Genomic DNA, 57671 nt, shown 5'->3' on the forward strand with positions numbered 1-57671 from the left:
TGTAGCTGCGCCGCACCAGAGTGCCTGCCGCCTTCTCGATCCAGTCCGGCTCCACCCGGCCTGCGATGCGACCCCACAGCCGCGACGTCTCGACCAGCTCGGCCGCCATTACCCAACGCGGCGGCTTCTTGAACAGCGCCGAGCCGGGGAAGATCGCGAACTTGGCGTTGCGGGCGCCCAGGTACTCGTTCTTGTCGGTGTCCTTCAGCCCCACCTGGGAGAGCAGGCCCGTCAGCAGCGCCTGATGTACTCGATCGTGGTCGGCGGGCACGTCGTTGAGGGTCGTTCCCAGGGTCCTGGCCACCTGACGAAGCTGGCCGTAGACGTCCTGCCACTCACGGACGCGAAGGTAGTTCAGAAACTCGGTGCGGCACATCCGGCGGAACCGGCTGGAGGAGGACTCCTTCTGCTGTTCCTGCAGGTACTCCCACAGGTTCAGCAGGGACACGAAGTCGGAGTTCTTGTCGACGAACCGCGCGTGCTGCTCGGCCGCCGCCTGCTGCTTGTCCTCCGGTCTCTCTCTGGGGTCCTGGATGGACAGCGCGGCGGCGATCACCATCACCTCGCGAAGACAGCCGTTGCGTTCGCCCTCCAACACCATCCGGCCCAGCCGGGGGTCCACCGGAAGCTGCGCGAGCCTGCGACCGAGCGGAGTGAGCCGCTTGCGCAGGTCGGTCTCGGCCGGGTCCAGTGCACCGAGCTCCTGGAGGAGCTGCACGCCGTCGGAGATGTTGCGCCGGTCGGGCGGATCGACGAAGGGGAACGCCGCCACGTCGCCGAGTCCCAGCGCGCTCATCTGCAGGATCACCGAGGCCAGATGGGTGCGCAGGATCTCGGGATCGGTGAACTCCGGACGGGCGAGGTAGTCCTCCTCCGAGTACAGCCGGATGCACACCCCCGCCGAGAGCCTGCCGCAGCGGCCGGACCGCTGGTTGGCCGACGCCTGCGAGATCGCCTCGATGGGGAGCCGCTGCACCTTCGTCCGCAGGCTGTACCGGGAGATCCTGGCGGTGCCGGGGTCGACGACGTACTTGATGCCCGGCACGGTCAGGGAGGTCTCGGCCACGTTGGTGGCCAGGACGATGCGCCGACCGGTGTGCGGCTGGAACACCCGGTGCTGCTCGCGGGCCGACAACCGGGCGTAGAGCGGCACCACCTCGGTGTTGCGCAGCTCCTGTTTCTCCAGCGCGTCGGCGGTGTCCCGGATCTCCCGTTCGCCGCTGAGGAAGACCAGGACGTCGCCGGGAGCCTCGCCCGCCAGCTCGTCCACCGCGTCGCAGATCGCCTGCACCTGGTCGCGTTCGACCTCGTCGGTGACGACCGGTCGGTACCGGACCTCCACCGGATAGGTCCGACCCGACACCTCGATCATCGGTGCGTCGCCGAAGTGTCGGGAGAACCGCTCCGGGTCGATCGTCGCGGAGGTGATGATCACCTTGAGGTCGGGTCTGCGCGGCAGCAGGTCCTTGAGATAGCCGAGCAGGAAGTCGATGTTGAGGCTGCGCTCGTGCGCCTCGTCGATGATGATCGTGTCGTACTGCCGCAGCATCCGATCCCGTTGGATCTCCGCGAGCAGGATGCCGTCGGTCATCAGCTTGACGAGCGTGTCCTCGCCGACCCGGTCGGTGAAGCGCACCGCGTAACCCACCGCGTCGCCCAGCTCGCCGTGCAGCTCCTCGGCGATGCGCTCGGCGACGGTGCGGGCGGCCAGCCGCCTCGGCTGAGTGTGGCCGATCAGCCCGTGCACGCCCCGGCCGAGCTCGAGACAGATCTTGGGCAGCTGCGTGGTCTTGCCCGACCCGGTCTCGCCCGCCAGGATCACCACCTGGTGATCGCGGACGGCCGCCAGGATCTCGTCCTTGCGCTGTCCGACCGGCAGCTCGGCGGGGTAGTCGATCTTCGGCACGGCGGCACGGCGACGTTCCACCCGCAGCGCGGCCGCGTCGATCTCGGCGGCGACGGCGGCGAGCGCCGCGTCTCGGGCGGCGCCTCGGGAGTCGCGTCCGCGCCGCAGGCCGTCCAGGCGCCGCGCGAGGCGATGTCGGTCCCGCAGCATCAACTCGGGCAGGCGTGCCGACAGTTCGGTGAGGGGAGAGGTGACAGGCGGCGTTCTCATACGGGGTCAAGGATAGGCACCCTGCGCTGACCGGTCTCGCGATTTACCCCCCGCGTCGTCGTCGCGGTGTCGGCGGAACGCTCGTCGGCGGGCGGCGGACACGCGGAAGGCACGCACGGGCGGCTGCGCCCGCCTGGAACGAGCCTCGGCTGCGCGGGCTCGCACGGACGGCGCGTCGGGACCCTCTGGCGAGCAGGAGCAGGCTCGACGGGCCGACCGGGAGACTGCCGTGCCTGCGCGCAGGTCCGACCGGCCCGGCCGTGCGCTGATGGGCCGCAGCCGCCACGGCCCGCCGGGATGTGAAGCGCCGCACACCCGCACAGGCCGAGGCGTCGGATCATCGGACGACCGAGCTGCGGCGGGGCGAAAGAGGGTTCCGCAGGCTCGGTCCATGCGGTAGAACGTCACGGCTGCCCGAGATCGTCTCGGGAGGCAGGGGCACGCCTGCCGAGCGTCGGTCGGCGGAGCCCGTGCCGGGCGATCACGTCGTGAAGCTGGTCGGGGGAGCACATGCCGGAGATGACGATCGGCGCGCTGCGGCGATCGCGGGTGGCGGTGGCGGTGCTCTTCTTCGTCAACGCCTTCGGCTACGCCAACATCGTGCCGAGGCTGCCGCAGCTCAAGAGCACGCTGGAGTTGAGCAACAGCGCACTCGGGCTCGGCATCGCCGCGATGCCTGCGGGCGCGCTGGTCGCAGGCCTGCTCGCCGGTCCGCTGTCGGCCCGCCTCGGCAGCGGCAGGCTTGCCGTGCTGAGCGGAGTGGCACTGGGCGCCATCGTGCCGACGGCCTCGCTGGCTGGCGCCTGGTGGGGCTTCGCCCTGACGATGTTCTCCCTCGGCGCCGTCGATTCGGTGATGGACGCCGCCTCCAACGCGCATGGGCTGCGGGTGCAACGGCGTTACCGCCGTTCGGTGCTCAACAGCTTCCACGGGGTGTGGAGCCTCGGCGCCGTGGCAGGCGGAGTCGTCGGCAGCACGGCCGCAGGCCTGAGCATTCCGTTGGGACCGCACCTGCTCGCCGTGGGCATCGCCGTCGCCGTGCCCGCCCTGCTCTGCCTGCCGCACCTGCTGCCGGGGCCCGAGGACAGCGAGCGAGCCGCCGAGGCCGACGCCGGGCAGCCGACCGCTGAAGACGCGGCGGCGAATCGAGGACACGTCCGCCGGATACTCGTCCTGCTCGGCCTGGTGATGATGGCCGCCTGCGCCGTGGAGGACACGCCCGCGTCCTGGGGCGCGGTCCTGTTGCAGGACTCCTACCACGCGCCTGCGGCGCTGGCGGGCGGCGCCTACGTGGCGTTTCAGACGGCGATGATGGCAGGCAGGCTGCTCGGCGATCGGATGACCGATCGGTTCGGGCATCTGCTGGTCGGTCGGGTCGGCGGACTGTTGATCGCCGTCCCGTTGGCCGTCGCGCTGCCGCTGGGCTCCACGCCGCTGCTGATCGCGGCCTTCGCGCTGGCGGGCCTGGGCACCGCGACGCTGTTCCCCTCCGCGGTCCACGCCGCCGGGAGCATCCCCGGTCTCAGCAGCGCACATGCCGTCGCGGCGGTGTCCTGGTTCGCCCGCGTCGGCTTCCTGATCATGCCGCCGGTGATCGGGGTGATCGCCGACGCCGTGGATCTGCGCCTGGCGGTGGGCGTCCTGCCCTTCCTCGGGCTGTTCCTCGTCTGGCAGTCCCGGATCTTCGATCCGGCTCGGCTTCGTCGCCCCGCGCAGAACTGAGTCGGTTCACGTTCGGTGTCGACGTGCTCTCCCGCCTCGGGCACTGCGTCGTCGGCAGCTGCCGAGCCGGGGCCGTCGGGGTGGGCGAGCCGCGTGGGGAGCCCGCCGAGTCGCTCTGCGGAGTCCTGCCGTCCCTCGGCACCGAGAAGGCGAGCGGCCGGTGTCGACGCTGCGTCCGGGCCCGCTGTAACGCACTCGTCGCCACCGGACTTCGGTCGGCGCGGCGAGGCTCATCGCGGGCGGGAGGGTCGTCGCAGGTCGCGGCCGCTGATCAGCCCGGTCCGGTCATCGCGGACCGCCGTGCGCACCGAGCTGGGTCGATGATGTTGGGAGCGCTCCCGATTTCATGGGCGAATCCGGCCCGTGTGCGGGTTCCACGGCAGGGCGGGGCGGTCGGGGGGACTCGGACGCGGTACGCGACCTCGCCAGGCTCCGCCACGGGCGGCGTTCGTCGGCGGCAGCAGCGGCGCCGTGTGTGCGCTGGTGACACCGCCCGGGGGGCCGAGCGGCGTCCGGACGGTGAGTCGCCGCGTGCGCCCGATGTTCCTCGCCCGCAACGAATATTGACAGCGAGTGTGATCTCCGTCAATCTGGGAGCGCTCCCAGATTGACGGAGGGCGAGGGCTCGGGAACTCGTGGTCACCACGCGCCGACGCGTTCGAGAAATCCACCCGCCGCCCCCGGCGACGCCTGTGCGGTCGAGGACGACTCCGGCCTCGACCAGTGGACGAGACGTGGAGCACGGCCTGTCACCCGAGGTTGTCAGTACTGAAATCAAGGAGGATTGCAGTGAAGACAAGACGCAAGGTGGGATTGCTGGGCGCGCTGGTCGCCCTGGCCGGGGCCCTGGTGGTGGCCACTCCTCCCGAGACGGCGTTGGCACACGGTGGCATGACCTACCCGGCCACCCGGACCTACGCCTGCTACGTCGACGGGCTGGCGGGCGGGCAGGGCGGCGACGTCAATCCGCAGAACCCGGCCTGCGCGGCGGCGGTGGCCGCCGGCGGGAAGAACGCGCTGTGGAACTGGTTCGGCAACCTGATCAGCGACGCTGGCGGCCGTCACCAGCAGATCATCCCCGACGGCAACCTCTGCGGTCCCTCCACGACCTTCGCGGGCTTCCGGCTCGGCCGCTCCGACTGGCCGACCACCCAGCTTCAGTCAGGGTCGAACATCACCTTCCGGTACAACGCCTGGGCGCCGCACCCCGGAACCTGGTCGCAGTACGTCACCCGCGACGGCTGGAACCCGAACCAGCCCCTGCGCTGGTCCGATCTGGAGCCCGCGCCCTTCGACGAGGTCACGAACCCGCCGATCAACGGCAGCGGCCCGCACGGAGCCGAGTACACCTGGAACGGCAGGCTCCCCGCCAACAAGAGCGGCCGACACATCATCTACTCGATCTGGCAGCGGTCGGACAGTGCCGAGGCCTTCTACAACTGCTCCGACGTCCAGTTCGGCGCGGGCTCGGGGCAGCCGGAGCAGCCGGAAGAGCCGGAGCAGCCGGAGGAGCCCGTCGTCGTGGACTGCGCGGTGAACTACACCAAGCAGAGCGAGTGGAACAACGGCTTCGTGGCCGAGGTGTCGCTGACCAACACCGGCAGCCAGTCGGTGTCCGGCTGGAACTTCGCCTGGACATACGGGGCGGGGCAGCAGGTGACCAACGCCTGGAATGCCACGGTGACTCAGCAGGGCACGAGAGTCACGGCTCGTTCCTCGCAGGGCGTCGGGAGCATTCCGGCGGGAGGCTCGGTCACCTTCGGTTTCCAGGGCACGCACACCGGGAGCAATCCCGTGCCTGCCGCCTTCACCTTGAACGACTCCGTCTGCACCTGAGAACCGGGTCGGGCCCGGCTGGTCGATCTCGCCCGACCTGGCCCGTGAGCTGACGAGTCGTTGAAGAGAACCGGGGGCGGGGAAGGACAGCGTCGCCCTTCGCCGCCCCCGGGTGGAGCCGCCCGTCGGGCTGATCAGGCCGTCGGGGGTGATCAGCCCCCTGCCTGCGACGAGTCCTGTCGTCGCATCGGCATGGCCGTCTCGGCGTGGTACCCCATCTGACGCAGCAGCACGGCGCAGATCTCGTCGAGCTGGCGGACCTGGTCGTCGTCCAGCCCGTCGAAGAGCAGTTCACGAACCTTGGCGACGTGGCCGGGCGCCGAGGCCACCACCTTGGCCTGGCCCGCCTCGGTGAGGACCGCGATGCTGCCTCGGCCGTCCTCCGGCGACTTCCTGCGGTGGACCCAGCCGTTCTTCTCCAACCTGCTCACCACGTGGGACAGCCGGGACGGTGAGGCGTTGGCCTTGGCGGCCAGATCACTCATCCGGGCCGACAGGTCGGCGGACTCGGACAGCAGTGCCATCACCCAGTAGCCGAAATGCGTGACGGAGGCGTCCCGCTGGAGCTGGGCGTCGAGCGCGGTGGGCAGCACCGTGATGACGCCTGCGAGCTTGCGCCACGCTCGCTGCTGCTCATCGGTGAGCCACCGTGCCTCGTTCACCTGCGGGATCTTACCCAGGCGCCCGCCGACGGACGGCGACTCGCAACCTGATCGTGAGCAGCCGCTTCACCCGGACGGCCCAGTGCTCTCCTCTGCCGGACTGCTCCGCAGGGTGGAATGCAGATACTTGAAAGTTCATGTAATCTGGCCACTCCTTGAAGCTTCAACATACTGAGTGTGCCCGCCGAGTGGCGATCGCCGACTCAGACGACGGCCTTCACCGCCCGCGGCCCGCCTCGCGACCACCGGGAGACCTGACGACCATGAAGCCCTTCGCACTGCTCCGCAATCTCGTGCTCCTCGCCGCCCGGCTGGGGCTCGGCATCGTGCTGATCGCGCACGGCTGGCAGAAATTCACCGAATGGGGGATCGACGGCACCACGGCGTCCTTCGAGGCGATGGGCGTCCCGCTGCGCGCGCTCTCCGCCTGGTTCGCGGCCCTGGTGGAACTCGGGGGTGGGATCGCCCTGGTGGTCGGATTCGCCGTGCCGATCGTCGGGGTCCTGGTGGCCTTCGTCATGGCGGGCGCCTGGGCCATCGTGCACTCGGGTTCCGGACTCTTCGTCTCCGACGGCGGCTTCGAGTTCGTCCTGGTCATCATCGTCGCGGCGCTGCTGCTCGCGGTGACCGGCGCGGGCGCCTTCGGCATCGACCGCTTCCTGTCCCCGCTCGTCCTGCGTAACGCCCGTGGTCGGGTCCCCGCCGACGCCTGAGTGCCCCGCAGAGCCTGCCGACGCCGACACCCGGCGGCATCGGCATCGCCGCGGCGCATCAGACGTGTCCCGTCCGTCGTGGCGTCCGAGGAGGTACCGGGTGGAGCCGGGCTCGGCGCGACCGACGTTGTTCGCGCCGGTGAGCCGGAACCAGTGATCGCGTGATCGGCCACCGCAGGCAGCAGCCCGAGACCTCGGGTGCGTGCCCCGCGACCGTGACACGATCGATCGACGAGAGCGATGCGGGCCGTCGGCACAGACCGCCCGACCTCGGCGGCAGGAGGCCTCGGCCGCACAGCCCCGTCAGGCCGACTCGGTGACCTTCGATCGTCGGCGGAGCCGGGCTCGACGGTCACACCGCCCCGCGACGGCCGGCAATGTCGATCCCCGTCGTCGGAGAGATCGAGACGTCACGCTTCCCCCGCGATGCGAATGAATTGCCGTATCGGCGTGCCGCATTCGTCGTAATAACGCCCGGCGAATGTGACCCAGCGTCGTCGTCGGAGTATTTCTCTCGCTTCACTGGGAATCGGTATCGGTGCCGCGCTAACGTGCAATGGTGACCTCCACCGCCTGGCCGCTGGTCGGGATCGTCGCGCCCGTGGTGTCGCTTGCGGCGGCGCTGGTGGCGTTCATCGTCGTGGGCCGGTCGCTGCGCAGGCTCGACCGTCAGTCGAAGGAGCAGGCGGCCTACGCGATGACTCGGCTGAACGAGCAGGCCGAGCACCGAGGCCGTGAACTCCGACTCGCCGCTCAGCACGGCAGGCGTGAACTGGAACGGGAGGCCGACCGGCGGACGGCGGAACACGTTCGACGAGGGCAGACGGCACAGCGTCGGGACGCCTATGCGGACTTCCTCGCCGCCGCCAACGTCTATCTGCTCGCCTGCTATTCCGGCGACCCCGCGCAGCCGGACGGGGCGTGGCGAGCGGAGATCACCCGGCTGGGACAGCAGCTGTGGGCGGCACTGGCTCCGGTGTATCTCCTCGGCCCGCCCGAGGTGGTGGATGCCGCCGACGTCTATTCCCGACTTCTCGTGCTTCGGCTCGGCCGGGGCCGGTCGGTGACGACCGAGGAACTGAAGACGGTTCGCGATGTGTTCGTCCACGTCGCGAGAATGGATTTAGACCGTTCGGCGGATCAAGCGCGCGGATGACGATCGCCCGTCGTCGATTCGACGTCGAGCGACGGTCATTCCCTGTCGTCGATGAGCGGACGTCGATTCAGGCATTCGCGAAGCCGGTCGACGACTCGGGTCGGTCCGGACGGATGCCGTCGCGAGATCCGGGCCGGGCGGCCGCGCCTCGCCTCGGCCACCGCCGTCGAAGCAGCCGGAGTCGGAGGCGCCGAAGGGCGCACCGACCGGCGAAGCCGATAGGGCCGTACCGCGTTCAGGACGGCAGCACCTCCGACCTCGGGACGTGCAGCCAGCCGCTCGGCGCGAAGCGCTGTGCTCGGGGCAGCGGCACCGATAACGACCGCCGCACGGAGAAGGTCCAGGCCAGCAGCGAGAAGACTCGCGGCGTGCGGAACTTCTCGGTGGCGTAGGAGTCCTCGTACCAGGCCGACCAGGACATCGCGCGGCCCTGACCGCCGAAGAAGTCCTCCAGCCGCCGGAAGCCCTCGTCCAGCGAGGTCACGGCGAAGGTCTGCGAGACCGCCTCGACCTCGGTGAGGAATCGCATGCGGCGTTCGCCGGATCGCCCGCCGTCGCAGACGTAGTACTCGAATCCCGGCGCAAGCAGCCGGACCGGTGAGCGGCTCGGCGTCTGTCCGGCGGGCCACAGATGCCAGCCGTGGTCCTCCCGGAAGGGAGCGGGCGGCAGCCACCAGCCGTGTCGCCGAATCCAGACCGAGTCGGTCACGAAACCCCCTTGAACGCCGGGTACATCGTCATCGCGCGAGCGCCGGAAGACGTTGCACGTCCTCACCCGGCACCGACGGACCGGCGCCGCGCGAGCCTGCGGCCGCGCACTCGATCCAGCCTGCCGGCGTTCGCCGCCGTCAGGTTGGCTAGCCTGTGATGGTCCGGTGACTCACCACGAGTGCGACCAGGACGACTATCCGCCAGTCGGTCGGCAAGGAGATCAGGACCCGTGTTGCGCACCCATCAGGCCGGCGCCCTGCGCGCCGAGCACGTCGGCAAGACAGTCACCCTCACCGGGTGGGTGGCGCGTCGACGCGATCACGGGGGCGTGATCTTCATCGATCTTCGGGACGCCTCCGGCGTGGCACAGGTCGTCTTCCGCGAGGGCGAGATGGCCGAGCGGGCCCATCGACTGCGTGCCGAGTTCTGCCTGCGCGTCACCGGCGAGGTCGTGATTCGACCGGCGGGCAACGAGAACCCGGAGATCCCCACCGGAGCGATCGAGCTGACGGTCACGGACCTGGAGGTCCTCTCCGAGTCGGCCCCGCTGCCCTTCCAGCTCGACGAGCATCTGGAGGTCGGCGAGGAGGCCCGGCTCCGGCACCGGTACCTCGACCTTCGGCGGTCGGGTCCCGCGGCGGCCCTGCGGATGCGCAGCGAGGCCAATCGGATCGCGCGCACGGTGCTGCACGACCAGGACTTCGTGGAGATCGAGACCCCGACGCTCACCCGGTCGACCCCCGAGGGCGCCCGCGACTTCCTGGTGCCCGCCCGGCTCCAACCCGGTTCCTGGTACGCGCTGCCGCAGTCCCCGCAGCTCTTCAAGCAGCTGCTGATGGTCGGCGGCATGGAGCGCTACTACCAGATCGCCCGCTGCTACCGGGACGAGGACTTCCGCGCCGACCGGCAGCCGGAGTTCACCCAGCTCGACATCGAGATGAGCTTCGTCGAGCAGGAGGACGTGATCAGCCTCGGCGAGGACGTGGTCACGGCACTGTGGCGTGAGCTGGCCGACCACGAGATCCCCCGGCCGATCCCGCGCATGACCTACGGCGACGCGATGGCGCGGTACGGCACCGACAAGCCGGACCTGCGCTTCGGCCTCGAGCTGACCGAGCTGACCGAGTACTTCGCCGAGACGCCCTTCCGGGTCTTCCAGGCGCCGTACGTGGGCGCAGTGGTGATGCCGGGTGGAGCGGACCAGCCGCGCAGGCAGCTCGACGCCTGGCAGGACTGGGCGCGTCAGCGGGGCCACAAGGGCTTGGCCTACGTCCTCGTCCAGCCCGACGGCACCCTCGGCGGGCCGGTGGCCAAGAACCTCACCGAGGCCGAGCGCGCGGGCCTGGCCAAGGCGGTCGGCGCCGACCCCGGTGACTGCGTGTTCTTCGCGGCGGGTCCGGCCCCGAGCGCCCGCGCCCTGTTGGGCGCCGCCCGCCTGGAGATCGGCAGGCGCTGCGGTCTCATCGACGACGCGGCGTGGTCGTTCGTCTGGGTCGTCGACTCGCCGCTGTTCGAGTCGGCCGAGGACACCACCGACGTGGCGGTCGGCTCCGGCCGATGGACCGCCGTGCACCACGCCTTCACCTCGCCGACGGCCGAGTGGGCCGACCGGTTCGAGGAAGACCCGGAACACGCGCTGGCCTACGCCTACGACATCGTCTGCAACGGCAACGAGATCGGCGGCGGGTCGATTCGTATCCACCAGGCCGAGATGCAGCAGCGGGTCTTCAACGTGATGGGCATCTCCGACGTCGACGCCAAGGAGAAGTTCGGCTTCCTCCTGGACGCCTTCCAGTACGGCCCGCCGCCGCACGGCGGCATCGCCTTCGGCTGGGACCGCATCGTGATGCTGCTCGCAGGTGCCGAGTCGCTGCGCGAGGTCATCGCGTTCCCGAAGTCCGGCGGCGGCTTCGACCCGCTCACCCAGGCACCCGCGCCCATCACCGCCGAGCAGCGCAAGGAGGCGGGCGTCGACGCCCGACCGGGAGTTCGTCAGTCCTGAGATTTCGCTCCGAGGCCACGGCGGCACGGGGTCGAAGTTTCTCGATCGTTCAGCCGAACAGTGGTCATCATGCGATGGCGAACCACGGTAGGGTCGGAAGAGATGAGCCTTGAGACAGCTGTCAGTCGGTCAAAGGCGTCCGACGGGAGCACGACGAGTCCTGACGAACTGGTAGACACGGTTCGTGCGGCGGAGACGGTGCTCACCGGTCGATTCGGCGCCGCAGTCAAACTTGCCGACCCGGAGGATCTGGGCGGCAGCGGTCGCGCCGCCGTCGTCCGCGTACGGGTCGCCGAGACCCCGTTCACGATGCCCAAGACCCTGGTCATCAAGCGCTACCCGCAGGCGGAGGGCGCCCCGGCAGGCGGTGCCTTCGCCCGTGAGGCGGCGAGCCTCCAGCTGCTGACCGCCCTGCCCGTGGAGAGCTGGGTCGGCCCCGAGCTGGTCGGGCAGGACCCGGCTGAGCGGCTGGTGATCCTCGAGGACTTCGGCCGCGCCTCGACGCTGGCCGACGTCCTGCGTGCGGACGACACCAGGGCGGCGGAGAACACCCTGCTGGCCTGGGCTCGCACGCTGGGGCGGCTGCACACGAGCACCGCGGGGCGCGAGGCCGACTTCGACGCGCTGCACCGACGGCTCGGCGGCCGGGACAGCGGCCATCCCGTGGCGGAGGAGGCGGCGGAGGCCGTCCGGGAGATGCCCGCGCTGCTCCTCGCGCTGCACGAGCGGTCCGTGCCCGACGTGGTCCTGTCGGCGGTGGCCGACGCGGCCCGGTTGTTCTCCTCGAACCGCTACCGCGCGTTCAGCACCAGCGACATCAGCCCGGACAACAGCGTGGTGACCGGCCACGGGGTCCGCTTCCTCGACTTCGAGTCCGGCTGCGTCCGCGACATCGCGCTGGACGCGGTCAGCCTGCTGGTCCCGTTCGCCTCGTGCGCCTGTGCCCTGGGCGTCCCCGAGGAGATCGGCGAGGCGATGCTCGCCACCTGGCGCTCCGAGGTGATCTCGGTGTGGCCGGAGCTGGACCAGGACGAGATCCTGCTGCCCCGGCTGTTCCAGGCCCAGCTCGTGTGGGCCTGGGTGGCCACCTGGCGGGTGCTGTCCGGCTCCGATCGTGCGATGGCCTCGATGTCCTCCGAGACGGAGGCGGGCGACCCGATGCTGCGCTACCTCGACGTCATCGACCAGTGGGAGCGGCTGGCGTCGGACTCCAGCGTGGCCGAGCCCCTGGCGGAGTTCGCCGATGTGACGGCCGATGCGCTGCGTGCTCATTTCGGCCTGTCCGGCCAGCGGCTGCCGCTCTACCCCGCCTTTCGCTGATCGTCCTGCTCGCCGCCGGTGAGCAGCCGTGGTCGAACCGGCGGCGAGCGACCGCCGCCGGGCCGGTCAGAGCCAGGTCGCCGGATTGGTGAGTCGGCTGTCGGTGCGTTCGCCGGTGTTGAGGGTGCCCGCCAGTTCGATCAACAGCACGTGGCACTCCTGGTCGGCCACCGGCCGATGCCGCACGGTCCTGGGCACCACGAACAGCTCGCCCTCGGTCAGCGTGTGCCGGGTCTCCGGCAGGTCGATGTGCAACGTCCCGCTCACGACGAGGAAGAGTTCGTCGGTGTCGGGATGGTCGTGCCAGACGAATTCGCCGAGGACCTTGACCAGCTTGACGTCCTGGCCGTTGACCCTGGAGACGATGTGCGGCGCCCAGTGCTCGTCGATCAGGGCGAGTTTGTCGGCGAGGGACACCACGGAGTTCATTCCACGATTGTCGTCGTGATCGTGCGACGGGCGTCCGCCGGGTGTGGTGGTCGCAGGCGGTGTCGTGGCCGCCGGGTAGCGTCGCCCCCGTGGCAGACGGCCTGTTCGACGAGGGACTGTTCGGCGCCGAGGTGGCCGACAAGGCGGAGCGTGCGCTGGCGGACAACGCCCCGCTGCCGGTGCGGATGCGGCCGAGAACGCTGGACGAGGTCGTCGGGCAGGATCACCTGCTCGGCCCCGGCGCCCCGCTGCGCAGGCTCGTGGAGGGCGCCGCGCCTGCGTCGATCCTGCTCTACGGTCCGCCCGGCACCGGGAAGACGACGCTGGCGACACTGGTGTCCCAGGCCACGGGACGCCGGTTCGTGGCGCTCTCCGCACTCTCCTCCGGAGTCAAGGAGGTGCGCGCGGTGATTCAGGAGGCCAGACACCGTCTCGGGCGTTCCGGAGAGTCCACCGTGCTGTTCATCGACGAGGTGCATCGATTCTCCAAGACGCAGCAGGACGCTCTGCTCGGCGCGGTGGAGGACCGGGTCGTGCTGCTCGTCGCCGCCACCACGGAGAACCCGTTCTTCTCGGTGGTCTCCCCGCTGCTGTCCCGCTCGCTGGTGTTGCAACTGCACTCGCTCACCGACGAGGCGGTGCGCGCCCTGGTCGACCGGTCGGTCGCCGAGGAACGCGGCCTCGGCGGACGGCTGCGACTGGCCGAGGACGCCGCCGAACACCTGGTCCGGCTCGCCTCCGGGGATGCTCGTCGTGCCTTGACGGCGCTGGAGGCGGCGGCGGAGGCCGCCGAGTCGACCGGCGCCGAGGTGATCGAGCTGTCCACTGTGGAGGCGACGGTCGACAAGGCCGCCGTCCGCTACGACCGCGACGGCGATCAGCACTTCGACGTGACCAGCGCCTTCATCAAGTCCATTCGAGGCTCGGACGTCGATGCGGCGCTGCACTATCTGGCCAGGATGGTCGAGGCGGGCGAGGATCCTCGGTTCATCGCCCGGCGGCTGGTGGTGCACGCCAGCGAGGACGTCGGCATGGCCGATCCGACCGCGCTCGGCGTGGCGGTGGCGGCGGCCCAGGCCGTGGCATTGATCGGTATGCCGGAGGGACGGATCGCCCTGGCTCAGGCCACCATCCATCTGGCCACCGCGCCGAAGTCCAACGCGGTGATCACGGCGGTGGACGCGGCGCTGCACGACGTCCGCTCCGGTGCGGCCGGTCCGGTGCCCGCCCACCTGCGCGACGGGCACTACTCGGGCGCGAAGAAGCTGGGCAACGCGACGGGGTATCGCTATCCGCACGACGTGGCCGAGGGCGTCCTGGCACAGCAGTATCCGCCGGACGCCGTGGTGGGCAAGGACTACTACCAGCCGACGTCGCGGGGCGCGGAGCGGGCGCTCGCCGAGCGGATGCCGCGACTGCGGCGGGTCATCCGGGACGAGTCGCCTCGGCGCGGCTGATCGACGAGCCGCCCGGCCCGTCGCGGCGGGGAAATCTCGCGCGGACCCGATGAAACCGGAAACACTGGTCAGGCCCGCGCCTTAAGCTCCCGAATCATGGAACGACCGTGCGACGGGACCTCCGAGGGCTCACGACTGGCCCGTGATCGGCTCATCGCCGCCGAGCGGGCGCTCTGGGAGGCGGCCGCCGAGTTCGGCTCGGCTCGACGTGCACTGCCTGCGGGCCCGGCCGTGCAGTCGGCGACTCCGCTGACCACCGCGTCGGGCAAGCCCGTGACCCTGGCGGGCCTGTTCGGCGCTCGGCGCATCCTCGTCGCTTACCACCTGCGTTTCGACGAGGGATGGACTCGGCCGTGCCCGGACTCGGCGCGGTGGGCGGACGGGCTGGACTCGTTGGTGCCCCATCTCGAATCGGAAGCCGCCGTGGCCGTGTTCTCGCCCGCCTCGCCGGGTGCGCTCGCCGCCGAGGCGGAGCGTCGGGGCTGGCGACGGGCGGCGTTGGTGTCGACCCAGCCAGGGCGGTTGACCGAGGAGCTGGGCCTGCGCCATGAACTCGGCCTGCGTGCGGCGATCAGTCTCTTCCGCTGGACCGACGACGGCACGCTGCGCCGCAACGTCTTCGCCGCCGACGTGCCCGGGGGACCCTGGTCCCTGCTGGACCTGCTGCTTCCCGGCAGACAGGCCGATCGGGACGACCTCGACGGCCTCGGCGAGCCGCGCGGGCCCGACCGCGTCGAGCCCGCGCGGGATGAACGTCGGTGGGAGGCGGCGCTGCCCGAGCAGACCGGGCCTGCCGTGGCCGCCGTCGACGAGACCGACACCGATCGGGGCGAGGTCCTCCGCGACGCGGACTGGGCGACCACGCCGCCCGGCTGATCCGGCGGGGGCGGCCGAGCGCGCGGAAGCCCACCGCCACGCGCTCGGCCGCCAGACCCGCCGCCCCGCTCAGGGCTCCTTCGGATACACCGTCGCGACGTCGTGCAGCGGATTGGGCAGCTCACCGTGCGGCGCGATGGCATGGCGGTAGGACAGTTCCGCGTAGCCGGTCTGCACCAGACGATCGCCGTTGAGCGGGTAACGGGCGAACGTGGGGCCGAGCAGACTGCCCTGCTCCATCCGGTCGCCCAGTTCGGGATGTCGATCGCGGAAGGCCTCGATCTCACCGCGAACCCGGCCCCAGAACCGCTCCTCGGCGAGACCGTGCTGTTCACGCAGCAGCCTGGCCAGCGGCCGGAACACGCCGACGAGCAGCGCGTCCACCAGGTACTGCCGGAGCACATGCCATGGCTTGCGCGGCAGGACCCGGTGATGCGAGTCCGGTTCGGGACCCCGCTCCGGAACCGGTTCGACGGACACGTTGACGTCGTCGATCAGGTCCTTGATCGCCACCCTGGTCGGCAGCCCCGACTCGTCCAGGACCACCAGCACGTTCTCGCCGTGCGGGTTGACGGTGATCCCGTACCGGTAGAGCACCAGCAGCAGCGGCCGCAGCAGCGCGCCGAACAGCGCTGCCGTCCAGGCCTGTGCGTCGAGGCCGGATCGTGCGATGTACTCGCTCACCAGTCCGCGCCCCGATGCGTCGACGTGCAGGACCGCCGCCAGGGGCACCGCCCGTTCGCCGGGACGCAGGGTGGGGTCCACCGACTCGCGCCAGATGCAGCCCAGGGTCTCCAGCCAGGTGTAGGGCGCGCCCGCGACGGTGGACAACAGCGGATGCTCGATCGTCACGGATGCGACCTCGCCGAGCAGGATCGCCCCCGTCTCGGCCACCTCAGGGTCGCCGTCCCACAGACCGCGCAGCCACTGGGTGACGGTCGGCGCGGCCGAGGTGCAGTGGGGCGGGATGCCGCGCCACACCGCCGTGTTCAGGATGCGCAGCGGCAGCTTCACCTGGAACCGCTCCGAACGCTCCACATTGGACATCGTGCGGATCGCCTGGGTCGGCAGGTACGCCTCGGGCGCCGTGCCCAGCTCGATGATGCGCTCGGCCGCCAGTTCCGGCGCCCACAGGGTGCGGACGACGTGGTCGAGCTGCCACGGATGCACGGGCAGCCACACGTAGGCGTCCGGGTTCACCCCCCGGCCTCGGAGGACCTGGGCGAACGTCGTCCTGGTCTCCTCGTCGAGTTCGTGCTCCCGGACGGAGTGCTCCGAGAGCGCGGGCGTGGCGCGGAACTCCGCCAGTCCTCTGTGGACGGCCAGCCACGGCAGCCGCAGCCACTGGCGCGCCTCCGGGGCGTAGCGGCCCTGGTCGTCGGCGGAGAACCCGACCCGTCCCTTGTTCGCGATCAGCCAGGGATGGCCGACCAGATGTCCCTCCAGCTCGGTGTGCCCGAGGCCCGCGAGGGCGGCGACGGGGACGTCGTTCTCGGCGAGGGCGACGTCGGCGGTCAGGGTCGCGGTCAGCTCGGCGAGATAGTTCGCCGCCGTCTCCGGGGTGACGCCGATGGTGCTCGCGGCGTCGAGCAGGAAACGGGCCGGGTCCCACGCGGGCATGCCGAGTCGATCGCCGAGGATGCCGGTCACCCGATGTCGGATCGAGTCCGGCAGCACCGTCCAGTCCCCGAAGGCCCCGCGCACCGCCTGAAACGAGTACTCGGAGTCGGCGAGCCGCAGGAGCCATTCGCCGTCGGCGAAGGGTTCGGGACGTAACAGGTCCTCGAAGGCAAGCTCCCCGATCATCTTGGCCAGCAGTCTGGCCGAGGCCAGCCTCCAGATCTCCGCCCGCGTCGGCACCGCCGTCATCCGTCCTCTCCTGGTGTTCCGAAACTGGTGAACGCCGTGCGAACCGGCAGGGTGTACGCCTCCCGTGCCAGCACCGTGTTGAGCACGACCGCGTTGCGCACCGCGCCGAACCCCAGATCCGGCGCGGACACCCCGTGTCGGTGGATGTCCGCGTTGGACGTGAAGATCCGGCCGCTGATCGACGGGTCGGTCTCGATGGAGTGATCTTCTCGAACCTGAGGCCGACCCGCTTCGTCGCGGGCCAGCCGATCCGCGATCGGCGCGAGGAAGTCGGTGGGGCGGTGTCGATAGCCGGTGGCCGCCACCACGATGTCGGTGCGGTGCTCGAAGCCCTGCCCGGTGTCTCGATGGACGCAGTCCAGGGTGAGACCGCCGTCGCTTAGGGCCGCGTCCTGGACCGCGACGCCGCTGCGCAGCTCGACGTCCGTCCCGCCGTGGGCCAGCCGCCGGTACAGCGCGTCGTGCAGCTCGTCGATCGTCTCCTCGGAGATCCCCTTGTAATGCCGCCATTGGTTCGCGATCAGCGCGTCTCGGGTCCGCTCCGGCAGCGAGGCGAAGTACCGGACGTAGTCGGGTGTGGTCATCTCCAGCACCAGCCTGCTGTAGTCCAGCGGGGCGAAGCTCTCGGTGCGGGTGAGCCAGCTCAGTCGGGGACCTCGCGAGCCGTTGCGGCGTAACAGGTCCAGCATCGCCTCGGCACCGGACTGGCCGGAGCCCACCACTGTCACGCGGTCCGCGCGCTCGAGATCGCCGGCTCGGTGCAGGTAGTCGGCGGAGTGCACGACCCGGTCCTCGCCGAGTGCGGCCAGCTTCGGCGGCAGCCATGGCGCGGTGCCGATGCCCAGCGCCAGATGTCGCGCCAGGAACTCCTGCCGACCGCCGCCTGCTTCGCTGACGGACACGGCGAATCGGGCCCGGTCGGCGTCCCAGTAGACCGAGTCGACCCGGTGTCCGTGTCGTACCGGGAGGCGCGCGGCGGCCCAGCGCAGATAGTCCTGGTACTCCAGCCGGGTCGGATGAAACCGTTCACGTACGTAGAACTGATACAGCCTGCCCCGGTCCCGCAGAAAGCTCAGAAACGACAGCGGGTTCGTCGGGTCGACCAGCGACACGAGGTCGGCGAGGAAGCTCACCTGGAGGATCGCGTCGTCGAACAGCACGCCGGGGTGCCAGCCCCAGTCGGACTCGGCGAGCTGCTCGCAGACGACCACGCTCACATCGGGCAGCGGGTCGGCCAGTGCGGCCAGGCCCAGGTTGAACGGTCCGCCGCCCACGGCGAGGACGTCGCACTCCTCGACCGTCATCGGCTCGCCCCCAGCCGCGCCTCGGCCAGCGGGTTCGGCGCCCGCAGGTACACCGACTGGTTGTCGAGCGGGGCCAGCACCTCGTCGATTCCCTTCAGCCTGGTCAGCATGTTCGCCTTGCAGGGCAGGGTGTCGGCGTCGAGCCAGCGGCGAGCAAGTCGGTCGCCGTCCGGGCCCGCCTCGGCGAGTCCCGGCAGCGCGGCACGCAGTCGGTCGGCCAGCACGCCCAGCAGATCCCGTTCGTCGGCCAGTCCGTCGACGCCGAGGGCGCCGACCACGGCCAAGGCCTGGTTGCGCAGCAGGTAGTACGACAGCCGCTCGTCCACGATCGCGTCCTCGACCACCGCCAGCGTGGACGCGGCCGCCCGGGAGACGCTCAGCAGCTCGGGCAGCCGAGACGCGGCCAGGTAGTAGCCCTGGTTGTCTCGGAAGGCGCCGCCCGCCACCCTGCCATGGGAGTCCACCCGCACCAGCGTGTTCTGCTGGTGTCCCTCCAGACCGATACCGGTGGCCGCGTACAGGTGCAGCATCGGCACCAGCACCCGGTCGACGTAGTCGGCCGTCCACTCCGCCGCCGCCGCAGCGTTCGACCCGTCCGTCGAGGCGATGATCTCGCCGAGCATCGACCGCCCCAGGCCCGGCCGAGGGGCGACCAGACCGGCGAGACAGCGGAACTCGGTGATGTCGGCGGGCGACTCGCGGACCGCCACCTCCAGGCCGGTGATCGAGGGTCCTTCGGCGCGGTCGGGCTCGTCGACGGCGGCCCACGCGGGATCGCGCAGGACGCGGAAGTCGGGATGCGCCGAGAAGGTCGAGTCCGCGAGCCCGCTCGCCAGCAGCCGCTGCACCTCCAGACCACGCAGCAGTTCCGTGCGGGTGAACTCCCGTCGCGAGTTCGTCAGCCGCAGTCCCAGCGACAGTTTCAGCATCACCGTCTCGCCCGGCAGGTAGACCGTCCGCAGACTCGACGTCGGCCGCCAGTCCGGCCCGGCGACGCCGCGATCACGCAGCGCACCGGATGCCAGCAGCGCCCTGATCCTGGGCCGGTGCAGCAGATCGCGAGCCTGCCAGGGATGCGCGGGCAGCAGCACCCGATCGGCGGCCGCGGACAGACCCGACAGCTCGGCGAGCAGCGCGGGGGCGTCGCGGCCCAGCATGCCGGGGCCGTCGATCGCGGCGTCGTGCGACACGACCGAGGCGTCGGCCTCGAACCAGTGCAGCGCGAAGCCGCCCCGCAGCTCGGGGGCGAAGCGCTGGTCCTCGGACTCCGAGAGCCCGTCGCGACTCTTGGGCGCGGGATGCCGCAGGTGCCCGAGCAGCAGGGCCTGTTCCGAGGCCAGGAAGGCGTCGTCCTCCCGCTCGCCCGCCGCGTCCTGCCGTCGTCGGACGTCGACGTAGCGGGTCACCCGCGCCAGCGACTCGGCCGTGCGACCGACCAGGTCGGCGACCTCGGCGGCAGCGGCCGACGCTGCCGCGCCTGCCGTCGCCGCGGACTCGTCGTCCCAGCCCGCGCGGGCCGCCTCGTCGGCGAGCAGCGCCACCGCGAGCACGGGATCGGCCGGGCCGGCGTCGGTGCCGTCCGCGCGGAGCAGCCGCACGGGGCCGAACCGATGCCAGTCGGTGGGGGAGCGGTGCACCACCTCGGTGTTCAGCGCGAGTCCGGTTCGACTCAGCGAGATCCTCAGGGGCCCGGCGGTCACCTCCAGTCCCGTCTCGCGCAGCCAGCAGCGCAGCAACGCCTCGAGGTGGGCGTGTGCCGATGCCGACGCGGCGTCCGCGCTCGCCAGGGGGTCGGGCGGGGTCATCCGATCTCCTCGGTCATCTCGGCCTCGACGACGGCACCCGCCGCCAGCACCTCGGCCAGCACCTCGTCGACCTGGTCCGGCGTGGTCGCCGGGTTGAGGAACGTCAGTTTCAGACAGGTCCGTTCCGTGCCGTCCTCGTCGCGTGCCGTCGTGCGGCCCAGCAGGCTGCCGCCCGTCTGGGACAGCCTCCTGCGCAGTTCGGAGTTGACCAGGTCGGAGTGCTCGATCCGCACGGTCTGGAAGCGGAAGACGACCGTGGTCAGCGTGCCGCCGCCGACGAGCCGCAGCCGGGGATGGTCCTCGACTCGCCCCGCTGCGTGCCGAGCGAGGTCGTGGCAGTCCTCGACCATCGTCCCCAGCCCGCCGCGTCCGAGGGCGAGCAGCGTCGTGGCGATCTTGACGGCGTCGGGTCGACGCGTCGTCTGGAGCGTCTGACCGAGCAGCCCGCCGAATCCCGCCGCCGTGTCGTCGGCGGGATTGAGGTAGGCCACCTCCCGGTGCAACGGGGTGAATGAGGACCCCTCCGCCAGCAGCAGGACACTCGCCGATGCGGGCTGCCAGCCGAGTTTGTGCAGATCGCCGGTGATCGAGTCGGCCAGCTCGATGCCGCGCAGTCGGGAGGACAGCCGGTCGGAGAACAGCGTCCCGAAGCCGTATGCCGCGTCGACGTGCAGCCAGAGGCCGTGTTCCGAGGTGATCTCGGCGAGTTCGGGCAGCGGGTCGACGCTGCCGAAGTCGGTGGTCCCCGCCGTGGCCACCACGGCGATCGGGGTGTTCTCCGGCGGCAGCTCCCGCAGCATGGCCGCGAGTGCCTCGGGACGCAGCCGGTGCGCCCCGTCGACCGGGACGGGCCGCACCGCGTCCTCGCCGAGCCCGAGGACGGCGCAGGCGCGGTGCACCGAGAAGTGCGCCAGCTCGGAACAGAACACGACCGGCCCTGGCAGGCTCGCCACCCCGGACCGGCGGACGTCGATGCCGCGTCGGGCCGCCGCCGCGTCGCGGGCGAGCAACAGCGCCATCAGGTTGGACAGCGAGCCGCCCGGCGTCAGCACGCCGTCCGCTCGGGTGGTGAGCCCGGCCAGGCCGGTCAGCAGCCGGATGAGCCAGCGCTCCACCGCGACGGCCGACGGCCCCGAGTCGTAGGTGTCCAGGGAGGCGTTGCCCAACGACGCGAAGACGTCGGCGGCGACGGCCACCGGGAGCGGTGCGGGCTGCAGGTGCGCCAGCGCACCGGGATGAGTCAGGTTCAGTCCATGGTCGACCAGGACTCCGGTCACCAGCCGCAGTGCGCCTGCGGCGCCTAAGCCGTCCTCGGACAGCCGGGCGGGGCCCAGCGCGGCGGCGACGGCCTCGGAGACCTGGGCGGGCGGGCCCGCAGGCAGCGGGCCGGACCGGTCGGTACCGCCCGCGCCGGGGAATCCCGCGGTCATCAGGTTGATCACTCTGAGCATGTCGGCTGGTGAACACGCCGCGAGCGGCGGCGGGTGGCCGAGCGATTCGGGAGGGGCGGACCACAGGGTCTGGGTCACGTGACCTCACAATTCTCGTCTGCTGGTGACCGTTAGGCCACCCTGGGTTAGGTTAGGTTAGGCTAACGAGATTGCGGAGGGGAAGGCGTGGGCGGGGTCGGGTGAGTGACCCACAGCACTCGATCGGCCTGCCCGAGCGGCGTCGAGGCGCACCCGGTAACCTGATCGCCGTTCGAAGAACGATCAAGGAACGCGGCCCCGCCCGATTCTGCGGGGGATCGCGAGACCTCCCATTCATCGGCAGTCCGCTAGGAGGAGTTCGTGTCGGCAGGCCAGATCGCGGCACTCGTGGCAGCGGGTGCTTTCGTGCTCCTGGTGCTGCTGTTGGCGGTTCCGTTGCTGAAGCTCGGTCGGACTCTGGACGAGGCCACCATCGCCATCCGCAAGGCGCATGAGAACTCCGAGCCGCTGTTCACCGAGGCCAACACCACCCTCACCCACGTGAACGCGCAGTTGGAACGGGTGGACGGCATCACCTCCAACGCGCGCACCGTCAGCGGCAACGTCTCGGCGCTCAGCTCGTTGTTCACCGCGACCCTCGGCGGTCCGCTGGTCAAACTCGCCGCGCTCTCCTACGGACTGAGCAAGGCCCTGCGTGGCAGGCGCGGCCGACGTTCGGGACGCGGTAACGTCGAGTCTCCCCGTGGCGGTCGCCGTCGGGGTCGAGTCAGGGGAGGCAGGCGATGAGTCGACTGTTCTGGTTCGGCGCCGGCATCGCGGCAGGTATCGCCATCAGCCGCAGGATGGCTGAGGCCGCCCGGCAGGCCACGCCTGCGGGCGTCGCAGCCAACGTCGGCGACGCCGTGCGCGAGCTGGCGGGCGCCCTGGGCACCTTCGGTGCCGAGGTGCGCGCCGGGATGAACGAGCGGGAACGCGAACTGGCCGACGTCGTCGAGGTGCAGTCCGGACTGGCGTCCCCCGCCGATCCCGGCGCCCGCTCCTGGGTTCCCGGCCAGGGCGTTCCCGGTTTCACCCGCCCGGTGCGCACCATCCGTCCCACTCCCGGCGACCTGCACCGACGGGGCGAGCTCGGCTCCGGGACGGGGCAGGCAGGCGAGGCGCCCCGCCCCGTGCGTGGCCGAGCGCGTAGGGCGGGAGGCTGAGCGACGCCTCGCCGCCGAGTTCTTCCGCGACGCCCCGCCGGGGAGGACGCGGAATGCCCGCCGCCGAGACGATCCACGGCCGCTCGTCGTCGTGAGACCTCGCGACCTCCCGCCGAGACAGCTCCGCCGCCTGCCCTCCCCGGCAGGCTCGCCCACCTGAAGATGCCGACCTCCGGGCGCGACCGGGAAGGCCGAATGGCAGGGTAGGCGCAGTCGAACGCCCTCTCGGCGCGTTCGTGCCGTCGCCAGACGGACTGTCGCCGACCCGTGCCGTCGTCTTCTCGAGTGCCCGTGCCGGTCGCCTGAAGCAGGACGAGACTTGATTCAGTAAGGGATCACCGTGCAGACACACGACATCCGCCAGCGTTTCCTGTCCCACTTCGAGCGAGCGGGCCACACCGTGGTCCCCAGCGCGTCGCTGCTGCTCGACGACCCGAACCTGCTCTTCGTCAACGCGGGCATGGTGCCGTTCAAGCCGTACTTCCTCGGCGAGGCCTCCGCGCCCTACCCGCGGGCCACCAGCATTCAGAAATGCGTCCGCACGGGGGACATCGACGAGGTGGGCAAGACCTCGCGGCACAACACGTTCTTCCAGATGGCGGGCAACTTCTCCTTCGGCGACTACTTCAAGGAGACCGCCATCGAGCATGCCTGGAGCCTGCTGACCACCAGCCAGGCCGACGGCGGCTACGGGTTCGACCCCGACCGGCTCTGGGCCACCGTCTACCACGACGACGACGAGTCGGCGCTGTTGTGGCGCAAGATCGCGGGCCTGCCCGAGGAGCGCATCCAGCGCCGAGGGATGGCCGACAACTACTGGTCGATGACCGTGCCGGGCCCGTGCGGTCCCTGCTCGGAGATCTACTACGACCGGGGTCCGAAACACGGGCGCGACGGCGGCCCGATCGTGGACGAGGACCGCTTCCTGGAGATCTGGAACCTCGTCTTCATGCAGAACATCCGGGGCGAGGGGCCTGCCAAGGAGGGCTACCCGATCCTCGGCGAGCTGCCCGCCAAGAACATCGACACCGGCCTGGGCGTCGAGCGGGTCGCCTACCTGCTCCAGGGCGTGGACAACGTCTACGAGACCGACCTGGTCCGGCCGGTGATCGCCAAGGCGGAGGAGCTGTCCGGCAGGCGCTACGGCGCCGACGAGACCGCCGACGTCCGATTCCGCGTCATCGCCGACCACGCGCGCTCGGGCGTCATGCTGATCGCCGACGGCGTCACACCCGGCAACGAGGCCAGGGGCTACGTCCTGCGCAGGCTCCTGCGCCGCATCGTGCGCTCCGCGCGCCTGCTGGGCGTGAAGGAGCCGGTGCTCGGCGAGTTCACCTCGGTGGTCCGGGACGTCATGTCGCCCGCCTACCCCGAGCTGACCACCGACTACGAGCGCATCGAATCGGTGATGCGCACCGAGGAGAACGCCTTCCTCACCACGCTCACCAGCGGCTCGAAGATCTTCGACCTGGCCGCGACCGCGACGCGGGACAGCGGAGCCGTCGTCGTGCCCGGTGACAAGGCCTTCCAGCTCCACGACACCTACGGGTTCCCCATCGACCTCACCCTGGAGATGGCGGCCGAGCAGGGTCTGTCGGTCGACGAGGAGGGCTTCCGGTCGCTGATGGCCGAGCAGCGCGCCCGCGCGAAGTCGGCCGCCGCCGCCCGCCGCACCGGCCACGGAGACAAGTCGGTCTACCGCGAGCTGCTGGATCAGGGCCCCACCGAGTTCGTGGGCTACGAGCGGTTGGAGAGCGAGTCGGTCGTCCGGGGCCTGGTGGCCGAGGGCACCCGGGTCCGCAGCGCAGGTGAGGGCGACATCGTCGAGGTGGTGCTCGACCGCAGCCCCCTGTACGCCGAGTCCGGCGGCCAGGAGAGTGACGCCGGAGCCATCCTGGGCGACTCGGTGCGGGCCGAGGTGCTCGACGTGCAGAAGGTGTCCCGCAAGCTCTGGGTGCACCAGGTGCGGGTGCTGGAGGGCGAACTGACCGAGGGCGCGGCCGTGCTCGCCAAGGTCGACCCCGAATGGCGGGTCGGAGCGCGACAGGGCCACTCGGGCACCCACGTGGTGCACGCCGCCCTCCGTGAGGTGCTCGGCCCGTCCGCCCTGCAGAGCGGCTCGTACAACAAACCCGGCTACCTGCGACTGGACTTCGCCTGGCCCGGCGGCCTCTCCCCGGAGACCCGCAGCGAGATCGAGGAGGTCTCCAACCTGGCGGTGCGGCGGGACCTCGCGGTGTCCGTGCTGCACACCTCGATGGAGGGCGCCAGGGAGCTGGGCGCGCTCGCCCTGTTCGGCGAGACCTACGACGAGTCCGTGCGCGTGGTGGAGATCGGCGGTGCCTGGTCCCGTGAGCTGTGCGGTGGCACGCACGTCGAACACTCCTCGCAGATCGGCCCCATCACGCTGTTGGGCGAGTCCTCCATCGGCTCCGGAGTACGGCGCATCGAGGCCTACGTCGGGATCGAGGCCTTCCGCTACCTGGCCACGGAACGTGCGTTGGTGCAGAACATCGCGGCCATGCTGAAGGTGCCCGACCAGGAGGTGCCCGCGAGGGTGGAGAGCCTGGTGGAACGGCTCCGCCTCGCGGAGAAGGAGCTGGAGCGGGTCCGCGCCGCCGCGCTGCTGTCCTCGGCGGGCGGTCTGGCCGACAGCGCCGCCGACGTCGACGGCCTCGCCGTGGTCGCGGCCGCCCTGCCTGCGGGCGTCAGCGGTGGTGATCTGCGCACCCTGGCCCTGGACGTGCGCGGCAGGCTGGGCGAGCGCCCCGGCGTGGTCGCGCTCTTCTCCGCCGACGAGGCCGCCGGGAAGGTCGCCTTCCTGGTCACCCTCAACACGGCCGCTCGGGAGCGAGGACTGGCCGCCGGCAAGCTCGTGCCGTCCTTCGCACCCGCCATCGCCGCTCGCGGCGGCGGCAAGCCGGACATGGCGCAGGGCGGCGGGACGAACCCCGCAGGCGTGCCCGAGGCTATCGCCGCGCTCCATCGGGAGCTGGCCGCCGCCCCGGCGAGCCGGTGAGCCGACCGAAACGACGTCAGAAGGCCGGTCGGGGCGATGGCCTCGACCGGCCCGGCGTCGACGACCCGGGACACGGCCGTCGGCTCGGCGTGGACGTGGGGTCGGTGCGGGTCGGAGTGGCGATCAGTGATCCCTCCGCGATCCTCGCCACCCCCCTCGGTACCTTGTCCCGTGATGAACGCGGTGATCGTGATGTCGACGAGCTCGCAGGGATCGTCACCGAGCAGGAGGTGGTCGAGGTGGTCATAGGACTGCCCAGGACACTGGCTGCCCGGCACGGCATCGCCGCCCAGACGGCCGAGGCCTATGCGGCCAAGGTGGCCGCCCGCGTCGCGCCCGTTCCGGTCCGGCTGGCCGATGAACGACTTACCACCGTCACGGCCGCCCGAGTACTCTCCGAACGCGGTGTTCGCGGCAGACGGCAGCGCGCCGTGGTGGACCAGGCGGCGGCCGTCGAGATCCTGCAGGCCTGGCTCGATGCCAGGTCGGCCGCGCACCGCGCAGCAGCGGCGGACCCAGGAGGAGCTCCGTGAGTGACGACCTCGGATTGTTCGATGAGGAGACCGGCGACAGTCGGTCACGCAAGTCCCGAGGCAAGAGCAAGGTGGATCAGGAAGACCCGGCGGCCCGCCGCCGGAAGCGCCTCGTCACCCTGATCGGGGGCGCGGTGCTGCTGGCGGTCGTGGCGGCCGGGGCGATCTACGGCGTCCGCGAGATCATGAGCATCGGCGGTTACGACGACTTCGAGGGCGAGGGCGAGGGCAGCGTCGTCATCGAGGTCGCCGACGGAGCCAGCCTCGGCCAGATCGCCCAGACGATGACCGATGAGGGCGTCATCGCCAGCCCGAGGGCCTTCACCACCGCCGCCGAGGGCAATCCGGCCTCGACGGGCATCCAGCCCGGCTTCTACCTCCTGCGCAACGAGATGTCCGGCGCTGCGGCGTTGAGTCAGATCCTCGACGAGGACGCCAGGCTCGGCCAGGCCGAGGTGCAGGGCGGGATGCTCCTGCACGACACGTTGGCTGCCGACGAGAGCGTGCAGTCCCAGGGCATCATCACGATCCTGGCCGAGGCGAGCTGCGCGGAGCTCGACGGCGCGGAGCAGTGCGTGTCGGCAGACGAGCTGTGGGACGTCGCCGAGAACACCGACGTCGCCGAGCTGAACATCCCGGACTGGGCGGTCGCAGGCGTGACGGCGGCGCCGCAGCAGCACCGGCGACTCGAAGGCCTGATCGCGCCCGGCCTCTACCACATCAACCCGAGCTGGAGCGCCGAGGAGCTGTTGAACAGCGTCCTGAGCACCTCCTCCACCCGCCTGCAGGCCGCCGGGATGCCGGGGATCTCGGATGACTCCGGCTTCACCCCGTATGAATTCCTCACGGTGGCCTCGCTGATCGAGAAGGAGGGCATCCAGTCCGACTTCCCGTCGATCGCCACGGTGCTCTACAACCGGTTGCGGGTCGATGAGAGGCTACGGCTGGACTCCACGATCAACTACTTCGACGGAACAGGTTCCATCCGAACCGACAGCGGCGTCCGGAATACGCCCAACCCGTACAACACGTACTTGAACACCGGGTTGACGCCGACCCCCGTCTCCTCACCACACACCCCGGCGCTGGAAGCGGCGGCGAACCCGGTGGACGAGACCTGGATGTACTTCGTCAAGTGCGAAGAGGACGGCACGTCCTGCTTCAACGACACCAATGAAGAGCATGAGGCGGACGCGCTCGACGCGGTCGAGAGGGGCGTCTGGTGAACGGATGCTCTCATGTGATGCGACGATGACGCAGATTCGGCCGGTGAATACGAGCGATCTGGATCTCGTGGTGCTCCGATGACCGATTCGCCCCGGCGCCGGACCGCCGTCCTCGGCTCTCCGGTGGCGCACTCGCTCTCACCGGTCCTGCACGGCGCCGCCTACCGGGAGTTGGGCCTGACAGGCTGGCGTTACGACCGCATCGAGTGTGACGCCGAGGCACTCCCGGAGCTGGTGGCCGGGCTCGGCGAGGAGTGGGCCGGGCTGTCGGTGACCATGCCGGGCAAACGGGCCGCCCTGGCCACGGCGGTCGAGGCGACCGACCGGGCCACGGCGGTCGGCGCGGCGAACACCCTCGTCCCGCTGGCGGGCGGCGGCTGGCGGGCCGACTGCACCGACGTCGAGGGCATCACCGGCGCCCTGCGTGTCGCGGCCGCCTACCGGCCCGCCGTGGGTGACACGGCACTGGTGCTCGGTGCGGGCGGCACCGCCTCGGCGGCCATGGTGGCCATCGCGGATCTCGGCATCACCTCGGTCCGGCTGGCCGTGCGGGCGGTGGCGCGGGCGGGGGAGACCCTGGCCGCCGCCGAGCGGGCGGGCGTCTCGGTGGAGACCGTAGGACTGTCGGAGCCCGAGCTGGCCGCCGTGGCGAAGGAGTCCGCCGTCCTCGTCTCGACGGTGCCCGCAGGCGCGGCGGATTCGCTGGCAGCGGTTCTCGCGGCGACGCCGCATGTGCTGGACGCCGTGTACCACCCCTGGCCGACGCCGCTGGCCGAGGCGGTCGCTGCGGCGGGGGGCAGGCTCGCCACCGGCCTGGACATGCTGCTGCACCAGGCCTTCGGCCAGGTCGTGCAGTTCACCGGACTGCCCGCGCCGCGTGTGGCGATGCGCGATGCGTTGCGTGAGGCCACCGGCGGCGAGGTCCCCCTGTTGCTGGACTGATGCCGTCGCCGGGCTGATGCTGTCGCCTGCGTCGGACTGTCACTGCGCTGGAATGACGCGGCCGTGCTGCTGCCAGCTGCCTCGGCTCGGTTCGGCGGAGCCCGATGACGCCTCTCAGCGTCGAAGTTGGCACGGGCGGGACAGGGCGCATCGTCGAGGAGATCGCTTACGTCGTACGCGGCGAGCAGGCCCTGTCCGTCCGCGATAACGGCGTCAGGGGCGGCCCTCGCCGTCACTGTTGTCCGGGCCTCCCACATCCACCGTCACGAGTCGTTCGGCGCTGATCATGGACAGGCCGTGGCTCGCATACTCCGCCGAGCCGGAGGTGCCCCAGAGCACCCCGTCCGGGTAGAGCAGCGCGGAACGATCTCCGATCTGGATGCCCCAGTACCGCACCCGACCGTCCACGGGGTCCTCGTCCGCGCCTGCGCATTCCCAGAGCGCGAAGAGACGAGGTGCCTCGTCGGTGACCAACTCGGTGATGGTCCGGTGGGCGGCGGGGCCGAGGTGCGGTGGGGCGGACGTGAGATCCGGGCCTGCTGCGGCGCGTCCGGTCACGTGCTTCGGATCGGTCATCAGTACCTCCAACGTTGTGCGTGATTCAAGACACACCATATGGCGATACGTTTTGCGCGTCGATCACCTCATGGGGTGATTGATCTTTGATCCGCGCTGATCCACAGTGGGCGGTGCGCACCCCGACGTGCGCTCGTCAACCCTGCGATAAGGGCGTCTGGAAGGAGTGCGACGTGGCAGAACGAAGTGATCCTTCGGCCCTGCGATGGCTGATCGGAGCGGAGCTGGCGGACTATCGGAAGCAGACCGGGCTCTCCCTGTCGAAGGTCGCTGCCCAGGTGGCGATCAGCAAACCGAAGCTCAGCAACATGGAGGCGGGCCGGTTCCAGCAGTATCCGGACGACGTGGCCAAGGTGCTGGAGTGCTACGGCGTCTCGCAACGGGACATCGACCGGCTGTGCGCCCTCGCGGGCCGTTCGGACGAACGTGCCTGGTGGGCGCCGTGGGCACATGTCGTGCCGGACTGGTTCCGGACGATGATCGGGCTGGAGGGTTTGGCGACGGCGGAGTTTCACTACGAGCCGACGGTGATCCCCGGGCTCTTGCAGACTGAGGACTATGCCCAGGCGCTCACAGAGGCGACGGGCTTTGTCCGCGCAGATCACAGTGAACGATTCGTCTCCTTTCGACTGGCCAGGGCTCGGCGGTTGACGGATGCGGAGCCTCTGGAATTTCATGCGGTGATGGGGGAGGCCGCGCTGGGGTTGGCGGTCGGCACACCGGAGGTCCGGCAGGAGCAGTACCGCCATCTACTGAAGGTTGCCGAATTGCCGAACGTCACCGTCCAGGTGACCCGTCCGCAGCGCGGGCCGCACGCTGCACTGGTCGGTCCGTTCTACATTTTTGATTTCGAGCTGGCCCGTTCGATTGCCTGCGCAGAGCTGCTTGATGGGGCGATGTACGTTCAGGACTTCGACCAGGTGCGGACCTATACCATGGCGGCGGAGAGCGCGCAGCAGGTTGCGCTGTCGCCAGCGGAGTCCGTCGAGCTCATCGAAACGATGACCGACGGTGGTTGACTCGGAGGTCATCATGCTTACCCCTGATCTCGGTACGGCCCCCTGGGTCAAGTCCAGTCGCAGCACGAACAACGGCGGCTGCGTCGAGATCGCCGCCGGGACAGCCTGGCGAAAGTCCAACCACAGCGCCAACAACGGCGCCTGCGTCGAGATCGCCGGCTCGGTGACCTGGCGGAAGTCCAGCCACAGCGCCAACAACGGCATGTGCGTCGAGGTCGTCGACGGCGGGCGATGGGCGGCGATCCGCGACTCGAAGAACCCCGACGGCCCGGCCCTGGTGCTGACCCCGGCCCAGTTAGCCGCCTTCGTCCGTTCGGTGCAGGCGGCCCGCTGAGTCTTCTTCTGGAGTGCGATGTCGATCGAGCAGGTCCGAGGACAGCTCCTGGCGGTGTTCGATCGACTCCCACACGGCGTACTCGCCGCGATCGGACAACGCCTCGTCCAGGCACGCGCGGCAGCAGCCGCCGAATGGCACGGCAGCACCAGCCCGCATGCGCACCACGCCCAGGAATGTCTGGCCGGGGTCGGCGATGACCTCGCCGCCGCCGGTCAGAAGCTCCGCCAGGCGGGCGAGCTGCTCCAGCAGTACATGATCAGGCTTTAGGCGCGTGGCCGGGATGAAGTCTGTCGAGGAGGTCGTCGCCGCTCTGCGGGCCGCGTTGGAGGACGTCTCTCCCGGTGAGCTGGCGGCCTGCCGAGAACTCGTCCTGGGCGAGCTCCTTCCGCCCCTGATCGAGGCGTCGGCAGGTTCGAGCAGCCCGGAACTCCACGCCGCCGTCGCCCTGCTTCAGGAGGTGGGCGAGGACCTGGCCCGAGCCTGGGCCCGCTTGGAATCCGCAGGCCACCACACCGAGTCCTACGCCCAAGCCGTCCTCGGCCCGGCGGTAAGCAGCGGACCGGCTAGTGATTTCCCGGGTGACGACGACCGAGGTGCTCCTGCGTCTCAACCGCCCGACCAGACCACGATCCCATCCCGACCCGCAGCGGCGAAGAAATGCCCGCAGGACTTCACCGAGCAGGACTCTGCGGATTGGGCACGTCGTCAGCGCGAGAACCTTCCTCAGCGTGGTAAGAAACAGAAGGCTACGGGCCGGTACGTCGATCCGAGTGGCGATGTGCACGAGATCGAAAGTGGCCAAGATGGTGACTTTGATAGCATCAACGAGCATTTTCGTGGGCACGGTCCGATAGGGCAGAGTCACTTGCCGAACGCACTGGCGAGACACATCGAGGTCAAGGTCGCCTACCGGATGGCTCGTGACGGTGTCGATCACGTCGAGATCGTCATCAACCTGGAAGTCTGCGACCAGAAACTGTATAACTGTCGACGGACAGTGCCGTGGATACTCTACTCCGGGCAGGTTCTGATCGTACATGATCCGGCTGGCAGGCATGTGTTCAAAGGAAAGAGAAGGCGATGAAGTACACTCTCAGTGCACTTTTCGAGGACGGCGATGGTAACTCGATCATCGTGCGCGACCACGCTGAGCTCGATTCGATGGTAGATGATCTACTAGAGACTGATCTTGATGAAAACGCGGTGTTCAATATCGTCGAGCGCCCTAGCATTCCTCCCCTCGATCTTCCCGATCACCAATTTTCGATCGACATGTGGATGGGCCAAGATGTGACTGCGGTTTATTTCATTGGCCAGACTGCATCGGGCGAGGTGGGGCAGTGGTTCAGTGTAAATCCAAATCCTATCGAAAATGCGCCTGAATTGTACTATGATACACGCTCCGCTGCCCGGTTTCCCGCAGATGCGGCGATTTCGATCGGTGATCTTCGAAATGCTCTACACGAATTCTTGGATAATGGTGGCGTGCGTCCTGAGTGCATTGCCTGGCAGCCGTATAAGGATGACCCGAGTTGAACACAGATCCACGTCGTGATCTCCGGACGGTGACTGCAGAGCAGGGTCGATGAAGTAGCACTTCGAGGGAGGCCGGGCCGCCGACCACAAGGCCGGCGGCCCCGACGTTCACTCGTGTCCCGAGTCCGCCGCCACTAACGCGGCGAGTTCCTCCAAGACCGCCTCGGCGCCCTCGCCGTCGGCGGAGAGCACCACCTCGTCGCCGTGCATGGCCCCGAGTGTCATCAGTCCGAGCACGCTGGCCGCCGTCACCGTAGGGCCGTCGCCCTTCCGGATGCTCACCGTCAGCGGCTGTGCGGCGGCGGCCTTGGCCAGCTGTGCCGCGGGCCTGGCGTGCAGGCCCACCACGCTCGCCACCGTCACTCGTCGTTCCGCCATCCTCGTGATCACTCCTTCGTCTCTGCCAGCGGCTTCTCGGTCGGGGTGGACGGCGCCGCCGAGGTGGTCGCTGTCGTGGCCACCGCCTCGGGCGTCGCAGGCTGGGCGGCCCCGCCGTCCTGATCGTCCTCGTCGTCCTCACGCCCCGGCGTCGCCAGGTTCCACTTGGTGATCACCCAGCGGAAGACGAAGTAGTAGACAGCCGCGAAGACCAGTCCGATGGGGATGATCAACCAGGGCAAGGTCGCCAGCCCCCAGTTGAGTACGTAGTCGATGGCGCCTGCCGAGAAGCCGAAGCCGTGGTGAACGCCCAGGGCGTTGGTCACGGCCAGCGAAAGGCCGGTGAGCAGGGCGTGGACCACCAGCAGCGGCCAGGCCACGAAGATGAACGCGTACTCCAGCGGCTCGGTGACGCCGGTGAGGAAGGACGCGAGCGCTCCCGCGAACACCAGGCCGCCGACCAGCTTCTTCTTCTCGGGGCGCGCGGTGTGATAGATCGCCAGCGCCGCGGCGGGCAGGGCGAACATGAAGATGGGGAAGAAGCCGGACATGAAGGTGCCCGCAGCGGGGTCGCCCGCGAAGAAGCGGTTCAGGTCGCCGGTGACGCCGTCGTAGTCGCCGAAGAGGAACCAGACGACCGAGTTCAGGATGTGGTGCAGACCGAAGGGCAGCAGGAAGCGGTTCAGCGTGCCGTAGATTCCCGCGCCGATCACGGTGGAGCTGGCCACGGCATCGCCGACCCAGGTCAGGCCCGCGTTGAATCCGGTGAAGATCAGGCCCATCACGATGCCGACCACGATCATGACGAGCGCCGTGATCATCGGCACGAAGCGTCGTCCGCCGAAGAACCCGAGATAGGTCGGCAGCTTGATCCGGTGATATCGCTGCCAGAGATAGGCCGCTATCAAACCGGCGACGATGCCCCCGAGCACTCCGTAGGGGCCGTTGTTGAAGTTCCGTCCCTCGGTCAGCTCTTCACCGAGCATCGCCCACAGGACGTTGTGCAGGACCAGATAGCCGACCACCGCGGACAGGGCGGTGGAGCCGTCTGCCTTGCGAGCCATGCCGATCGCCACGCCGACCGCGAACAGCAGCGGCAGATACTGGAACAGCGCGTCGCCGCCCTGCCCGACGACCTGCGCGGCCCGATCGAAGAAGTCACCGGGGATGGCGGCGATCAGTTCGCCCTGCCCGGCGCCGGACCCGTCGATGTAACCGAGGCGGGACAGCAACGCTGCGGCGGGCAGGACGGCGATCGGCAGCATGAGACTGCGGCCGAACCGTTGGGCCAGCGCGAATCCTCTGCTGTTGCGACCGCGTGCCGCCGTGGTGGCGTCAGCGCTCATGTGCTCCTCCTTGCGCGGAGTGCGGACCTCGGGGCGTGCCCGGCTGGTCCGCTGACATCGTCAACTGGTACTTGTCGCCCCGGTACCAGGACGTGGTGTCCTCGACCGGATGCTCTCCCACCGCCGAGACGCGGCGGAAGACGAGGAGCGGGCTCGACGTCCGCACCTTGAGTAGTCGCGCGGTCGAGGCGTCTGCCTCGGCCGCCCACACGGTTTGCCGCCCGCGATTCAGCAGCACCCCGTACGTCTGGGCGAGCAGGCTGTACAGCGAGCCCGTCAGGTCGTGATCGAGCAGGCCCGGCACGAGGCGAGGACTGAACCAGCCGTGTTCCAGCGCCAGCGGCACGCCGTCGGCCAGCCGGAGCCTGCACACCCGATAGGCGGGCTCACCCGGCGCGAGACCGAGCGTTGCCGAGGTGTTCGTCGCGGGCACCTCCTCGCTACAGGTGAGCAGCGTGCTGGAAGCCGCCATGCCGTGCCGTTGGAGCTCCTGGGTGAACGACGTCAGCGGCGGAGTCTCCAACCTCGGCCGGGCCGTGAAGGTGCCTCGGCCTCGGACTCTGGTGAGCAGCCCCGCCGCGACCAGTCGTCCGATCGCCTCGCGCACGGTCAGCCGGGAGACGCCGAAGCGCTGGGCGAGTTCGCGTTCGGAGGGCACGGCGGAGTCCGGCGGCAGTTCGTGCTCTACCAGGTCCCGCAGGATCGCGCCGAGCTGGACGTGCTTGGGCGTCGGGCCCGCGACGAGTCGTCGATGCAGGTCAGGTGGTTCAGCATTCTCGTCGTGCTCCCGCATCGAACCCTCCCGCCCCGTCACGGTCCGGCTGCTGATCGCTGAGAACTGCTCGCCTGCCGACAGCGGCGATTGGTACTGTCCGGTCCAGACCACTGTCGTCGTGGAGAATGCTCGCCGCGACCTCGGGTGTCAACCATTCTCAAGGTCACGAGCGAGTCTCGGCAGGGGGTGGACCGGCCGTTGTCGCAGGCGGTCTTCCCTCGATGCACGAGCAAGGAGGACCACGTGAGTCAGGACAAGGCCGCCGCGATTCTGGCCGCCATCGGCGGGGCGGACAACATCATCGAGATCGAGCCGTGCATCACCCGGCTCCGTTGTGAACTGACCGATCCGCAACTCGTCGACGAGCAGGCCCTGCGCCGGATCGGCGTGCACGGAGTCCTGAGATCGGGCGATGCCGTGCAGATCGTGGTCGGGCCGGATGCCGACAACATCGCCAGCGACATCGAGGATCTTCGATGAGCATCTCCGTGCTCGCCCCAGTCGCGGGCCGGGTGGTGCCCTTGGCCGAGGTGGGCGACCCGGTGTTCGCTCAGGCGATCGTCGGTCCCGGCATCGCCGTGGAGCCTGCCGACGATGCGACCTCGGCGGTGGCACCCGTCGACGGCGTCATCGCCGCCCTGCATCCCCATGCCTTCGTCGTCACCTCGCCTGCGGGCGTGTCGGTACTGGTGCACCTGGGCATCGACACCGTGCGGCTCAAGGGCGAGGGCTTCACCCTGCACGTGGTCAAGGGCGAGACGGTACGGGCCGGGCAACGTCTCGTCGACTGGAGCCCGACGGCCGTGCGCGCCGCCGAGTTCTCAGCGGTGTGCCCGGTGATCGCGCTGGACTCGGTGCCTGCGGCGCTGCGCGGAGTGCGTGATGTCGGGCCGGTGTCGGTGGGTGAGGAGCTCTTCACCTGGGACGGGCAGTGAGCGGAGCCGGACGTCGTGGACGTCGTGGACGTCGTGGACGTCGTGGACGCGCAGGCTTGTCATGGTCGGGGCCTGCTCCGATGCGATCGAGTCACGATGATCAAGACTGCGTGACGTGCTCTGACGTGCTTTGACGCCGGACCCGGTCGGTGTCGCGTCGGCCTGGTGAGCCTGCACGAATTCCCGGCGGGGCGGCGACTGCGTCGTGTGGCGACGGGTCGGTCGTCAGTTGTCGGAGTGGGCAGGCGGCGCCGGTGGGGCGCCGGAGACCGCAGGCAGCAGGGTCTGCCGCGCCTTCGGAAAGTGATCACCCGTTCTGTCCGTGCCGCCACCTGGCCGAGTGATGCGCTGCGCAGTCAAGATCGGGAACCTGGTCGGTATGAACAGTGAATCCTGGTCTGTCCTGAGTGTGAGCAATGCTGGCGCCCTGAGCGTCGCAGGTGCGGTTCTCGGCGGGCTGCTGGGTGCGGCAGGTGCCCGTGCGTTGCATCGAATCCGGGTGCCCGCTCCCGTGTCGGTGTCCTGGTGTGCCGTGCTGGTCGGCTTGTTGTGGACGATCGCGGCCATCCGTGTCTCGACGGGGGCGCTGTCGGGGTGGTGGCTTGCGGTGTCCTGGGCGACGGGACTGCTGACGGTGCTGGCTGTCGGAGCCGACCTCGGGCACAGACGACTGCCGGACCTGCTCACCCTGCGGGCGCCGCCGGTGCTGTTGTCGCTGCTCGTTCTCGCCGCCTGGTCGGCGGGTGACGGCGCGGTGCTGATCCGAGGACTCCTCGGCGGGCTCACGCTGGCTGCCGGTCACGCACTCGTACATCTGATGAGTCCTCGGTCGTTGGGTGCGGGCGACGTCAAGCTGGCATTGACGGTCGGCATGGTCGCTGCGGCGGTCTCGTGGTCGAGTTGGCTCTTGGCGGTGCTGGTCGCACCGCTGATCACCGGAGTGACGGGGCTGATCCTCGCGCTGCGGTCGGGAGTCGCCTCCGCTGTGCCCCACGGCCCGGGGATGGTGATTCCCGTGTGGCTTCTCGTCACCTTCCGGCCCTGAACGGCGTGTTCCGTCTGCCGACGGCACACGGCCGGGTGCCCGTGGAGACGGCGGCCTGCGGCCTTGACGGCCAGAGCGGGATGTCGGCCTCGGCGCGGTCGAAGGCGACGTGTCGCAGTCGACGCGTCCGCCTCAGGACGCCTGCCGCAGGACGAGTCCAGTCGCGGCGTATCGGCAGGCATCCGTTCTTCTCTCGCGCCGTGTGTGCATGTCGACGGTGAATGTTCTTCGTGACGAGTCACTGATCTGGAAAGGAGGTGAGCCGGGCGAGTCCGTGTGATGCGGTGGCACGGGTCGGGCTGTGGCCAGACAGGCCGTGGCCTCCGGGTGCAGGAGTGGAGCTGTCCACCCGGCGTGGCCATGTCGAATCGTGTCCGAGGTGGACTCTGCGGTGACCGGGCCGGGCTGGGCTGGGCTGGGCCGACTCGGCCGTGACGGCGTCGCGGGTTCCGGACGGACACCGCCTTCGGGCCGCATACCGCCTTCCGGTGACCGGTGACCCGTGACTGGTGACCGGTGCCTGGCGCTGGCGTCTTGCCTGCGAATTGTGCTGCCCTACCGGGAGTGAATCGCAGGCCTCGGACCCTCGTGGTGCCGGTCCCGGCACGCCTGCCGGCTGCTACGGAAGCAGGGGAGGGCAGGGCCGACGATCGGCGGTGCGCCCGCGACGGCGCCGCGACGGCGAGGACCGGACTCGCGTTCGGCAGGCACGGGCAGATTCAGCGCCGCCAGGCCGACGGGCCTTGCAGACCTGCGGGTCGTCGACTGTCATCAGGCTTGATGGCTTGATGGCTTGATGGCTTGATGGCTTGATGGCTTGATGGCTTGATGGCTTGATGGCTGATGGCTGGGCGCTGGGTCTGCCGGGGTGTCGTGTCGCGCGGCGGCGACGGCGGTCGGTGCCGTCGGTGCCCGAGAGCCGTCGCGGTAGGTGCCGGTCCTGCTCCGTTCACGGACCGTGGTGCGCCTCGTCCTAGCCGCCCACGCCCACGCCGATGGTCGGCGTGCCTCGGTGCGCAGTACCGAGGCAGGCGTGCGGCCGGACTCGTGCGCCCTTCGACGTCGGCGGCTGCCGGTGGTGCGCGCATCCCTGGGTCGGGCGGCACTCCGTCCGCTGTGGGGCTCCGTCCGCTGGGGGTCCGACCTCGCCCGGGAAGGGTGAGGCGGTCGCGACATGGGAGGATTCGCCGCGTGTTGCGTTGGATGACCGCAGGTGAGTCGCACGGGCCCGCGCTGGTCGCGGTGATGGAGGGCATGGTGGCGGGGGTCGAGGTGACCACCGCCGACATGACCACGCAGTTGGAGCGCCGCAGGCTCGGCTTCGGCAGGAGCCCCAGAATGGCCTTCGAGGTGGACGACCTCGAGGTCATCGGGGGCGTTCGGCACGGGGTCACCCAGGGCGGTCCGGTCGCGGTCCGGATCGGCAACACGGAGTGGCCCAAGTGGCAACAGGTGATGGCTGCCGACCCCGTTGACCAGGAGGAGTTGGCAGGGCTGGCCCGCAATGCGCCGTTGACCAGGCCTCGCCCCGGACATGCCGATCTCGCGGGGATGCAGAAGTACGGCTTCGACGAGGCCCGGCCGGTGCTGGAGCGGGCCAGTGCCAGGGAGACGGCGGCACGGACGGTGCTGGGCACGGTGGCGGCCCGGTTCCTGGAACAGGTGTTGGGCGTGCGCGTGATCAGCCACGTCGTGTCCATCGGCGCGGCCGTCTCCGAGGGACACCCCCTGCCGCTCCCGGACGACCTGTCCGCGATCGACGAGCATCCGGTGCGGTCCTTCGACGCGGCGGCGGGCGAGGCGATGATGGCCGAGGTCGAGTCGGCCAAGCAGGACGGCGACACCCTCGGCGGGGTCATCGAGGTGCTCGCCTACGGGCTGCCGCCCGGCCTGGGCTCTCATGTGCACTGGGATCGTCGCCTGGACGCCCGGCTCGCAGGCGCGCTGATGGGGGTGCAGGCGATGAAGGGCGTGGAGATCGGCGACGGCTTCACCACCGCTCGGCGCCGAGGGAGCGCCGCCCACGACGAGATCGATCCGGCCGACGGGCCGACCTGGGTGCATCGACGGAGCAACCGGGCAGGCGGTCTCGAAGGCGGCATGACCAACGGCGAACCGTTGCGCGTTCGCGTCGCGATGAAGCCCATCTCCACGGTGCCTCGGGCCTTGGCGACGATGGACGTGTCCACCGGTGAGCCTGCGGTGGCCATCCATCAGCGTTCCGACATCTGCGCGGTGCCCCGGGCCGGGGTGGTGGTCGAGTCGGTGGTGGCGTTGGTGCTGGCCGATGCCGTGCTGGAGAAGTTCGGCGGTGACTCCGTGTCGGAGACTCGTCGCAACGCCCAGGGCTACCTGCGGGATCTGGAGGAGCGGCGATGAGCCGGACCACGCCGATCGTGCTCGTCGGGCCGCCCGGTGCGGGGAAGTCGACCACCGGAAGACTGCTGGCCGAGCGGCTCGGCGTCGACTTCCTCGACGTCGACGACCATATCGAGCAGCGCGCGGGCCAGACCGTCGCCCAGATCTTCACGGGTGAGGGGGAGGTCGCCTTCCGCTCGTGGGAACGTGACGCGGTGCGTCGCTGCCTCACCGAGCAGTCCGGCGTGCTGGCTCTCGGCGGGGGCGCGATCCTCGCCGACGACACCAGGGAGCTGCTGCGCGGCCACACGGTGGTCTTCCTCAACGTCGGGATGGCGGAGGGCGTCCGGCGTACCGGTCTGTCCACCGCGCGTCCGCTGCTGGCGGGGCTCAACCCGAGAGCGACCTTCAAGGCCCTGCTGGACGCGAGGCTGCCCCTGTACCGAGAGGTCGCCACGGTGGAGGTCGTCACCGATCGCCAGGATCCGAGTGAGGTCGCGGCCGCCGTCGTCGCCGCCCTCGCGGAGGGCGGCGAGCGCGCCGAGTCGGTACAGCCGGGCGATTCCGACGCGCGAACGGACTAGAGACTGGTCGGATCGGGTGCCCGAGCGATTAGGCACCCGATCATCCGTTCGGCCTACTGCCTGCTGCCGACCGGATGGTTTGGGCGACCCGGCCGCAACCTGACGGCACCGGCACACGTCGACTTGGTCAACGCCTGCCAGCCGGGCGGGCTGATCGAGAAGAGAAGCCGTGAACCATCGAAGCCGTTCACTTCCTGCACCGTTGATCGCCGCGCTGCTCGGTGTCGGGTTGCTTGCGGGCTGTACGACCGAGCAGCCCGTCGGCGCAGGCCCGACGAGTTCGTCCGCCGAGCCGACCAGCGTCACCACCGGCTCGCCGCCGTCGGGCGCTGATCCGGGCGGTGGTGCCGAGTCGTCGAGCAGTCTCTCCCCGCCGCCCGGCCCCGAAGATCCTGATTCCGTGCCGCCCGGCGGTGCCGCCTCGCCGGGGGAGGTCGCCACTGCGGGCGTGCACGTCGGTGATGCGGGGAGTCCCTGCCCGTTGCCGGTCGGCCTCACCGCCGCTGCGGACTGGGAGGTCACCGACGTCACCGATCTTCAACTCGTGCTCCACGAACTCGTTCCGCTCTGCGAACTGCACGGCCGCCACGCCGGTGTCTTCGGTTCGATTCGGGTGAACACGCCTGCGGACGCCACCCTGGGCGCCGCCGAGGCGCTGGACGCCTACGCCGCCGAGGCCGTCGAGGGCGTGCCCGAGTTCACCGAGGTCGTCATCGACGGACGCGCGGCCGTCGAGGTGTCGTTGTCGCGGGCGGGCGAGTGGAACCGAGCGGAACGAGCCCTGGCGATCGAGACCGACGGCCAGACGATCGTCCTGACTCTCACCGGGCTCGACCAGGAGGAGTTCGAGCTGGGCCTGCCCGCGTACCGGCTGGCACTGGACACGCTGCGGGTCACCGGCTGACCGGGGTCGTTCCGGCGGCACGCGGTGGTGGGATGCTGGGCCGCAGCCGAGGACCCCGGCCTGCCGAGCAGACAGGCCGGTCGGGACCGAGGCTGCTTGAAGGAACTGAGTCCGCCGACACGATCAGCCCGCGAGGAGGTCAGGGTGCCGAGAACCAACTCGGAGCCGGGACCGCGCAGGCAGGCCGTGTCGTCCGGGTTGCCCGCGACCACGTGCTGAGGAGCGCAATGTCAGATCCGATCCGGATTCGCGTCGCCACCGAGCGTCCCTACGAGGTGGTGATCGGCAGAGGCCTGCTCGGCGAACTCGTGGAGACGCTGCGTTCGGCGACGTCGGTGGCGATCGTGCACCAGCCGACCCTGGCCGCCACGGCCGAATCGCTGCGTGACGAGCTTGTCGAGGCGGGGCTCGACGCTCATCGTGTGGAGATCCCCGACGCGGAGGACGGCAAGAGCCTCGCCGTGGCCGGGTTCTGCTGGGAGGTCCTCGGCAAGATCGGCATGGATCGTGACGGTGTGGTCGTCTCCGTCGGCGGCGGTGCGGTGACCGACCTCGCGGGCTTCGTCGCCGCGACGTGGATGCGGGGCGTGCGGGTCGTGCACGTGCCGTCCACGCTGCTGGCGATGGTGGACGCGGCGGTGGGCGGCAAGACGGGCATCAACACCGACGCAGGCAAGAACCTGGTCGGCGTCTTCCATGAGCCTGCCGCCGTGCTGGTCGACCTCGCGACGCTGGAGAGTCTGCCCCGCAACGAACTGCTGGCAGGCATGGCCGAGGTGGTCAAGGCGGGATTCATCGCGGACCCGGTGATCCTGGAACGTGTCGAGCAGGACGCCGACGCCGCGACCGATCCGACCGGTCCGGTGCTGGCCGAGCTGGTCCGTCGGGCGATCCAGGTCAAGGCCGACGTCGTGTCGGCCGATCTCCGTGAGTCGAGTCTGCGGGAGATCCTGAACTACGGGCACACCCTGGGCCACGCCGTCGAGCGTCGAGAGCGCTACCGCTGGCGACACGGCGCCGCGGTCTCGGTCGGCATGATGTTCGCCGCCGAGCTGGCCAGGCTGGCGGGCAGGCTCAGTGACGCTGACGTCGCCAGGCATCGGGACGTCCTCTCCGCGTTGAGCCTGCCGGTCAGCTACGACCCCGACGCGCTGTCCTCGCTGGTCGAGTCGATGCGCCGGGACAAGAAGACCCGGTCGGGCGTGCTGCGGTTCGTGGTCCTGGACGGCATCGGCAGGCCGGGCCGACTGGAGGGCCCCGATCCCTCGCTGCTGGCCGCCGCGTACTCGGCGATCAGCGGGGAGCCGACGCGGCAGGGCGGGGGGATTCTGCTGTGAGCGTCCTGGTGCTCAACGGCCCCAATCTCGGCAGGCTCGGTCTTCGCGAGCCGGAGGTGTACGGCTCCACGACCTACGCCGATCTCGTCGCACTCTGCGAGCGAACCGGCGCCGAACTCGGCCTCCCGGTGACGGTCCGCCAGACCGACCACGAGGGCGAGATGATCGGCTGGCTGCACGAGGCCGCCGACACGAGTTCGCCGGTCGTGCTCAACGCGGCGGCCTGGACGCACTACTCCATCGCCGTCCGCGACGCCTGTGCCCAGCTCACCGCGCCGTGGGTGGAGGTGCACATCTCGAACGTGCATCGGCGGGAGGCGTTCCGCTCACACAGTCACCTGTCGGCCCTGGCGGACGGGGTGATCGTGGGACTCGGTGTCTCGGGGTACCCGCTGGCATTGCGCTGGCTGGCCGAACACACGGCGAGCTGAGGCCTGCCGATGGTCGAGCTGCGCACCGAGCGACTGACCCTGCTGCCGCTCTCCGAATGGGGCGTGGACCTGCTGGCCCCGCTCTTCACCGCGACGGAGGTGCGTCGGGCGCTGCCGCCGGGACCTGTCGACGAAGGCGCGGTGCGTCGCCTGCTGAGCGACCGGATCGAGCGGGCGATGCCCTCGGGAATGGGCGACTGGGTCGTCTGCGTCTCGGGCAGGCCCGTGGGGCTGACCAGTCTGTGCCCCTCCGTGGCGCTGCCCGGCGGACTGCCCGAGGTCGGGTGGCTGCTGGGACGCGAGCATCGGGGGAGGGGCATCGCCGCGGAGGCCGGGTCGGCGGTGCTGCGACACGCATTTCATCGTCTGGAGCTGCCGTCGGTGTGGTCCCTGACCCACCCGGACGACCTGGCGGGCGCGAGTCTCGCCCGCCGCCTTGGCTTCGTCGAGGTGGGGCAGCGGCTTGTCGGCAAGGTCGATCACGCGGTGGCGGTGTGCCAGGCGCCGCCCGCCGGACTGCATCACCTGGAGGTCTGGGTCGAGGACCTCGACCGCGCCAGGTACAGCCTGGGCTGGTTACTCGCGGAACTGGGCTGGGTCGAGTACCAGCGCTGGTCGCGAGGGATCAGCTGGCGCCACGGCGGAACCTACCTGGTGGTCGAGCGCTCGCCTGCGGTCCGGCCGGGCGGTCATGATCGGCTCCGCGCCGGGATGAATCACCTGGCACTGCGGGTCCGGGGCGCCGAGGAGATGCATCGCATCACCGAGCAGGCCACGGGTCGGGGCTGGCGACTGCTGTTCCCGGAGGTCCATCCCTACGCGGGCGGGCCGATGCATCTGGCCGCCTATCTCGAAGACCCTGACGGCTTCGAGGTGGAGTTGGTGGCCGATCCGGCGGGCCCCCTGCGGTAGCTCCTCCGGGTGTCATGGGGACGACCAGCGGTGTCGCCCCAATGGTGGATCGGCTGCGCCTGCCCGGTGGTTGATCCCTACACTGTCTGATGCCCGGCATCCGTTCTCGGGCCTGCACGGCATCGATCACGGTGCTCTCACGGGGAGGTCAGCCCACGGTGCGTGGTTCACCGGTCGGTGGGCGGGCGGCGACGCGTTCGACAGCCGCGTTCCCGGTCGCACTGCGTGTCTCGGCGTTGCTGCTGGCGCTCGTCGTGATCGCAGGCTGCACCGGTGCGCAGGGTGCCGATCGGGACGGCGCGGTGGATCAGACGGACGGCTGGTTCACCGGAGACGGTGCGGACGATGCGGCAGGCGAGGCCGCCGAGCTTCCAGAACCGGCGCAGCTCGCCGTCGAGGGAGTCCGGGGGAACGCCACGCCGATCCTCGCGGGCGATCACCGTGCTCCCTACAACTACGGGCCGACCGTGCTGCTCGACGACGGTCGGTATCGCGCCTGGTGGTGCAGTCAGCTTCCCGGCGTCGGCCCGCCCGGTGACGACGTGCTGTACGCCGAGGCGACGGAACCAGGCGGACCGTACGCGGCCTCGACGGGCTCGCCCGCCGAGGCGGTCTTCACCGGCCTGCCCGGCGCCTTCGACGGCATGCACACCTGCGATCCCTCGGTGCTCAAGGTCGGGGACTCCTACTACCTCTACTACACCGGGGCGGCGGGCGATCACAACGACGGCAACGGCGTCGGCGTCGCGCACAGCTCCGACGGGATCACCTGGTCGAGACTGGGCGACGGCAAACCGGTGGTCAGCGCGTCCTACGACGTGACGAGGGAGAACACCTACGGCGCCGGTCAGCCCGCCGCGGTCTTCCTGGACGACTGGTTCTACCTGATGTTCACCGACACGACCGGCGCGGCGGCGGGGTGGAACGGTGCGGGACAGTTCGTGCTCAGAGCCAGGGATCCGTTGTTCACCGACGGACTGCAGATGCTCACGGAGGCGGGTTTCGTGCCCGCCACCTCGACCGAGGATCCCCGCGCCTTCTCGGTGGTCGACGCGTTCAGCGCCGACCTGATGTGGGTGGACGCGCTGCAGAGCTTCGTGATCGCGCACCAGACCGAGTCGGGGACCAGCCTGACCTTCTGGGATCGGGAGTTCCGGGGCAGTCCTTATGAGCGACTCGTGGTGGAGGGGCCCTGGCGGGAGGGTCCGGGCCTGGTGCGGGAAGGCGGCGGCCACGCCCCGGTGTCGAGGGACGACCCGTGTGGTCGAGTTCCCCTCGACGTGCTGCGGGCGACCACGGCGACCTCCGCACCGACCGACATCGCCCATTACGGCCTCGACGTCGTCGCCGCCGACGGCTGTCGAGACGCACGACGTGCGGCGAGCGTGCTGAACGGCTTCGCGGTTCCTGCGCCGGATCGGACGATGGATCTCGTGCTCGGTGGAGAGCGGGTGCGCATCGAACGCCGCTCGGTGGCCGAGAAGCTCGCCGTCGGCATCCTGGAAGAGCGGGTTCCCGCCGTGGAGGAGCTGCCGGTCGTCGCCGAGATCACCGCAGGACTGCCCGCCGTTCACGCGACCGACCAGCCCGTCGGGCTGGTGGCGGACGATCGGCTCTGGCTGGTGGGCGGTCAGGACGTCGCCGAGCTCAACGGATCGCGGATCACCGAGATCACACCGCAGGAGTGGGCCGCCCATGAGCACGTGCGCGACCTGCGGCGTGCTGCGACCCGACCGAGCGGACGACACGTCGGGACACGGGGGAGTCTGCCGCTTGCCGGCCCCCTGACGGGACCTCGGCGTGGCGACGTCCGCTCGGGCGCCGGTCCGTCGCCGAGCCGCGCGGCTCGGCGCCACGGCCGGATCGAACGCTGATCACTCGGCAGGCCGCCGCGTCACGGTCTGATCCGCGCCGCTCTACCCGGTGGGGGTCACGGGCGATCGCGGGGCCCTCGGGCCCCGGACCCCGCGATCGACGACGACGATCAAGGCTGCCTGCTGCCTGCTGCCTGCTGCCTGCTGCCTGCTGCCTGCTGCCTGCTGCCTGCTGCCTGCCGGTGGCGGCTGGTGCCGGGCGTCGACCGTCGCCGCCTGCGCGCCCACTGTGCCCGCTCAGGCCGGCCCTCGACCCGGTGCGCCGCTGCCCGCCGCATCCCAGCCGCCATGCCTCAGTAGAGCCTGCTCGAGCCGACCGTGCTCAACCGGACCGCCCCCGACCGGACTGTGCCCGACCCGGCCCGAGCTCGACCCAAGCGAGTGCCTCAGCCGACCGGCCCCGCCGCCACGGCGAGGTCATAGGCCAGCTGCGGGACGAACTGGCCGGCAGGCGCCGCGCAGCCGTCGGCCTCGCCGGGCAGCTTGACCCACAGGAAGGCGTCGATCGCCGCGTCCCCGGTGTCGGTGGTGCTGGGCGTCCCGATGGCCCGGCCTGCCGGGTCGCACCACTGCGAGCCGGCCGGACCGTTGCCGTTACGACTGGTGTCGATCACCGCGCCGAGACCGGACACACCCGTCGCGGCCAGCACGGCCTTGGCGTAGGCCGTCTCGTCGGCCGTCCAGCGGTAGTTGGAGACGTTCGTCGCGATGCCCGCCGCGCCGTCGGCGATCCCCGCCGCCGTCAGCCGCGAGGCCATCTCCCCGGGCGCGTGCCACGCCGAGTGTGAGGCGTCGAGGTAGACGTCGGCCTGGGCGGACCCCGAGGTGAGCGCCGCGACGGCGTAGGTGATCGACGCGGTGACCTCGGCCTGTTCCGACTCGTTCATGCAGGAGTCCATCAACGCCAGCACGTCCGGTTCGAGGATGATCGTGGCTGGCCGGTCGGCGAGTCCGTCGGCGACCCGGTCGACCCAGGTCCGATAGGAGGAGTGATCGGGAGCGCCGCCGCCGCTGTGGTTGCTGCAGTCCCGGTTGGGGATGTTGTAGACGACGAGGATCGGCGTCTGGCCTGCGGCCTGGGCCGCACCGACGAGCCCGTCGACCTGGGCGGTGACGGCGGCCGGATTGTGCTGGGTGAACCACTGCGCCTGCGGGACGGAGGCGATGCGCTCGCCGATCACCGAGGCGCGTCCGTCACCGGGATTCGCCGCCACCCACTGCGCGGCGTTGGTCGTCGGGTTGACGTAGAAGGTGTCGTCGGCCTGCTGCGGTGTCGCAGCAGCCTGCGGGGTCGCGATGCCGCCGATCGCCGCCGTCGCGGCCAGGACGGCGCTCAGCGTCGCGCCGATGATGGTCCTGCTGGTCATGCTCTCTCCTCGGGTCGGTGATGCGAGAGTCCGATCTCGGTGGTTGTGAGCGCTCCCAGACAGGACCAGATTACGATCAGATCTCGGCGGCGATGCGTCCGCTCAGCGGTCGTTCTGCTGCGCCGAACGGCGCAGTCACCCGGTCTCGAGGCTGCGGTGTCGGTCGTCGCCGCCGGGCGGGACGCCGTGTTCGGGCCTCGCTGACTCTTATGCTGCCTGCCATGCCAGAAACCCATTCCCGCCGCCGCGAGGCGCTGCGCACGCTGCTCCGCACCGCGAATCTGGACGCGCTGCTGGTGACCGACCTGCTCAACGTCCGTTATCTGACCGGATTCACCGGGTCCAACGCCGCACTGCTGGTGCATGCCGAGGACACCGCGCACGCCGAGACGCGCACCACGTTCTGCACCGACGGGCGCTACCTCACCCAGGCGGGCGAGCAGGTCCCGGACCTGGAGCGGGTGATCGAACGCGCCTCCGGAACGGCGTTGGCCGCTCGATCCGGCGCGGAGGCTGCGGCTCATCGCCGCACGGGTTTCGAGAGTCATAAGGTGACCGTCGACGCACTGGACGTCCTGGCGGGCGCCGCCGAGGGCGTCGATCTGGTGCGGAGCCCCGGCCTGGTGGAGGAGTTGCGGCTGGTCAAGGACGACGAGGAGGTCGAGGCGCTCCGGATGGCCTGTGCCGCCGCGGACCGGGCGCTCGCCGAGCTGCTCGCCGCCGACGGGCTGCGCGCGGGCCGTGCCGAGGTCGACGTGGCCCGTGATCTGGAGGCGCGGATGCGGGACAACGGTGCCGCCGGGCCGTCCTTCGAGACGATCGTCGCCTCCGGTGCGAACTCCGCAGTTCCGCATCACCGGCCGACCGAGAAGGCGCTCCGAACGGGCGACCTCATCAAGATCGACTTCGGCGCACTCGTCGACGGTTATCACTCGGACATGACCCGTACGATGGTGCTCGGGCAGCCCGCCGACTGGCAGCAGGAGCTGTATGAGCTGGTCAGGCTCTCGCAGGCGGCGGGAAGAGCCGCGTTGTCCGTCGGTGTCGAGGTGCGTGACGTCGATGCTGCCGCGCGCAAGGTCATCGAGGCCGCAGGCCGAGGCGAGGACTTCCTGCACGGTCTCGGCCACGGCGTCGGACTGGAGGTCCATGAGGCTCCGAGCCTGTCCAAGGCGGGTGACGGTAGACTGATCGCCGGTATGGCCGTCACCGTCGAGCCCGGCGTGTACCTGTCCGGGCGCGGCGGCGTCCGCATCGAGGACACCCTCGTCGTTCGTGACGGCGAGCCGGAACTCCTCACCCTGACTACGAAGGAACTCGTGGTCGTCTGACGTAGTTCGCGTCGCATCGCCGCGGTCGTCGCAGAGCGGCCGCGGCCCGTCCCTGCACCGGCCCGTCTTCTCGGGCCCACTCGACACAGGAGAGACCACCACAGTGGCGACCACCAACGACCTCAAGAACGGACTGGTTCTCAACCTCGACGGCCAGCTCTGGACCGTCGTGTCGTTCCAGCACGTCAAGCCAGGCAAGGGCGGCGCCTTCGTGCGCACCACACTGAAGAACGTGCTCTCCGGCAAGGTCGTGGACAAGACCTTCAACGCGGGCGTGAAGGTCGAGACGGCCAACGTCGACAAGCGCGAGATGACCTATCTCTACGCCGACGGCAGCGATTACGTGTTCATGGACAGCGAGACCTTCGAGCAGCTTCCGGTGCCGGACGCCACCGTCGGGGACGCGGCCAAGTTCATGCTCGAGAATCAGACCGCCGTCGTGGCGGTGCACGAGGGCATCGCGCTCTACGTCGAACTGCCCGCCTCGGTGGAGCTCGTCGTGAAGCACACCGATCCCGGCCTGCAGGGTGACCGCTCCACCGGCGGCACCAAGCCCGCCGAGCTGGAGACCGGCGCCGAGATCAGCGTTCCCCTGTTCCTCAACAGCGGCGACAAGGTCAAGGTCGACACCCGCGACGGGCGCTACCTGGGCCGCGTGAACTCGTAATGGGCTCGCGCAGCAAAGCCCGCAAACGCGCCGTCGACCTGCTCTATGAGGCCGACGTCCGTTCTGTGGACCCGATCACCCTGCTCGCGGATCGCGTGGGCGTGCCGGACCTGGCTCCGGTCAACGACTACACGGTGACCCTCGTCGAGGGCGTCACCGAGCACCGACGGCGGATCGACGAGTTGATCTCGGAGTACGCCGAGGGCTGGACCCTGGCCAGGATGCCCCCGGTGGACCGGGCCGTCCTGCGGCTGGGCCTCTTCGAGCTGCTGTGGTCGGACGAGGTGGACGACAAGGTCGCCATCGACGAGGCCGTGGAACTGGCGAAGACGTTGTCCACGGACAACTCGCCGAGATTCGTCAACGGCATCCTCGACCGGCTGGCCAAGATCGCCGACCGGCTGCGCGCGGCGAGCTGACGCCTCGGGGGCGCCGTCATGTCGCACATGACGGCGCCCCGAGACGCTTTCAGCAGACGCGCAGCTCACTCCTCCTTGGCGGGTCGCGCCTCAGGAGGAAGGACCCCCCAGTCGATGAGCTGCTCGGTGAGTTCCCCCGGCGACATGTCATAGATGATCGCCAGCGACCGAAGGTCTTCGGTCCTGATCGAGAGCACCTTGCCGTTGTAGTCGCCCCGTTGGCTCTGGATGGTGGCCGCATAGCGAGCCAGCGGACCGACCTTCTCCGCAGGCAGCTGTTGCAGACGTTCCAGATTTATCACGATCTTCGTGGCGGGCTCCGCCCCGGACGGCACCCTGCCCTCCGGAAGCAGTTCCGCCACGGGCACGCCGTAGAAGTCGGCCAGTTCAGCGAGCTTCTGGACGGTGACCGCCCGGTCGCCGCGTTCGTACGAACCGACGACGACGGCCTTCCACCGGCCGCCTGACTTCTGCTCGACCCCATGCAGCGACAGCCCTTGTTGCTGGCGGATCGCGCGGAGCTTGGCGCCCAGCGCCTTGGCGTAGTCGCCCATGTGGCGGTTCTCCGTTTCGTTCGCCCCGTCAGCCTCTAGACAGGTCTGCGGGAATGCCCAGATCAATACGCAGAGTAATGTTCGCTTGCCGTCGTCACCAGGTCAAGCCGGTGAGACTGCTACAGCCGGGCGAGTTTCTGACACCACCCGGAAGATTGACAATCGCACACTGCTACCGTCCGAGCCGTCCGAGACCCTCGGACCCCGACGTCCTTTAACGACCCGTCCAGCGAGGCGGGGAAGGAGGTCCAGACCGTGGCGCCACGCTCAGCACGAGCGGGTGCGGCGGGCTCCGGCGAGCGTGAGCTGCTCGTCGAGGCCGACGTCGCACGGACCATTGCCCGGATGGCCCATCAGATCATCGAGAAGACCGCGCTGGACTCGCCCGACGCGCCGCACGTCGTCCTGCTGGGCATCCCGACCAGAGGCGCCCCGCTGGCCAGGCGGCTCTCCGCCAAGATCGCCGAATTCACCGGTGTGACGATTCCCACGGGAACGCTGGACGTCACGCTCTATCGCGACGACCTGCGCCGCCGACCGGCCCGCCCGCTGGAGCCGACGAGCCTGCCCGACGGCGGTCTCGACGACGCGCTGGTGGTGCTCGTCGACGACGTCCTGTTCTCCGGGCGGACCGTGCGAGCCGCGCTCGACGCCCTCCGCGACCACGGCAGGCCCGCCGCCGTCCAGCTCGCCGTTCTCATCGACCGAGGCCACCGCGAGCTGCCGATCCGCGCCGACTACGTGGGCAAGAACGTGCCGACCGCCCGTCGCGAGGAGGTCTGGGTCCGGTTGACCGAACTCGACGGCGCGGACGCGGTGCTGCTGCGCCGCTCTGAGCCCGATGCCGCAGGCGCCGTCCCCTCGGCGGACTCGCCTGGTGACGAGCCTGCCGGAGACGCTCGATGAGGCATCTGCTGTCCATCGCCGACCTCGACGCGCAGGCGGCGAGCACCCTGCTCGACACCGCGGACCGGCTGGAGCAGACGCTGCTCGGTCGGCAGGTACGCAAACTGCCGACCCTGCGGGGTCGGACCGTCGTCACGGTGTTCTACGAGAACTCCACTCGCACGCGGGTCTCCTTCGAGATCGCGGGAAAGTGGATGAGCGCCGATGTGATCAATGTCTCCATCGGTGGTTCCTCGGTGGGCAAGGGCGAGTCGCTGCGCGACACCGCGCTCACCCTGGCCGCGGCGGGCGCGGACTGCGTGGTCGTCCGACACCCCGCCTCCGGTGCGGCCCACCGGCTGGCCCAGTGGCTGGCGCACACCGGGGTGGCGGTGGTCAACGCGGGCGACGGCACCCACGAGCACCCCACCCAGGCCCTGCTGGACGCGCAGACCCTGCGGCAGCGACTCGGCGACATCGCCGGGCGACGGATCGCGGTGGTGGGCGACGTCCTGCACAGCCGCGTCGCACGGTCGAACGTGCTGCTCCTCACTCTGCTGGGCGCCCAGGTCGTCCTCGTCGCCCCGCCGACCCTGCTGCCGAGCGGTGTCGGCTCGTGGCCGGTGGAGGTGAGTCACGACCTCGACGCCGTGCTCGGCGGCGTCGACGCGGTGATGATGCTGCGGGTGCAGGCCGAGCGGATGCACGGCGGCTTCTTCCCCTCCGCCCGTGAGTACGCCGTGGACTACGGCTTGAACCGGCGACGCCTCGACCTGCTCCCGGAACACGCGCCCGTGCTGCATCCGGGGCCGATGCTGCGTGGCATGGAGATCAGCTCCGCCGTCGCGGACTCCGGACGTGCCCTGGTCACCGAGCAGGTGCGCAACGGGGTTCACCTGCGGATGGCCGTGCTCTATCACCTGCTGGCCGGAGAGGAGGTCGAGTGATGACCTCGACCGAGATCGACTCGTCGCCCGTGCTGCTCCGAGGCGTGCGGCCCTACGGTGAGGGCGAGCCCGTCGACCTGCTCGTGGCGGACGGTCGAATCGTTGCGATCGACGCGGCAGGCTCCGTCGACGCGGGTCAGGCCGAGGTGGTGGACGCGGCAGGTCTCGTCGCGCTGCCCGGCTTCGTCGACCTGCACACCCACCTGCGAGAGCCGGGACGCGAGGACGCGGAGACCATCGACACCGGGTCGGCCTCCGCCACACTCGGCGGCTACACCGCCGTGTTCGCCATGGCCAACACCGATCCGGTGGCCGACAACGCGGTGCTCGTCGAGCACGTCTGGCGGCGCGGTCGCGAGGTCGGCCTCGTCGACGTGCACCCGGTCGGCGCCGTCACGGTGGGGCTGGGGGGCGAGCGGCTCGCCGAACTGGGCGGCATGGCCCGCTCGGCCGCGCAGGTCCGGATGTTCTCGGACGACGGAGTGTGCGTCGCCGATCCGCTGCTGATGCGCAGGGCGCTGGAGTACTCCTCCGTGCTGGGCGCGACGATCGCCCAGCACGCCGAGGAGCCCAGGCTGACCGTCGGCGCCCAGGCACACGAGGGCGAGCGGGCGGCACTGCTGGGGCTGGCGGGCTGGCCTGCGGCGGCGGAGGAGTCGATCGTGGCCCGCGACTGCCTGCTGGCCCATCGCACCGGGGGCAGGCTGCACGTCTGTCACGTCTCCACGGCAGGCACCGTCGAGGTGCTGCGCTGGGCGGCCGGACCGTTGGCGGCGCTGCCCACCCTCGCCGCTGGCGGGCGGCCAGGTCGAGTGTCCGCCGAGGTGACCCCGCATCACCTGCTGCTCACCGACGAACGGCTCGCCACCTACGATCCGGTGAACAAGGTCAACCCGCCACTGCGCACCGAGGCCGACACGCTCGCACTGCGCGCCGCGCTCGCCGAGGGCGTCATCGACTGTGTCGCCACAGACCACGCCCCGCACGCCCCGCAGGACAAGGACTGCGAGTGGTCTGCAGCCCGACCGGGCATGCTGGGTCTGGAGACCGCGCTGTCCGTCGTGGTCGAGACCATGGTGACCACCGGACTGCTGGACTGGCGCGGCGTCGCCAGGGTGATGAGCGAGCGCCCGGCCGAGCTGGTCGGCCTCGCGGACCAGGGCAGGCCGATCGCCGTCGGCGAGCCTGCCTCACTGGTCCTGATCGACCCGACTGCGCACTGGACGGTGCGAGGCTCGGAGTCGGCCAGTCTGGCCGACAACACCCCCTTCGAGGGGATGCGACTGCCCGCTCGGGTGGTGGCGACGATGTTGCGCGGGCGTTTCACCGCGCGAGACGGGAAGGTGCTCCGGTGGATCGACTCCTGCTGACGCTGGCCTTTGCGGCGTTCTTCGCACTGTGCGCATACGGGATGTGGCGTGGCTGGCACCGTCGGGCCGCAGACCAGGCGGGCGTGCTGCCTCCGCTGCCGGAGCCTGCGGCGGCGCTGCTCGACTCGCCCGATGTCCTTCCTGCGCTCACGGGTGTCTACATCGGCACCACCTCGGCGGAGAACTGGCAGGCACGGGTCCTCGCGGGTGACTTCGGTCACCGCTCGGCGGGCGCGCTGCGGCTCATCGACGATGGCGTGCTGATCGAGCGGGACGGCGCCGGCACGCTGTGGCTGCCCGCGCACGCCCTGCGCGACGCCAGGATCGACAGCAAGTCCGCGGGCAAGGTCGTTCCCGGCGGCGGTCTGCTGGTCCTGACCTGGCAGCACGGCGACTTCGATCTGGACACCGCGTTCCGCGCGGACGACAAGAGCGACTACGAACGATGGGTCGACCGCCTGCGCGAGAAGGCGGCACCCGAAGCGAGTGCGGAGCCGGCCGGCGAGCCGGGGGCCGATGGCGCGTCGGGCACCGACGACGCCTCGGACCCCGACGGGTCGGCACCGCAGGCCCCGGACATGAAGGAGGCGGGCAGGTGAGCGGACGGTCCCCGGCCAGGCTGGTGTTGGAGGACGGGCGCGTCTTCGTCGGCAGCGCCTACGGCGGCCGGGGCGAGAGCCTGGGCGAGGTGGTCTTCTCGACGGGGATGACCGGCTATCAGGAGACGCTCACCGATCCCTCGTACCACCGGCAGATCGTGGTGCAGACCGCGCCGCAGATCGGCAACACCGGCTGGAACGACGAGGACGACGAGTCCGCGCGGATCTGGGTCGCGGGCTACGTCGTGCGTGACCCGAGCCGGACTCCGTCCAACTGGCGATCTCGCCGGACGCTGGCGGCGGAGCTGGAGGCACAGGGGATCGTCGGGATCGCCGACGTCGACACCCGCACTCTCACCCGGCACATCCGGGAGCGCGGTGCCATGCGGGCAGGCGTGTTCTCCGGTGCGGCGCTGGCTCCCGACGAGGAGCTGTTGGCCAGGGTCCGCTCGGCGCCGTCGATGACGGGTGCCGATCTGGCGGGCGACGTCAGCACCGCCCAGCCGTACGTGGTGCCCGCGGTGGGGGAACGACGGTTCACCGTGGCCGCCCTCGACCTGGGCATCAAGTCCAACACCCCCAGGATGCTGGCCCGGCTCGGCGTCGAGGTCCACGTCCTGCCGGTGAACTCCTCGTTCGAGGACGTCCTCGCGGTCCAGCCCGACGGGATGTTCCTCTCCAACGGGCCGGGCGACCCGGCCACCGCGGATCACCCCGTGGCGCTGACCAGGGCGGCGTTGGAGCGCGAGCTGCCCCTGTTCGGCATCTGTTTCGGCAACCAGATTCTCGGCCGAGCGCTGGGACTGGGGACCTACAAGCTCCCGTACGGGCATCGGGGCATCAACATCCCGGTCGTCGACGTCGCCACCGGTCGGGTGGCCATCACCTCGCAGAACCACGGCTTCGCGGTCGCGGGGGAACCCGGCGGCAGGTTCGACACCGATTTCGGCGCGGCACTGGTGAGTCACCACTGCCCCAACGACGGGTCGGTGGAGGGCCTCCGCTGTGTGGACGCCCCCGCCTTCAGCGTGCAGTTCCACCCCGAGGCCGCAGCGGGCCCGCACGACGCCGCAGGCCTGTTCGACGACTTCGTCGACCTGATGTCCACCCGCTCCACACTCGTGTCGAGACGATGACCGTCGGCACCCGGCCGCCGTCCCGCACTCGGGACGTGCCGGGGCCTTCCTCTCCGCGTCGCGGAGTCTCCCGGCGCAGCAGGCGTCGACGCCCTCTGCGCCGTCCGGGTGCCGAGGATGCGGTCGTGACGTCGATCGCCCCGCTGTTTCGGTGCGGGGCGACCTCTCGAAGATCGCCCGAGTCGTCCGCGCGGCGGTGGGCGCCGCGCGGACCGTCGGCGCGCACAGTGTCCAAGAGCGTTCCAAGTCTTTCGCGACGGGTTCCGTCGCCTGGTGAGTGAGGGAATTCATGCCGAAACGGACTGACATCAAGCATGTGATGGTGATCGGTTCTGGGCCGATCGTCATCGGTCAGGCCTGTGAGTTCGACTATTCCGGTACTCAGGCGTGTCGGGTGCTGCGGGAGGAGGGCCTGCGGGTCAGCCTGGTGAACTCGAATCCGGCGACGATCATGACTGATCCGGAGTTCGCGGATGCGACGTATATCGAGCCGATCACGCCGGAGTTCGTGGAGAAGGTGATCGCTGCGGAGCGGCCGGATGCGATCCTGGCCACGCTGGGCGGGCAGACCGCGTTGAACACCGCCGTCGCGCTGCACGAACGCGGGGTGCTGGAGCGATACGGCGTCGAGCTGATCGGGGCCGACATCGACGCGATCCAGCGTGGTGAGGACCGCCAGCTCTTCAAGGACATCGTGCGCTCGGTGGGCGGCGAGGTGCCCGGCAGCAGGGTGTGCCGGTCGATGGAGGAGGTCCGCGAGGCGGTCGGCGAACTGGGCCTGCCGGTGGTGATCCGGCCCAGCTTCACCATGGGCGGCCTCGGTTCCGGCATGGCCCACACCGCCGACGAACTCGAACGGCTCGCCTCCACCGGCCTCGCCGAGAGCCCGGTCACCGAGGTGCTGATCGAGGAGAGCGTGCTCGGCTGGAAGGAGTACGAGCTGGAGCTGATGCGCGATCACCGCGACAACGTGGTGGTCGTGTGCTCCATCGAGAACATCGACCCGATGGGCGTGCACACCGGCGACTCGGTGACCGTCGCGCCCGCGATGACCCTGACGGACCGGGAGTACCAGGATCTGCGTGACCTGGGCATTGCGGTGCTGCGCGCCGTCGGCGTGGAGACCGGCGGCTGCAACATCCAGTTCGCCGTGAACCCGCGCACCGGCAGGCTCGTCGTCATCGAGATGAACCCGAGGGTCTCGCGGTCCTCCGCGCTGGCGTCGAAGGCGACCGGCTTCCCCATCGCCAAGATCGCCGCCAAGCTCGCCGTCGGATACACCCTGGATGAGATCCGCAACGACATCACCGGCGAGACGCCCGCCAGCTTCGAGCCGACCCTGGACTACGTCGTGGTGAAGGTGCCGCGCTTCGCCTTCGAGAAGTTCCCCGGCGCCGATCCCACGCTCACCACGACGATGAAGAGCGTCGGCGAGGGCATGTCGATGGGCCGCAGCTTCCCCGAGGCCCTCGGCAAGGCGTTGCGCTCCATGGAGACGAAGTCGCTGAGCTTCTGGACCCGGCCCGACGCGGCGGAGGCCACCCTGGAGTCGACGCTCGCCGACCTGCGCGTCCCGCATGACGGCGGTCTGTACACGGTCGAGCGTGCGCTGCGGCTGGGCGCGACGGTCGAGCAGGTGCACGAGGCGTCGGGCGTAGACCCGTGGTTCATCGACCAGATCCTGTCGCTGGTGGAGCTGCGACAGGAGGTGCTCGACGCCCCGGTTCTCGACGAGGGCCTGCTGCGCACCGCGAAGCGGTCCGGATTCTCCGATCGTCAGCTCGCCGCGCTGCGCCCCGAGCTGGCGGGGGAGGACGGCGTCCGAGCACTGCGCCACCGCCTCGGCGTCCGGCCGGTCTACAAGACCGTCGACACCTGTGCCGCCGAGTTCGCCGCGAGCACCCCGTATCACTACTCGGCCTACGAGGTCGACACCGCCGCCGAGTCCGAGGTCACCGAGCAGCGCGACCGGCCCAAGGTCATCATCCTGGGCTCCGGGCCGAACCGGATCGGGCAGGGGATCGAGTTCGACTACTCGTGCGTGCACGCGGCGATGGCGCTCCGCGAGGCGGGTATGGAGACCGTGATGGTCAACTGCAACCCGGAGACGGTCTCCACCGACTACGACACCTCCGACCGGCTCTACTTCGAGCCGCTCACCTTCGAGGACGTCCTCGAGGTGGTGCACGCGGAGCAGGCCTCCGGCACCGTCGTGGGCGTCGTGGTCCAACTCGGCGGTCAGACGCCGCTAGGGCTGGCGCGCAGACTGGCCGAGGCGGGCGTGCCGGTGGTCGGCACCGCCCCGGAGGCCATCGACCTCGCCGAGGACCGGGGCGCCTTCGGTGAGCTGCTGGATGCGGCAGGCCTGCCCGCCCCGCGTTACGGCACCGCCACCTCCTTCGAGGCGGCCCGGCGCGTGGCCGACGAGATCGGCTACCCGGTCCTGGTCCGGCCGTCCTTCGTGCTGGGCGGTCGCGGCATGGAGATCGTGTACGACGAGGCCACCCTGGCCGACTACATCGCCAGGGCCACCGAGGTGACCCCGGAGCACCCGGTGCTGGTCGACCGTTTCCTGGACGACGCGATCGAGATCGACGTCGACGCCCTGTGCGACGGGCAGGAGGTCTACCTCGGCGGTGTCATGGAGCACATCGAGGAGGCGGGCATCCATTCGGGCGACTCCTCCTGCACGCTGCCGCCGATCACCCTGGGCCGCACCGACCTGGAACAGGTCCGCAGGCACACCGAGGCCATCGCCAAGGGCATCGGGGTACGTGGGCTGCTCAACGTGCAGTACGCGCTCAAGGACGACGTGCTCTACGTGCTGGAGGCCAATCCGAGGGCCTCGCGGACGGTGCCCTTCGTGTCCAAGGCGACCGGTGTCCCGCTGGCCAAGGCCGCCGCCAGGATCATGCTCGGCGCCACCGTCGCGGAGCTGCGTGCGGAGGGAATGCTGCCGCGCGAGGGCGATGGCGGCGAGCTGCCCGCCGACGCGCCGGTCGCGGTGAAGGAGGCCGTGCTGCCCTTCCACCGCTTCCGCACGCCCGAGGGGCAGGGCGTCGACTCGCTGCTCGGCCCGGAGATGAAGTCCACGGGCGAGGTGATGGGCATCGACGTGGCCTTCGGCCCGGCGTTCGCCAAGTCCCAGGCGGCGTCCTACGGTTCGCTGCCGACCTCGGGTCGGGTCTTCGTCTCGGTCGCCAATCGGGACAAGCGTTCGATGGTGTTCCCGGTGAAACGACTCGCGGACCTCGGCTTCGAGGTGCTGGCGACGGCGGGGACGGCGGAGATGCTGCGCCGTAACGGCATCCGCTGCACGGTGGCCCGCAAGCACTTCGAGGGGCCGGGCAACATCGTCGACGAGATCAGGGCGGGCACCGTCCATCTGGTGATCAACACTCCCTACGGCAATCCCGGTCCCCGGGTCGACGGCTACGAGATCCGGACGGCCGCCGTCGCCAGGGACATCCCGTGTGTGACCACCGTGCAGGGCGCGGCGGCGGCCGTGCAGGGCATCGAGGCCTCGATCCGTGACGACATCGGCGTGCGCAGCCTCCAGGACCTCCAGGCGGCGCTGCGGAAGGGACGCGAATGATCACCACCTTCGGCGCCAGACTGAGCGCCGCCGTGGCGGCCAGGGGCCCGCTCTGTGTGGGCGTCGACCCGCACCCGGCGCTGCTCCACGCCTGGGGCCTGTCCGACGACCTGGCAGGCCTGCG

The 57671-nt window shown here is 70.2% G+C and carries 52 protein-coding genes and 1 pseudogene (2 of these 53 running past the window's edge); 39 read left to right on the top strand and 14 right to left on the bottom strand.

All coding sequences use genetic code 11. From position 1 onward, the window contains the following. Nucleotides 1-2116: the 5' portion of an ATP-dependent RNA helicase HrpA gene (hrpA, locus tag UA75_RS12085; protein ID WP_075740327.1), read on the bottom strand. The gene continues 1787 nt to the left of window position 1, outside the view; only the first 2116 of its 3903 coding nucleotides appear in the window; its start codon is at nt 2114-2116; the stop codon falls past the left edge of the window. Between the two features lie 510 nt (nt 2117-2626). Here hrpA and UA75_RS12090 point away from each other — a divergent pair. Then, nucleotides 2627-3838: an MFS transporter gene (locus UA75_RS12090; RefSeq protein ID WP_083683146.1), complete on the top strand. Its 1212-nt coding sequence runs from the start codon at nt 2627-2629 to the stop codon at nt 3836-3838. A 789-nt stretch (nt 3839-4627) separates the two neighbouring features. Beyond that, nucleotides 4628-5674 (top strand): lytic polysaccharide monooxygenase, encoded by a 1047-nt coding sequence (locus tag UA75_RS12095; protein WP_075740328.1) that lies wholly within the window; start codon nt 4628-4630, stop codon nt 5672-5674. A 152-nt stretch (nt 5675-5826) separates the two neighbouring features. Here the strand turns inward: UA75_RS12095 and UA75_RS12100 are convergent, their stop codons facing one another. Beyond that, entirely contained in the window at nt 5827-6336 is a 510-nt protein-coding gene (locus tag UA75_RS12100) for a MarR family winged helix-turn-helix transcriptional regulator (RefSeq protein WP_075740329.1), read from the bottom strand. Between the two features lie 263 nt (nt 6337-6599). Here UA75_RS12100 and UA75_RS12105 point away from each other — a divergent pair, with 263 nt between their 5' ends. Both UA75_RS12105 and UA75_RS12110 read left to right on the top strand, forming a co-directional pair. Next, a complete protein-coding gene (locus UA75_RS12105; RefSeq protein ID WP_075740330.1) occupies nt 6600-7049 on the top strand; it encodes a DoxX family protein in 450 nt (149 codons plus the stop codon). A 556-nt stretch (nt 7050-7605) separates the two neighbouring features. Further along, nucleotides 7606-8205: a hypothetical protein gene (locus tag UA75_RS12110; RefSeq protein WP_075740331.1), complete on the top strand. Its 600-nt coding sequence runs from the start codon at nt 7606-7608 to the stop codon at nt 8203-8205. 235 nt (nt 8206-8440) lie between these two features. Here UA75_RS12110 and UA75_RS12115 read toward each other — a convergent pair whose 3' ends face one another. After that, on the bottom strand, nt 8441-8914 hold the full coding sequence (locus tag UA75_RS12115; protein WP_075740332.1) for a hypothetical protein: 474 nt from the start codon (nt 8912-8914) through the stop codon (nt 8441-8443). Nucleotides 8915-9145: 231 nt separating this feature from the next. On the opposite strand from UA75_RS12115, the gene aspS reads away from it, so the two are divergent. Both aspS and UA75_RS12125 read left to right on the top strand, forming a co-directional pair. Then, nucleotides 9146-10918, top strand: a complete 1773-nt coding sequence (gene aspS, locus UA75_RS12120; RefSeq protein ID WP_075740333.1) for an aspartate--tRNA ligase — start codon at nt 9146-9148, stop codon at nt 10916-10918. 102 nt (nt 10919-11020) lie between these two features. Further along, complete coding sequence (locus UA75_RS12125) at nt 11021-12238, top strand: phosphotransferase (protein ID WP_232251192.1); 1218 nt, start codon at nt 11021-11023, stop codon at nt 12236-12238. 66 nt (nt 12239-12304) lie between these two features. Here the strand turns inward: UA75_RS12125 and UA75_RS12130 are convergent, their stop codons facing one another. Then, nucleotides 12305-12667: a cupin domain-containing protein gene (locus UA75_RS12130; protein WP_075740334.1), complete on the bottom strand. Its 363-nt coding sequence runs from the start codon at nt 12665-12667 to the stop codon at nt 12305-12307. An 89-nt stretch (nt 12668-12756) separates the two neighbouring features. Between UA75_RS12130 and UA75_RS12135 the strand changes: the two genes are divergently transcribed. Next, nucleotides 12757-14124, top strand: a complete 1368-nt coding sequence (locus UA75_RS12135) for a replication-associated recombination protein A (protein ID WP_075743714.1) — start codon at nt 12757-12759, stop codon at nt 14122-14124. Nucleotides 14125-14220: 96 nt separating this feature from the next. Beyond that, nucleotides 14221-15000: a DUF899 family protein gene (locus UA75_RS12140; RefSeq protein ID WP_075740335.1), complete on the top strand. Its 780-nt coding sequence runs from the start codon at nt 14221-14223 to the stop codon at nt 14998-15000. A 69-nt stretch (nt 15001-15069) separates the two neighbouring features. Here UA75_RS12140 and UA75_RS12145 read toward each other — a convergent pair whose 3' ends face one another. The 4 genes from UA75_RS12145 to UA75_RS12160 are packed head-to-tail and all read right to left on the bottom strand — an operon-like array spanning nt 15070 to nt 21429. Continuing rightward, complete coding sequence (locus UA75_RS12145) at nt 15070-16869, bottom strand: IucA/IucC family protein (RefSeq protein ID WP_075740336.1); 1800 nt, start codon at nt 16867-16869, stop codon at nt 15070-15072. After that, nucleotides 16866-18173 carry a lysine N(6)-hydroxylase/L-ornithine N(5)-oxygenase family protein gene (locus tag UA75_RS12150; protein ID WP_075740337.1) on the bottom strand — a complete coding sequence of 436 codons (1308 nt, stop codon included), beginning with the start codon at nt 18171-18173 and terminating at the stop codon, nt 16866-16868. Before UA75_RS12150 ends, UA75_RS12145 begins: the two co-directional genes overlap by 4 nt. Next, nucleotides 18170-19978 carry an IucA/IucC family protein gene (locus UA75_RS12155; protein WP_075740338.1) on the bottom strand — a complete coding sequence of 603 codons (1809 nt, stop codon included), beginning with the start codon at nt 19976-19978 and terminating at the stop codon, nt 18170-18172. The genes UA75_RS12150 and UA75_RS12155 overlap by 4 nt, the downstream gene beginning before the upstream one ends. Then, nucleotides 19975-21429, bottom strand: coding sequence for a pyridoxal phosphate-dependent decarboxylase family protein (locus UA75_RS12160; protein WP_075740339.1), 1455 nt, complete (start codon nt 21427-21429; stop codon nt 19975-19977). The genes UA75_RS12155 and UA75_RS12160 overlap by 4 nt, the downstream gene beginning before the upstream one ends. A 339-nt stretch (nt 21430-21768) precedes the next feature. Between UA75_RS12160 and UA75_RS12165 the strand changes: the two genes are divergently transcribed. From UA75_RS12165 to UA75_RS12190, 6 genes and pseudogenes are all read left to right on the top strand, one after another. Beyond that, nucleotides 21769-22194: a DUF948 domain-containing protein gene (locus UA75_RS12165; protein WP_075740340.1), complete on the top strand. Its 426-nt coding sequence runs from the start codon at nt 21769-21771 to the stop codon at nt 22192-22194. Then, nucleotides 22191-22401: pseudogene (locus tag UA75_RS34470) on the top strand (hypothetical protein); the annotation flags it as partial. The gene UA75_RS12165 and the pseudogene UA75_RS34470, both read left to right, overlap by 4 nt. A 549-nt stretch (nt 22402-22950) precedes the next feature. Beyond that, the gene (alaS, locus tag UA75_RS12175) at nt 22951-25629 is read left to right on the top strand and encodes an alanine--tRNA ligase (RefSeq protein WP_075740342.1); all 2679 of its coding nucleotides are present in this window, start codon (nt 22951-22953) and stop codon (nt 25627-25629) included. Then, the gene (gene ruvX / locus UA75_RS12180; RefSeq protein WP_075740343.1) at nt 25626-26162 is read left to right on the top strand and encodes a Holliday junction resolvase RuvX; all 537 of its coding nucleotides are present in this window, start codon (nt 25626-25628) and stop codon (nt 26160-26162) included. The genes alaS and ruvX overlap by 4 nt, the downstream gene beginning before the upstream one ends. Next, nucleotides 26159-27388: an endolytic transglycosylase MltG gene (gene mltG, locus UA75_RS12185; RefSeq protein ID WP_075740344.1), complete on the top strand. Its 1230-nt coding sequence runs from the start codon at nt 26159-26161 to the stop codon at nt 27386-27388. The genes ruvX and mltG overlap by 4 nt, the downstream gene beginning before the upstream one ends. A gap of 78 nt (nt 27389-27466) precedes the next feature. Further along, a complete protein-coding gene (locus UA75_RS12190; protein ID WP_075740345.1) occupies nt 27467-28330 on the top strand; it encodes a shikimate dehydrogenase in 864 nt (287 codons plus the stop codon). Nucleotides 28331-28543: 213 nt separating this feature from the next. Here the strand turns inward: UA75_RS12190 and UA75_RS12195 are convergent, their stop codons facing one another. Next, nucleotides 28544-28906 carry a hypothetical protein gene (locus tag UA75_RS12195; protein ID WP_075740346.1) on the bottom strand — a complete coding sequence of 121 codons (363 nt, stop codon included), beginning with the start codon at nt 28904-28906 and terminating at the stop codon, nt 28544-28546. Between the two features lie 173 nt (nt 28907-29079). Between UA75_RS12195 and UA75_RS12200 the strand changes: the two genes are divergently transcribed. From UA75_RS12200 to UA75_RS12220, 5 genes are read left to right on the top strand one after another with little or no spacing between them, the layout of a single operon-like run. After that, nucleotides 29080-29925, top strand: a complete 846-nt coding sequence (locus UA75_RS12200) for a helix-turn-helix domain-containing protein (RefSeq protein ID WP_075740347.1) — start codon at nt 29080-29082, stop codon at nt 29923-29925. A gap of 13 nt (nt 29926-29938) precedes the next feature. After that, complete coding sequence (locus tag UA75_RS12205) at nt 29939-30259, top strand: DUF397 domain-containing protein (protein WP_075743715.1); 321 nt, start codon at nt 29939-29941, stop codon at nt 30257-30259. An 18-nt stretch (nt 30260-30277) separates the two neighbouring features. Continuing rightward, nucleotides 30278-30529: a hypothetical protein gene (locus UA75_RS12210; protein ID WP_075740348.1), complete on the top strand. Its 252-nt coding sequence runs from the start codon at nt 30278-30280 to the stop codon at nt 30527-30529. A gap of 13 nt (nt 30530-30542) precedes the next feature. Then, the gene (locus UA75_RS12215) at nt 30543-31346 is read left to right on the top strand and encodes a DddA-like double-stranded DNA deaminase toxin (protein ID WP_075740349.1); all 804 of its coding nucleotides are present in this window, start codon (nt 30543-30545) and stop codon (nt 31344-31346) included. Continuing rightward, nucleotides 31343-31798 (top strand): Imm1 family immunity protein, encoded by a 456-nt coding sequence (locus UA75_RS12220; RefSeq protein ID WP_075740350.1) that lies wholly within the window; start codon nt 31343-31345, stop codon nt 31796-31798. The genes UA75_RS12215 and UA75_RS12220 overlap by 4 nt, the downstream gene beginning before the upstream one ends. Nucleotides 31799-31906: 108 nt before the next feature. Here UA75_RS12220 and UA75_RS12225 read toward each other — a convergent pair whose 3' ends face one another. The 3 genes from UA75_RS12225 to UA75_RS12235 are packed head-to-tail and all read right to left on the bottom strand — an operon-like array spanning nt 31907 to nt 34315. Continuing rightward, a complete protein-coding gene (locus UA75_RS12225; RefSeq protein ID WP_075743716.1) occupies nt 31907-32176 on the bottom strand; it encodes an HPr family phosphocarrier protein in 270 nt (89 codons plus the stop codon). 8 nt (nt 32177-32184) lie between these two features. Continuing rightward, on the bottom strand, nt 32185-33522 hold the full coding sequence (locus UA75_RS12230) for a PTS transporter subunit EIIC (protein ID WP_075740351.1): 1338 nt from the start codon (nt 33520-33522) through the stop codon (nt 32185-32187). After that, nucleotides 33512-34315 carry a GntR family transcriptional regulator gene (locus UA75_RS12235; RefSeq protein ID WP_075743717.1) on the bottom strand — a complete coding sequence of 268 codons (804 nt, stop codon included), beginning with the start codon at nt 34313-34315 and terminating at the stop codon, nt 33512-33514. Before UA75_RS12235 ends, UA75_RS12230 begins: the two co-directional genes overlap by 11 nt. Nucleotides 34316-34540: 225 nt before the next feature. On the opposite strand from UA75_RS12235, the gene UA75_RS12240 reads away from it, so the two are divergent. The 10 genes from UA75_RS12240 (at nt 34541) to UA75_RS12285 (ending at nt 44677) form a co-directional block, all read left to right on the top strand. After that, entirely contained in the window at nt 34541-34777 is a 237-nt protein-coding gene (locus tag UA75_RS12240; RefSeq protein WP_075743718.1) for a glucose PTS transporter subunit EIIB, read from the top strand. Continuing rightward, nucleotides 34774-35232, top strand: a complete 459-nt coding sequence (locus UA75_RS12245) for a PTS glucose transporter subunit IIA (RefSeq protein WP_075740352.1) — start codon at nt 34774-34776, stop codon at nt 35230-35232. The genes UA75_RS12240 and UA75_RS12245 overlap by 4 nt, the downstream gene beginning before the upstream one ends. Before the next feature lie 379 nt (nt 35233-35611). Then, complete coding sequence (locus UA75_RS12250; RefSeq protein WP_075743719.1) at nt 35612-36277, top strand: prepilin peptidase; 666 nt, start codon at nt 35612-35614, stop codon at nt 36275-36277. Between the two features lie 1191 nt (nt 36278-37468). After that, the gene (gene aroC / locus UA75_RS12255) at nt 37469-38656 is read left to right on the top strand and encodes a chorismate synthase (RefSeq protein ID WP_075740353.1); all 1188 of its coding nucleotides are present in this window, start codon (nt 37469-37471) and stop codon (nt 38654-38656) included. Further along, entirely contained in the window at nt 38653-39219 is a 567-nt protein-coding gene (locus UA75_RS12260) for a shikimate kinase (protein WP_075740354.1), read from the top strand. Before aroC ends, UA75_RS12260 begins: the two co-directional genes overlap by 4 nt. A 169-nt stretch (nt 39220-39388) precedes the next feature. Next, nucleotides 39389-40123, top strand: coding sequence for a lipoprotein (locus UA75_RS12265; protein WP_157434140.1), 735 nt, complete (start codon nt 39389-39391; stop codon nt 40121-40123). Between the two features lie 227 nt (nt 40124-40350). After that, nucleotides 40351-41460, top strand: coding sequence for a 3-dehydroquinate synthase (gene aroB, locus UA75_RS12270; protein ID WP_075740356.1), 1110 nt, complete (start codon nt 40351-40353; stop codon nt 41458-41460). After that, on the top strand, nt 41457-41891 hold the full coding sequence (aroQ, locus tag UA75_RS12275; RefSeq protein WP_075740357.1) for a type II 3-dehydroquinate dehydratase: 435 nt from the start codon (nt 41457-41459) through the stop codon (nt 41889-41891). The genes aroB and aroQ overlap by 4 nt, the downstream gene beginning before the upstream one ends. Nucleotides 41892-41900: 9 nt before the next feature. Then, nucleotides 41901-42803: a GNAT family N-acetyltransferase gene (locus UA75_RS12280; protein ID WP_075740358.1), complete on the top strand. Its 903-nt coding sequence runs from the start codon at nt 41901-41903 to the stop codon at nt 42801-42803. 158 nt (nt 42804-42961) lie between these two features. Continuing rightward, nucleotides 42962-44677, top strand: a complete 1716-nt coding sequence (locus tag UA75_RS12285) for a beta-xylosidase (RefSeq protein WP_198044252.1) — start codon at nt 42962-42964, stop codon at nt 44675-44677. A gap of 386 nt (nt 44678-45063) precedes the next feature. On the opposite strand, the gene UA75_RS12295 is transcribed toward UA75_RS12285, so the two are convergent. Next, nucleotides 45064-46044 carry a glycoside hydrolase family 6 protein gene (locus UA75_RS12295; protein ID WP_075740361.1) on the bottom strand — a complete coding sequence of 327 codons (981 nt, stop codon included), beginning with the start codon at nt 46042-46044 and terminating at the stop codon, nt 45064-45066. A gap of 221 nt (nt 46045-46265) precedes the next feature. On the opposite strand from UA75_RS12295, the gene UA75_RS12300 reads away from it, so the two are divergent. From UA75_RS12300 to nusB, 3 genes are all read left to right on the top strand, one after another. Beyond that, nucleotides 46266-47375: a M24 family metallopeptidase gene (locus UA75_RS12300; protein WP_075743720.1), complete on the top strand. Its 1110-nt coding sequence runs from the start codon at nt 46266-46268 to the stop codon at nt 47373-47375. Nucleotides 47376-47478: 103 nt separating this feature from the next. After that, entirely contained in the window at nt 47479-48042 is a 564-nt protein-coding gene (gene efp / locus UA75_RS12305) for an elongation factor P (RefSeq protein ID WP_075740362.1), read from the top strand. Then, complete coding sequence (gene nusB, locus UA75_RS12310) at nt 48042-48461, top strand: transcription antitermination factor NusB (protein WP_075740363.1); 420 nt, start codon at nt 48042-48044, stop codon at nt 48459-48461. The genes efp and nusB overlap by 1 nt, the downstream gene beginning before the upstream one ends. 65 nt (nt 48462-48526) lie before the next feature. Here nusB and UA75_RS12315 read toward each other — a convergent pair whose 3' ends face one another. Next, nucleotides 48527-49015, bottom strand: a complete 489-nt coding sequence (locus UA75_RS12315) for a transcriptional regulator (protein ID WP_069848742.1) — start codon at nt 49013-49015, stop codon at nt 48527-48529. A 255-nt stretch (nt 49016-49270) separates the two neighbouring features. Between UA75_RS12315 and pyrR the strand changes: the two genes are divergently transcribed. The 7 genes from pyrR to pyrF all read left to right on the top strand — a co-directional run. Beyond that, nucleotides 49271-49921, top strand: coding sequence for a bifunctional pyr operon transcriptional regulator/uracil phosphoribosyltransferase PyrR (gene pyrR / locus UA75_RS12320; RefSeq protein ID WP_075740364.1), 651 nt, complete (start codon nt 49271-49273; stop codon nt 49919-49921). Continuing rightward, nucleotides 49918-50847: an aspartate carbamoyltransferase catalytic subunit gene (locus tag UA75_RS12325; protein ID WP_075740365.1), complete on the top strand. Its 930-nt coding sequence runs from the start codon at nt 49918-49920 to the stop codon at nt 50845-50847. Before pyrR ends, UA75_RS12325 begins: the two co-directional genes overlap by 4 nt. After that, nucleotides 50847-52217: a dihydroorotase gene (locus UA75_RS12330; RefSeq protein ID WP_075740366.1), complete on the top strand. Its 1371-nt coding sequence runs from the start codon at nt 50847-50849 to the stop codon at nt 52215-52217. The genes UA75_RS12325 and UA75_RS12330 overlap by 1 nt, the downstream gene beginning before the upstream one ends. Then, on the top strand, nt 52199-52816 hold the full coding sequence (locus UA75_RS34475) for a hypothetical protein (RefSeq protein WP_075740367.1): 618 nt from the start codon (nt 52199-52201) through the stop codon (nt 52814-52816). The genes UA75_RS12330 and UA75_RS34475 overlap by 19 nt, the downstream gene beginning before the upstream one ends. Further along, the gene (carA, locus tag UA75_RS12340) at nt 52813-53952 is read left to right on the top strand and encodes a glutamine-hydrolyzing carbamoyl-phosphate synthase small subunit (protein WP_075740368.1); all 1140 of its coding nucleotides are present in this window, start codon (nt 52813-52815) and stop codon (nt 53950-53952) included. The genes UA75_RS34475 and carA overlap by 4 nt, the downstream gene beginning before the upstream one ends. A 289-nt stretch (nt 53953-54241) precedes the next feature. Further along, nucleotides 54242-57547: a carbamoyl-phosphate synthase large subunit gene (carB, locus tag UA75_RS12345; RefSeq protein ID WP_075743721.1), complete on the top strand. Its 3306-nt coding sequence runs from the start codon at nt 54242-54244 to the stop codon at nt 57545-57547. Continuing rightward, on the top strand, nt 57544-57671 hold the 5' end (the start) of the coding sequence (pyrF, locus tag UA75_RS12350) for an orotidine-5'-phosphate decarboxylase (RefSeq protein WP_075740369.1). Its footprint extends 715 nt past the window's final position; only the first 128 of its 843 coding nucleotides appear in the window; the start codon lies at nt 57544-57546; its stop codon lies beyond the right edge, outside the window. The genes carB and pyrF overlap by 4 nt, the downstream gene beginning before the upstream one ends.

It is taken from the genome of Actinoalloteichus sp. GBA129-24, from assembly GCF_001941645.1.
GTDB classification, from domain to species: domain Bacteria; phylum Actinomycetota; class Actinomycetes; order Mycobacteriales; family Pseudonocardiaceae; genus Actinoalloteichus_A; species Actinoalloteichus_A fjordicus.

Excerpts from the sequence above, each read along its gene's own strand:
- UA75_RS12190 (WP_075740345.1), top strand. The coding sequence starts at position 27,467 with ATGACCGATTCGCCCCGGCGCCGGACCGCCGTCCTCGGCTCTCCGGTG.
- UA75_RS12125 (WP_232251192.1), top strand. The coding sequence starts at position 11,021 with ATGAGCCTTGAGACAGCTGTCAGTCGGTCAAAGGCGTCCGACGGGAGC.
- UA75_RS12110 (WP_075740331.1), top strand. The coding sequence starts at position 7,606 with ATGGTGACCTCCACCGCCTGGCCGCTGGTCGGGATCGTCGCGCCCGTG.
- UA75_RS12225 (WP_075743716.1), bottom strand. The coding sequence starts at position 32,176 with ATGGCGGAACGACGAGTGACGGTGGCGAGCGTGGTGGGCCTGCACGCC.
- UA75_RS12130 (WP_075740334.1), bottom strand. The coding sequence starts at position 12,667 with ATGAACTCCGTGGTGTCCCTCGCCGACAAACTCGCCCTGATCGACGAG.
- UA75_RS12215 (WP_075740349.1), top strand. The coding sequence starts at position 30,543 with ATGAAGTCTGTCGAGGAGGTCGTCGCCGCTCTGCGGGCCGCGTTGGAG.
- UA75_RS12330 (WP_075740366.1), top strand. The coding sequence starts at position 50,847 with ATGACCTCGACCGAGATCGACTCGTCGCCCGTGCTGCTCCGAGGCGTG.
- UA75_RS12160 (WP_075740339.1), bottom strand. The coding sequence starts at position 21,429 with ATGCTCAGAGTGATCAACCTGATGACCGCGGGATTCCCCGGCGCGGGC.
- UA75_RS12260 (WP_075740354.1), top strand. The coding sequence starts at position 38,653 with ATGAGCCGGACCACGCCGATCGTGCTCGTCGGGCCGCCCGGTGCGGGG.
- UA75_RS12295 (WP_075740361.1), bottom strand. The coding sequence starts at position 46,044 with ATGACCAGCAGGACCATCATCGGCGCGACGCTGAGCGCCGTCCTGGCC.
- UA75_RS12210 (WP_075740348.1), top strand. The coding sequence starts at position 30,278 with ATGTCGATCGAGCAGGTCCGAGGACAGCTCCTGGCGGTGTTCGATCGA.
- UA75_RS12145 (WP_075740336.1), bottom strand. The coding sequence starts at position 16,869 with ATGACGGCGGTGCCGACGCGGGCGGAGATCTGGAGGCTGGCCTCGGCC.
- UA75_RS12300 (WP_075743720.1), top strand. The coding sequence starts at position 46,266 with ATGCCAGAAACCCATTCCCGCCGCCGCGAGGCGCTGCGCACGCTGCTC.
- UA75_RS12105 (WP_075740330.1), top strand. The coding sequence starts at position 6,600 with ATGAAGCCCTTCGCACTGCTCCGCAATCTCGTGCTCCTCGCCGCCCGG.
- UA75_RS12230 (WP_075740351.1), bottom strand. The coding sequence starts at position 33,522 with ATGAGCGCTGACGCCACCACGGCGGCACGCGGTCGCAACAGCAGAGGA.
- UA75_RS12315 (WP_069848742.1), bottom strand. The coding sequence starts at position 49,015 with ATGGGCGACTACGCCAAGGCGCTGGGCGCCAAGCTCCGCGCGATCCGC.
- UA75_RS12235 (WP_075743717.1), bottom strand. The coding sequence starts at position 34,315 with ATGCGGGAGCACGACGAGAATGCTGAACCACCTGACCTGCATCGACGA.
- UA75_RS12195 (WP_075740346.1), bottom strand. The coding sequence starts at position 28,906 with ATGACCGATCCGAAGCACGTGACCGGACGCGCCGCAGCAGGCCCGGAT.
- UA75_RS12280 (WP_075740358.1), top strand. The coding sequence starts at position 41,901 with ATGGTCGAGCTGCGCACCGAGCGACTGACCCTGCTGCCGCTCTCCGAA.
- aroB (WP_075740356.1), top strand. The coding sequence starts at position 40,351 with ATGTCAGATCCGATCCGGATTCGCGTCGCCACCGAGCGTCCCTACGAG.
- UA75_RS12140 (WP_075740335.1), top strand. The coding sequence starts at position 14,221 with ATGGAACGACCGTGCGACGGGACCTCCGAGGGCTCACGACTGGCCCGT.
- UA75_RS12205 (WP_075743715.1), top strand. The coding sequence starts at position 29,939 with ATGCTTACCCCTGATCTCGGTACGGCCCCCTGGGTCAAGTCCAGTCGC.
- carB (WP_075743721.1), top strand. The coding sequence starts at position 54,242 with ATGCCGAAACGGACTGACATCAAGCATGTGATGGTGATCGGTTCTGGG.
- UA75_RS12090 (WP_083683146.1), top strand. The coding sequence starts at position 2,627 with ATGCCGGAGATGACGATCGGCGCGCTGCGGCGATCGCGGGTGGCGGTG.
- UA75_RS12150 (WP_075740337.1), bottom strand. The coding sequence starts at position 18,173 with ATGACGGTCGAGGAGTGCGACGTCCTCGCCGTGGGCGGCGGACCGTTC.
- UA75_RS12245 (WP_075740352.1), top strand. The coding sequence starts at position 34,774 with ATGAGCATCTCCGTGCTCGCCCCAGTCGCGGGCCGGGTGGTGCCCTTG.
- UA75_RS12220 (WP_075740350.1), top strand. The coding sequence starts at position 31,343 with ATGAAGTACACTCTCAGTGCACTTTTCGAGGACGGCGATGGTAACTCG.
- UA75_RS12155 (WP_075740338.1), bottom strand. The coding sequence starts at position 19,978 with ATGACCCCGCCCGACCCCCTGGCGAGCGCGGACGCCGCGTCGGCATCG.
- nusB (WP_075740363.1), top strand. The coding sequence starts at position 48,042 with ATGGGCTCGCGCAGCAAAGCCCGCAAACGCGCCGTCGACCTGCTCTAT.
- UA75_RS12250 (WP_075743719.1), top strand. The coding sequence starts at position 35,612 with ATGAACAGTGAATCCTGGTCTGTCCTGAGTGTGAGCAATGCTGGCGCC.
- UA75_RS12325 (WP_075740365.1), top strand. The coding sequence starts at position 49,918 with ATGAGGCATCTGCTGTCCATCGCCGACCTCGACGCGCAGGCGGCGAGC.